The 56,089-nt window shown below is 49.7% G+C and carries 61 protein-coding genes, 1 tRNA gene, 3 pseudogenes and 1 riboswitch (1 of these 66 running past the window's edge); of the genes and pseudogenes, 29 read left to right on the forward strand and 36 right to left on the reverse strand.

All coding sequences use genetic code 11. The features are described 5' to 3' along the window. A protein-coding gene (locus RHP47_RS08845) for a J domain-containing protein (RefSeq protein ID WP_302676719.1) crosses the window boundary here: on the forward strand, window positions 1-303 show its 3' portion. 264 nt of this gene lie to the left of the window's left edge; only the last 303 of its 567 coding nucleotides appear in the window; the start codon falls outside the window, past its left edge; the stop codon is at window positions 301-303. Here RHP47_RS08845 and RHP47_RS08850 read toward each other — a convergent pair. From RHP47_RS08850 to ndhC, 4 genes are read right to left on the reverse strand one after another with little or no spacing between them, the layout of a single operon-like run. Continuing rightward, window positions 300-584 carry a DUF3288 family protein gene (locus RHP47_RS08850; protein WP_149820082.1) on the reverse strand — a complete coding sequence of 95 codons (285 nt, stop codon included), beginning with the start codon at window positions 582-584 and terminating at the stop codon, window positions 300-302. The genes RHP47_RS08845 and RHP47_RS08850 overlap by 4 nt on opposite strands. Window positions 585-613: 29 nt before the next feature. Further along, complete coding sequence (dprA, locus tag RHP47_RS08855; protein WP_310840267.1) at window positions 614-1,738, reverse strand: DNA-processing protein DprA; 1,125 nt, start codon at window positions 1,736-1,738, stop codon at window positions 614-616. 6 nt (window positions 1,739-1,744) lie between these two features. Further along, window positions 1,745-2,251, reverse strand: coding sequence for an NAD(P)H-quinone oxidoreductase subunit J (locus RHP47_RS08860; RefSeq protein ID WP_149820084.1), 507 nt, complete (start codon window positions 2,249-2,251; stop codon window positions 1,745-1,747). 34 nt (window positions 2,252-2,285) lie between these two features. Next, the gene (ndhC, locus tag RHP47_RS08865) at window positions 2,286-2,648 is read right to left on the reverse strand and encodes a photosynthetic/respiratory NAD(P)H-quinone oxidoreductase subunit C (protein WP_149820086.1); all 363 of its coding nucleotides are present in this window, start codon (window positions 2,646-2,648) and stop codon (window positions 2,286-2,288) included. A gap of 114 nt (window positions 2,649-2,762) precedes the next feature. Between ndhC and RHP47_RS08870 the strand changes: the two genes are divergently transcribed. Further along, window positions 2,763-3,752: a carbohydrate kinase gene (locus RHP47_RS08870; RefSeq protein ID WP_310840269.1), complete on the forward strand. Its 990-nt coding sequence runs from the start codon at window positions 2,763-2,765 to the stop codon at window positions 3,750-3,752. Here RHP47_RS08870 and RHP47_RS08875 read toward each other — a convergent pair. From RHP47_RS08875 to RHP47_RS08905, 7 genes are all read right to left on the reverse strand, one after another. After that, the gene (locus RHP47_RS08875) at window positions 3,694-3,942 is read right to left on the reverse strand and encodes a hypothetical protein (RefSeq protein WP_190278043.1); all 249 of its coding nucleotides are present in this window, start codon (window positions 3,940-3,942) and stop codon (window positions 3,694-3,696) included. The two genes, RHP47_RS08870 and RHP47_RS08875, sit on opposite strands and share 59 nt — an antisense overlap. A gap of 272 nt (window positions 3,943-4,214) precedes the next feature. Then, window positions 4,215-5,357 (reverse strand): magnesium-protoporphyrin IX monomethyl ester (oxidative) cyclase, encoded by a 1,143-nt coding sequence (gene acsF, locus RHP47_RS08880; RefSeq protein WP_149820092.1) that lies wholly within the window; start codon window positions 5,355-5,357, stop codon window positions 4,215-4,217. 86 nt (window positions 5,358-5,443) lie between these two features. Beyond that, window positions 5,444-5,812, reverse strand: a complete 369-nt coding sequence (locus RHP47_RS08885; RefSeq protein ID WP_310840270.1) for an Npun_F0494 family protein — start codon at window positions 5,810-5,812, stop codon at window positions 5,444-5,446. A gap of 11 nt (window positions 5,813-5,823) precedes the next feature. After that, window positions 5,824-6,498, reverse strand: a complete 675-nt coding sequence (locus RHP47_RS08890; protein ID WP_149820097.1) for a hypothetical protein — start codon at window positions 6,496-6,498, stop codon at window positions 5,824-5,826. 173 nt (window positions 6,499-6,671) lie between these two features. After that, window positions 6,672-7,415, reverse strand: coding sequence for a dienelactone hydrolase family protein (locus RHP47_RS08895; protein ID WP_149820099.1), 744 nt, complete (start codon window positions 7,413-7,415; stop codon window positions 6,672-6,674). A gap of 10 nt (window positions 7,416-7,425) precedes the next feature. Beyond that, window positions 7,426-7,611: a hypothetical protein gene (locus RHP47_RS08900; protein ID WP_149820101.1), complete on the reverse strand. Its 186-nt coding sequence runs from the start codon at window positions 7,609-7,611 to the stop codon at window positions 7,426-7,428. Between the two features lie 26 nt (window positions 7,612-7,637). Further along, window positions 7,638-8,222: a thylakoid membrane photosystem I accumulation factor gene (locus RHP47_RS08905; protein ID WP_286649554.1), complete on the reverse strand. Its 585-nt coding sequence runs from the start codon at window positions 8,220-8,222 to the stop codon at window positions 7,638-7,640. 168 nt (window positions 8,223-8,390) lie between these two features. On the opposite strand from RHP47_RS08905, the gene RHP47_RS08910 reads away from it, so the two are divergent. The 4 genes from RHP47_RS08910 to RHP47_RS08925 are packed head-to-tail and all read left to right on the forward strand — an operon-like array spanning window position 8,391 to window position 11,212. Beyond that, the gene (locus tag RHP47_RS08910; protein ID WP_310840271.1) at window positions 8,391-9,152 is read left to right on the forward strand and encodes a DUF4382 domain-containing protein; all 762 of its coding nucleotides are present in this window, start codon (window positions 8,391-8,393) and stop codon (window positions 9,150-9,152) included. Next, window positions 9,149-9,631, forward strand: a complete 483-nt coding sequence (locus RHP47_RS08915; protein WP_149820102.1) for a carboxypeptidase-like regulatory domain-containing protein — start codon at window positions 9,149-9,151, stop codon at window positions 9,629-9,631. The genes RHP47_RS08910 and RHP47_RS08915 overlap by 4 nt, the downstream gene beginning before the upstream one ends. A gap of 2 nt (window positions 9,632-9,633) precedes the next feature. Then, window positions 9,634-10,320: a cobalt transporter CbiM gene (gene cbiM, locus RHP47_RS08920; RefSeq protein WP_310840272.1), complete on the forward strand. Its 687-nt coding sequence runs from the start codon at window positions 9,634-9,636 to the stop codon at window positions 10,318-10,320. After that, window positions 10,283-11,212, forward strand: a complete 930-nt coding sequence (locus RHP47_RS08925) for an AEC family transporter (RefSeq protein WP_149820104.1) — start codon at window positions 10,283-10,285, stop codon at window positions 11,210-11,212. The genes cbiM and RHP47_RS08925 overlap by 38 nt, the downstream gene beginning before the upstream one ends. Before the next feature lie 14 nt (window positions 11,213-11,226). Here the strand turns inward: RHP47_RS08925 and petM are convergent, their stop codons facing one another. After that, window positions 11,227-11,328, reverse strand: coding sequence for a cytochrome b6-f complex subunit PetM (petM, locus tag RHP47_RS13040; RefSeq protein ID WP_011057256.1), 102 nt, complete (start codon window positions 11,326-11,328; stop codon window positions 11,227-11,229). Between the two features lie 51 nt (window positions 11,329-11,379). Beyond that, a complete protein-coding gene (locus RHP47_RS08930) occupies window positions 11,380-11,742 on the reverse strand; it encodes a hypothetical protein (RefSeq protein WP_149820106.1) in 363 nt (120 codons plus the stop codon). A 114-nt stretch (window positions 11,743-11,856) separates the two neighbouring features. Between RHP47_RS08930 and bchD the strand changes: the two genes are divergently transcribed. Beyond that, window positions 11,857-13,860 carry a magnesium chelatase ATPase subunit D gene (gene bchD / locus RHP47_RS08935; protein ID WP_310840273.1) on the forward strand — a complete coding sequence of 668 codons (2,004 nt, stop codon included), beginning with the start codon at window positions 11,857-11,859 and terminating at the stop codon, window positions 13,858-13,860. Between the two features lie 67 nt (window positions 13,861-13,927). On the opposite strand, the gene groL is transcribed toward bchD, so the two are convergent. Further along, window positions 13,928-15,559: a chaperonin GroEL gene (gene groL / locus RHP47_RS08940; RefSeq protein ID WP_206201182.1), complete on the reverse strand. Its 1,632-nt coding sequence runs from the start codon at window positions 15,557-15,559 to the stop codon at window positions 13,928-13,930. A gap of 184 nt (window positions 15,560-15,743) precedes the next feature. Between groL and RHP47_RS08945 the strand changes: the two genes are divergently transcribed. The 9 genes from RHP47_RS08945 (at window position 15,744) to fni (ending at window position 23,240) form a co-directional block, all read left to right on the forward strand. After that, a complete protein-coding gene (locus RHP47_RS08945) occupies window positions 15,744-16,343 on the forward strand; it encodes a CAP domain-containing protein (protein WP_286625425.1) in 600 nt (199 codons plus the stop codon). Between the two features lie 63 nt (window positions 16,344-16,406). After that, on the forward strand, window positions 16,407-16,652 hold the full coding sequence (locus RHP47_RS08950) for a chlororespiratory reduction protein 7 (RefSeq protein WP_149820114.1): 246 nt from the start codon (window positions 16,407-16,409) through the stop codon (window positions 16,650-16,652). Between the two features lie 179 nt (window positions 16,653-16,831). Further along, window positions 16,832-17,302, forward strand: a complete 471-nt coding sequence (locus tag RHP47_RS08955; RefSeq protein WP_315863457.1) for an SRPBCC family protein — start codon at window positions 16,832-16,834, stop codon at window positions 17,300-17,302. 19 nt (window positions 17,303-17,321) lie between these two features. Continuing rightward, window positions 17,322-18,209: an acetylglutamate kinase gene (gene argB / locus RHP47_RS08960; protein ID WP_149820119.1), complete on the forward strand. Its 888-nt coding sequence runs from the start codon at window positions 17,322-17,324 to the stop codon at window positions 18,207-18,209. A gap of 68 nt (window positions 18,210-18,277) precedes the next feature. Beyond that, window positions 18,278-18,616, forward strand: coding sequence for a hypothetical protein (locus RHP47_RS08965; protein ID WP_190278045.1), 339 nt, complete (start codon window positions 18,278-18,280; stop codon window positions 18,614-18,616). Between the two features lie 117 nt (window positions 18,617-18,733). After that, window positions 18,734-20,035 (forward strand): carboxyl-terminal processing protease CtpC, encoded by a 1,302-nt coding sequence (ctpC, locus tag RHP47_RS08970; protein WP_310840275.1) that lies wholly within the window; start codon window positions 18,734-18,736, stop codon window positions 20,033-20,035. A gap of 23 nt (window positions 20,036-20,058) precedes the next feature. Continuing rightward, a complete protein-coding gene (locus tag RHP47_RS08975; protein ID WP_190278046.1) occupies window positions 20,059-20,949 on the forward strand; it encodes a cation diffusion facilitator family transporter in 891 nt (296 codons plus the stop codon). A 56-nt stretch (window positions 20,950-21,005) separates the two neighbouring features. Further along, the gene (locus RHP47_RS08980; protein WP_149821783.1) at window positions 21,006-22,142 is read left to right on the forward strand and encodes a geranylgeranyl reductase family protein; all 1,137 of its coding nucleotides are present in this window, start codon (window positions 21,006-21,008) and stop codon (window positions 22,140-22,142) included. A gap of 69 nt (window positions 22,143-22,211) precedes the next feature. Next, complete coding sequence (fni, locus tag RHP47_RS08985; protein WP_226971936.1) at window positions 22,212-23,240, forward strand: type 2 isopentenyl-diphosphate Delta-isomerase; 1,029 nt, start codon at window positions 22,212-22,214, stop codon at window positions 23,238-23,240. Here the strand turns inward: fni and RHP47_RS08990 are convergent. Beyond that, window positions 23,237-23,947, reverse strand: coding sequence for a DUF2232 domain-containing protein (locus RHP47_RS08990; protein ID WP_149820125.1), 711 nt, complete (start codon window positions 23,945-23,947; stop codon window positions 23,237-23,239). The genes fni and RHP47_RS08990 overlap by 4 nt on opposite strands. Before the next feature lie 140 nt (window positions 23,948-24,087). Here RHP47_RS08990 and egtC point away from each other — a divergent pair, with 140 nt between their 5' ends. The 7 genes from egtC to RHP47_RS09025 all read left to right on the forward strand — a co-directional run bounded on the left by egtC (window position 24,088) and on the right by RHP47_RS09025 (window position 31,590). Continuing rightward, window positions 24,088-24,870, forward strand: a complete 783-nt coding sequence (gene egtC, locus RHP47_RS08995; protein WP_149820127.1) for an ergothioneine biosynthesis protein EgtC — start codon at window positions 24,088-24,090, stop codon at window positions 24,868-24,870. Window positions 24,871-24,877: 7 nt separating this feature from the next. Beyond that, window positions 24,878-25,990 (forward strand): SUMF1/EgtB/PvdO family nonheme iron enzyme, encoded by a 1,113-nt coding sequence (locus tag RHP47_RS09000; RefSeq protein WP_310840278.1) that lies wholly within the window; start codon window positions 24,878-24,880, stop codon window positions 25,988-25,990. Between the two features lie 162 nt (window positions 25,991-26,152). Beyond that, window positions 26,153-26,569 (forward strand): hypothetical protein, encoded by a 417-nt coding sequence (locus RHP47_RS09005; protein WP_149820131.1) that lies wholly within the window; start codon window positions 26,153-26,155, stop codon window positions 26,567-26,569. 130 nt (window positions 26,570-26,699) lie between these two features. Then, window positions 26,700-28,226, forward strand: coding sequence for a peptide ligase PGM1-related protein (locus tag RHP47_RS09010; protein WP_310840279.1), 1,527 nt, complete (start codon window positions 26,700-26,702; stop codon window positions 28,224-28,226). 35 nt (window positions 28,227-28,261) lie between these two features. After that, window positions 28,262-28,403: riboswitch (cobalamin riboswitch) on the forward strand. Window positions 28,404-28,435: 32 nt separating this feature from the next. Further along, window positions 28,436-29,458 (forward strand): sirohydrochlorin chelatase, encoded by a 1,023-nt coding sequence (locus tag RHP47_RS09015; RefSeq protein ID WP_310840281.1) that lies wholly within the window; start codon window positions 28,436-28,438, stop codon window positions 29,456-29,458. A gap of 73 nt (window positions 29,459-29,531) precedes the next feature. Next, window positions 29,532-31,166 carry a 2-isopropylmalate synthase gene (locus RHP47_RS09020; protein ID WP_310840283.1) on the forward strand — a complete coding sequence of 545 codons (1,635 nt, stop codon included), beginning with the start codon at window positions 29,532-29,534 and terminating at the stop codon, window positions 31,164-31,166. Beyond that, window positions 31,147-31,590 carry a hypothetical protein gene (locus tag RHP47_RS09025; RefSeq protein WP_286625441.1) on the forward strand — a complete coding sequence of 148 codons (444 nt, stop codon included), beginning with the start codon at window positions 31,147-31,149 and terminating at the stop codon, window positions 31,588-31,590. Before RHP47_RS09020 ends, RHP47_RS09025 begins: the two co-directional genes overlap by 20 nt. 4 nt (window positions 31,591-31,594) lie before the next feature. Here RHP47_RS09025 and RHP47_RS09030 read toward each other — a convergent pair whose 3' ends face one another. The 10 genes and pseudogenes from RHP47_RS09030 to RHP47_RS09075 form a co-directional block, all read right to left on the reverse strand. Further along, entirely contained in the window at window positions 31,595-33,943 is a 2,349-nt protein-coding gene (locus RHP47_RS09030) for a hypothetical protein (RefSeq protein ID WP_310840284.1), read from the reverse strand. Window positions 33,944-33,960: 17 nt separating this feature from the next. Next, window positions 33,961-34,977, reverse strand: coding sequence for an NAD-dependent epimerase (locus RHP47_RS09035; RefSeq protein WP_286649562.1), 1,017 nt, complete (start codon window positions 34,975-34,977; stop codon window positions 33,961-33,963). A gap of 27 nt (window positions 34,978-35,004) precedes the next feature. Next, window positions 35,005-36,282, reverse strand: coding sequence for a Vi polysaccharide biosynthesis UDP-N-acetylglucosamine C-6 dehydrogenase TviB (gene tviB, locus RHP47_RS09040; protein WP_190278335.1), 1,278 nt, complete (start codon window positions 36,280-36,282; stop codon window positions 35,005-35,007). Between the two features lie 69 nt (window positions 36,283-36,351). Continuing rightward, on the reverse strand, window positions 36,352-37,506 hold the full coding sequence (locus RHP47_RS09045; protein ID WP_310840286.1) for a glycosyltransferase family 4 protein: 1,155 nt from the start codon (window positions 37,504-37,506) through the stop codon (window positions 36,352-36,354). A gap of 1 nt (window position 37,507) precedes the next feature. Continuing rightward, complete coding sequence (locus RHP47_RS09050) at window positions 37,508-38,512, reverse strand: EpsG family protein (protein ID WP_310840288.1); 1,005 nt, start codon at window positions 38,510-38,512, stop codon at window positions 37,508-37,510. 71 nt (window positions 38,513-38,583) lie between these two features. Continuing rightward, window positions 38,584-40,542, reverse strand: a complete 1,959-nt coding sequence (gene asnB, locus RHP47_RS09055; RefSeq protein ID WP_310840289.1) for an asparagine synthase (glutamine-hydrolyzing) — start codon at window positions 40,540-40,542, stop codon at window positions 38,584-38,586. Between the two features lie 5 nt (window positions 40,543-40,547). Further along, entirely contained in the window at window positions 40,548-41,633 is a 1,086-nt protein-coding gene (locus RHP47_RS09060) for a glycosyltransferase family 4 protein (protein WP_149820152.1), read from the reverse strand. A 4-nt stretch (window positions 41,634-41,637) separates the two neighbouring features. Then, window positions 41,638-42,852, reverse strand: a complete 1,215-nt coding sequence (locus RHP47_RS09065; RefSeq protein WP_149820154.1) for a glycosyltransferase — start codon at window positions 42,850-42,852, stop codon at window positions 41,638-41,640. Further along, window positions 42,842-43,945, reverse strand: coding sequence for a glycosyltransferase (locus RHP47_RS09070; protein WP_310840291.1), 1,104 nt, complete (start codon window positions 43,943-43,945; stop codon window positions 42,842-42,844). The genes RHP47_RS09065 and RHP47_RS09070 overlap by 11 nt, the downstream gene beginning before the upstream one ends. 22 nt (window positions 43,946-43,967) lie before the next feature. Then, window positions 43,968-44,147: pseudogene (locus tag RHP47_RS09075) on the reverse strand (WxcM-like domain-containing protein); the annotation flags it as partial. Window positions 44,148-44,277: 130 nt separating this feature from the next. Between RHP47_RS09075 and RHP47_RS09080 the strand changes: the two are divergent. Next, the gene (locus tag RHP47_RS09080; RefSeq protein ID WP_310840295.1) at window positions 44,278-44,886 is read left to right on the forward strand and encodes a helix-turn-helix domain-containing protein; all 609 of its coding nucleotides are present in this window, start codon (window positions 44,278-44,280) and stop codon (window positions 44,884-44,886) included. On the opposite strand, the gene RHP47_RS09085 is transcribed toward RHP47_RS09080, so the two are convergent. Both RHP47_RS09085 and RHP47_RS13110 read right to left on the reverse strand, forming a co-directional pair. Then, window positions 44,860-45,054 (reverse strand): transposase, encoded by a 195-nt coding sequence (locus RHP47_RS09085; protein WP_310840297.1) that lies wholly within the window; start codon window positions 45,052-45,054, stop codon window positions 44,860-44,862. The two genes, RHP47_RS09080 and RHP47_RS09085, sit on opposite strands and share 27 nt — an antisense overlap. Window positions 45,055-45,236: 182 nt before the next feature. Further along, entirely contained in the window at window positions 45,237-45,350 is a 114-nt protein-coding gene (locus RHP47_RS13110) for a hypothetical protein (RefSeq protein WP_399381245.1), read from the reverse strand. Window positions 45,351-45,404: 54 nt separating this feature from the next. Between RHP47_RS13110 and RHP47_RS09090 the strand changes: the two genes are divergently transcribed. From RHP47_RS09090 to RHP47_RS09105, 4 genes and pseudogenes are all read left to right on the forward strand, one after another. Beyond that, entirely contained in the window at window positions 45,405-45,551 is a 147-nt protein-coding gene (locus RHP47_RS09090; RefSeq protein ID WP_310840299.1) for a hypothetical protein, read from the forward strand. Between the two features lie 84 nt (window positions 45,552-45,635). Next, the gene (locus tag RHP47_RS09095) at window positions 45,636-46,517 is read left to right on the forward strand and encodes a glycosyltransferase family 2 protein (RefSeq protein ID WP_310840301.1); all 882 of its coding nucleotides are present in this window, start codon (window positions 45,636-45,638) and stop codon (window positions 46,515-46,517) included. Further along, window positions 46,510-46,797: pseudogene (locus RHP47_RS09100) on the forward strand (glycosyltransferase family 2 protein); the annotation flags it as partial. The gene RHP47_RS09095 and the pseudogene RHP47_RS09100, both read left to right, overlap by 8 nt. Window positions 46,798-46,844: 47 nt before the next feature. Further along, window positions 46,845-47,858, forward strand: a complete 1,014-nt coding sequence (locus RHP47_RS09105) for an IS4 family transposase (protein ID WP_310840305.1) — start codon at window positions 46,845-46,847, stop codon at window positions 47,856-47,858. On the opposite strand, the gene RHP47_RS09110 is transcribed toward RHP47_RS09105, so the two are convergent. The 5 genes and pseudogenes from RHP47_RS09110 to RHP47_RS09130 form a co-directional block, all read right to left on the reverse strand. After that, window positions 47,844-48,398, reverse strand: a complete 555-nt coding sequence (locus RHP47_RS09110; RefSeq protein WP_310840307.1) for a glycosyltransferase — start codon at window positions 48,396-48,398, stop codon at window positions 47,844-47,846. The two genes, RHP47_RS09105 and RHP47_RS09110, sit on opposite strands and share 15 nt — an antisense overlap. Then, the gene (locus RHP47_RS09115) at window positions 48,395-49,282 is read right to left on the reverse strand and encodes an FkbM family methyltransferase (protein ID WP_302676749.1); all 888 of its coding nucleotides are present in this window, start codon (window positions 49,280-49,282) and stop codon (window positions 48,395-48,397) included. The genes RHP47_RS09110 and RHP47_RS09115 overlap by 4 nt, the downstream gene beginning before the upstream one ends. A gap of 288 nt (window positions 49,283-49,570) precedes the next feature. Further along, entirely contained in the window at window positions 49,571-50,338 is a 768-nt protein-coding gene (locus RHP47_RS09120; RefSeq protein ID WP_310840309.1) for a glycosyltransferase family 2 protein, read from the reverse strand. Further along, window positions 50,335-51,444: pseudogene (locus RHP47_RS09125) on the reverse strand (DegT/DnrJ/EryC1/StrS family aminotransferase). The gene RHP47_RS09120 and the pseudogene RHP47_RS09125 overlap by 4 nt, the downstream one beginning before the upstream one ends. Further along, window positions 51,441-51,857 (reverse strand): FdtA/QdtA family cupin domain-containing protein, encoded by a 417-nt coding sequence (locus RHP47_RS09130; protein ID WP_310840313.1) that lies wholly within the window; start codon window positions 51,855-51,857, stop codon window positions 51,441-51,443. Before RHP47_RS09130 ends, RHP47_RS09125 begins: the two are co-directional and overlap by 4 nt. An 82-nt stretch (window positions 51,858-51,939) precedes the next feature. On the opposite strand from RHP47_RS09130, the gene RHP47_RS09135 reads away from it, so the two are divergent. Then, window positions 51,940-52,773, forward strand: a complete 834-nt coding sequence (locus tag RHP47_RS09135; RefSeq protein WP_302676753.1) for a methionyl-tRNA formyltransferase — start codon at window positions 51,940-51,942, stop codon at window positions 52,771-52,773. Between the two features lie 13 nt (window positions 52,774-52,786). On the opposite strand, the gene RHP47_RS09140 is transcribed toward RHP47_RS09135, so the two are convergent. The 4 genes from RHP47_RS09140 to RHP47_RS09155 form a co-directional block, all read right to left on the reverse strand. Continuing rightward, window positions 52,787-52,860, reverse strand: a tRNA-Pro gene (locus RHP47_RS09140). Window positions 52,861-52,898: 38 nt separating this feature from the next. Further along, window positions 52,899-53,783 (reverse strand): alpha/beta fold hydrolase, encoded by an 885-nt coding sequence (locus tag RHP47_RS09145; protein WP_310840315.1) that lies wholly within the window; start codon window positions 53,781-53,783, stop codon window positions 52,899-52,901. Next, the gene (locus tag RHP47_RS09150; protein ID WP_149820179.1) at window positions 53,784-54,533 is read right to left on the reverse strand and encodes a creatininase family protein; all 750 of its coding nucleotides are present in this window, start codon (window positions 54,531-54,533) and stop codon (window positions 53,784-53,786) included. Between the two features lie 9 nt (window positions 54,534-54,542). Next, entirely contained in the window at window positions 54,543-55,793 is a 1,251-nt protein-coding gene (locus RHP47_RS09155) for an MFS transporter (protein WP_149820181.1), read from the reverse strand. Window positions 55,794-56,089: the final 296 nt, after the last annotated feature.

Consider the following 56,089-nt stretch of genomic DNA (forward strand, 5'->3'; position numbering starts at 1 on the left):
ATTCAACTCAAAGATACTAGCTATCGCCAACTGCAAGAGTTTCTCAAATATCACTGCTATCAACGTGCCATATCCCTTGTGGAAGGGTTGGCCAGTCGGCTGCCTCAAGATGCCGAAGTACGCCAGTGGCAAGCCGTCACCTATCAGTGCTGGGCGAGGCAACTCATTCGCGATCGCCAGCCCCAAGCGGCACGGGAATACCTGCATCGCGCGCTGAAAGCCGATCCGGATAACCGACTCCTTTGGCAAGAAGCAGAAAAAGACTTTCGTACCCTTGATCGCCTCTACGGCAAAGACATCTAAGTCCAATCCTCCCGTTTATTGCTGCCCAGCTTGTAAACACCGCCGCGGGCGTGAATGGCACGGGTACGCTCAAACAGTTCTTCCTCCGTGAGTTGCCATTTTTCTAGCAGCTCTGCCATTAACTTCTTATTGGTTTCGGCACCGGGGAAGCCATCATAGCGAATCAGCAATCGCCCCAATTCCGCCAAGTTGTAATCACTGATGCCCTCTTGTCGCAGGCGCTCGAGGACTAACCGATCTTGGGCTTCGCGGGGATGTTGTAGGTTCTGGGAGTTTGGCATTTTACCCTCCAAGATTTATTGATGAAACTTTAACGGCTAGTTTTGCGATAGCGATTCCCCGGCTGCTGCTCGACCCAACCCGTTAGCTCCAAGTGCATCAGTTCTGCCATCACCACCCCTGTTTCCAAGGGTACGCGCTGCACAATGTCATCAAAGGCAACACTATTGCTGCCTTGGCTCAGTTGTTGAATCGCCTCGAGAATTTGTTGCTGGGGGGGCGATAGCGTTGGGGGTGGGGCTGAGAAGGGAGTTGGAGCGAGGGGGGGTGTATGCCCCAATTGTTCGAGGAGAGCTTCTTCTCCCAAGATAATCTGTGCCCCTTGATTCACCAGACTCAGGGCACCCTTGGCACGGTGGTTATCGAGATGCCCCGGCAGCACATAGACATCACGACCATACTCGGCAGCATAGCGAGCAGTGATCAGGGCACCGGATTTGTAGGGAGCCTCTGCAATAATCACCGCACGGCACAGACCAGCAATGATGCGGTTGCGACGCGGAAATTGGGGGCGATCGGCACCCACACCCCTAGGATACTCGCTCAAGAATCCCCCCCGTTCACGAATCTGGTAATAAAGCGAACGATTTTCCGGTGGGTAGATCATATCCACACCCGTAGCTAAAACGGCCAGTGTGGCACCTCCAGCTTCTAAAGAGCCGCGATGCGCCGCGCCATCAATGCCTGCGGCCATGCCGGAAACAACAATAAACCCAGCTTGGGCAAGGGCATACCCCAGCTTGTGCGCCCAACGCTGGGCATATTCTGAAGGATCACGGGTGCCGACAATGGCAACAGTTGGTGTGGGTTGACTGAGAATTTCTAAAATGCGAGTCCCGCCATAGTAGAGCAAGGGCGGCGGATCGGGAATTTCCCGCAGCAGTGGTGGATAGCGAGGGTCACTCAGCACCCAATGGTGGGGATTTTGCTGGCAGTGGTGCTCGTAGAGAGCTAGGGGTTGGCACTGCTGACGATAGTGGGCGATCGCCCCTTGGAGTTTGGCACCAATCCCCTCTACTTTTCCTAAGGTTTCTACGGACGCTTCCCAAGCAGTTTTCAAATCCCCAAAGTGCTGCCAGAGGCGTTTGAGTAACACCGGGCCAAGGCCGGGTACCTGTGACCAACTGTACCAATAGGCAGCATCAGCGGGAACCAAGGGAGCTTAGTAGGCTTCCTGCAACTCGTAGAAGTCAGGGGTGATGTAGTCTTTGCGCAGCGGCCAGCCCAGCCAATCCTCGGGCATAAGGATGCGCTTCAAATTGGGGTGCCCCTCATAGACAATGCCAAACATATCGTAGGATTCCCGCTCTTGCCAATCGGCGGTTTTCCAAATCCAATACACCGAGGGGACACGGGGATCCTCACGGGGGACAAACACTTTAATCCGCACCTCTGGGGGGCGATCGGCATTATCACTGAGCTTGATCAGGTGGTACGTGCTCACCAAGTCTTGGCCGGGACCCGAATCATAGGCGGCTTGGCACTGCAAATAGTTAAAGCCATCGGCATAGAGGGCTTGGCACACCGCCAGCAGGCGATCGCGATCCACTTTGATGATTTCTACACCAGAGGCATCGGTACCGAGGGATTCCACACTCAGGCTTTTAGACTGGAGAAGGCGGCATACAGGGCCAGCTTCAACAATGGGGGCTTCGGGGGTGTCACTCATGTTCGCTACTCCAACCTAAAGGCAATCAACTCACTCAAGACCATTCGAGGGCACGTTTGCGCCACGCATAAACTAGAGCCACGACCAGAATGGCAATGAAAATCAAGGCTTCAATAAAGGCCAGTAAGCCCAACTGATGGAAGGCCACCGCCCAAGGATATAAAAAGACCGTCTCCACATCAAAAATGACAAAGACGAGGGCAAACATGTAGTAGCGCACATTGAACTGAATCCACGCGCCACCAATGGGTTCCATCCCCGATTCGTAGGTCGTCAAGCGGATCATCCGCCCGGATTTGGGACGCAATAGCGCAGAGGCAGCTAAAGCCAGTACGGGTACCAGACCACAGATAATCAAAAAGCCAAGAAAATACTCGTAACCACTGAGAACAAACACGGTTGCAGTGTCCCTCGATCTTGGAATTGCTACCATTTTGACACACTCCCCTAGCGATCGCTAGGCTAGGGATCAATAGAAAAAACTAAATTGCCCTATAGCGAATCATTAGCGATGTCCCAACCCACTGTCCTCTGTGCTGGCGAAGTCCTCTTTGACTGTTTAGAAGTGCCCCCTGATCCCCCGCAGTGTTTTCTTGGGGGTGCCCCGGCCAATGTGGCCTGTGGTTTGGTGAAGTTGGGGGTGAGTGCGGCCTTTTTGGGGGCTGTGGGGGACGATGCCTTAGGGGAGCAAGCCTGTGCCGAATTAGCCGCTTTGGGCGTCAATATCGAAGCGGTCGAGCGGGTCACTGAGGTGCCGACGCGGCAAGTGCGCGTTCAACTGGTGGGGGGCGATCGCCAGTTTGTGGGATTTGCGCCAGGGGGAACTTCTGTCTTTGCCGATATGCAGTTCTATGGCCAGCAAGTCTCGCCATCGTTCCTAGCTGGGGCACGATTTTTCGTCACCGGCACCCTCGGACTCGCCAGTGAACCCACCGCCACCACCCTTGAACATCTAGTCCAGCAACTGCGGTACAACGGTGCCTTTATTCTCATTGATGCCAACTGGCGACCAATCTTCTGGCGGGATGCGAGTGCTGCTCCTGAACGCCTTCGTCCTTTTTTAGCACAGGCGCATTTCCTGAAACTGGCCAAGGAGGAGGCGGAATTATTTTTCTCTGATAGTGATCCCCAAGTTGTCTATCGTGCCCTTTGGGGGACGGCGCCTGACCATGCCGTGGTCATTACTGACGGGGATCAAACTATTCACTACTGGTGGCACGGAAATCAAGGGGAATTACACCCCCCTACCATGCCTGTGGTGGATACTACTGGTGCCGGGGATGGCTTTGTTGCGGGTTGGATTGCCCAATTATTACAGGGCAGCCCGGAAACCTACCGTGACCCCCAATGGCAGGCTGCTTGTTTAGAATTTGCCACGGTGGTGGGGGCGCTCGTGACGACAAAACGGGGGGCGATCGCTGGTCAACCCACCCTTGCTGAGGTCACTCAATGGCTTCGGGATCATCCTCAAAGAAAAATACGGACGCACTCACCGCCCTAGCAGTGGTTGATGGGCTTGTCGCGATCGCTGGCTGATGTTCACGGCTAGGGATGGCTGCCGCCAAGGGACAGGCCCGCCAAAACCCCCGCACCGGCACATTCAGTTTTTCACAGGTACCACCACGCCGCCCTTCGGAATAATAGAAGCGGCAAAAGCGGCAAGTTGTGGGAGTGAGAATTGGGCTGTCCATCGCGGGGATCAACTCCGAAGTAAAATCTTTAGGCTCTCTACCTTCCATCCTATGAAATTGCCCTCAGCGACTTTTGCAGCGATCACAGGGTCAAAGAGGCTTAGGAAGCAGGTTTTAGCGATCCCCAGTGGTCAAAAGTGCTTTTAGATTCTTTTCATACTCCCGCAACACTCCGTAATAATACGGACATCAATTGTAGGAAAAGTGAAAAAAAGGTTACGTCCGCAGACGCAACCCATGGAGATCAGTATATTTTTAAGCCGCAGAGGAAATTAACGCACCGCCGCCGTCGTGGGTGCCTTGGCCGGGATCAAGAACAACTTGATCATTTGCCACACATTCGAGAGATAGAGGGGAAGTTTCTTCAGAAAACCGCCATTTTGCTTGCTAATTTCTGTCAGCTTGGCATTGTTTTCGACACACCGCTCTAACCGCTGATAAAATTCTGGATGATCGACATCGAGAATCACCGGGAAAACACGGCCTGCGGTTTCATTGGTTTTGGCAATCACCTCACGATCATACTCGCGGGCATCTAGGCCAATCGCAGCATAGAACTTCGCCCGTTGCAAATCGTTGAGGTACATTGTGGCAAAGACCGAGAGCAGGAAGAAGCGGCACCACAGTTTTGGTGGCAGCCAGCAGACCATGAAGTAGCGTGCCCATTTCTTACCAGAGAGGGACAGGGGAATTTCCTTAATCTTTTGCCAGAAGGTGCGCGGCCGATCCAGCATTTGCGGTTGAGCCCGCATGACAGCGTCAAAGAAGTCACCGTGGCGGTTTTCGTCTTGGCACCAGTTCTCAAAGAAGCGAAAGATGGGGTAGATGCGATGTTCGGGGTGCTTCTCCAGATGGCGATAGATCGTAATGTAGCGCCAGTAACCAATTTTCTCGGAGAGGTAGGTGGCGTAGAAGATGAACTCTGGTTCAAAGTAGGTGTAGCTGCGGTGCTGCGTCAAAAAGCCGAGATCCAACGATAGGTTAAAGTCGGCCATCGCTTTATTCAAGAAGCCAGCGTGGCGGGCTTCATCGCGAGACATGAGGGCAAAGCATTCCGCCAATAGGGGGTTGCGATCCTTGAGCTTGCGGCTGAGTTCTTTGTAGAGGAGAAAGCCAGAAAATTCCGCTGTGCAGGAGCGCTCCAAAAATTCAATAAATAACTGGCGGGTTTCGCCATCAATGTGATCCCAAGACTGTTCAAATTCTGCATCCCGCACAAAGTGGTGGCGGTTGTAGTCGCAGCGGAATTCCTCAAGGATGGCCTGAAGTTCTGCTTTGTTTTCAGTAATGTCCATATTGGCCATCGCTTCAAAGTCAGTGGTGTAGAAGCGGGGCGTGAGGATGGTTTCCTTTGCGGGGGCTTTGATGCCCGGCCGCAGTTCTTCAAACTCTGGTTTGGCGACGGTATTAACCATAAAAAGCTGCGTCTCGCTCTTGCTAACGGCACTCATAAAGCATGGTAGCGAAAATCACCGATGCGTTACAGGTCGTTACAGAACCGTTACATTCCCCACCAGCGGCTGAGTTGATTGCGCCAGCGATCGCCCCAAGAGGCCGCCCATGTGGGTTGGCTATAACGTTGAATCAACTGTTGCCCCAAGGGAGTGAGGCGATAGCGATCGGTGAGGCCTTGGCCATCCACTTCGCGGCGCAGTAAACCGACGCGGATCAACCAGTCCAACTCTGCTTCTGCTAGGAGCACAGGCAAGGGCGATCGCGTGAATCCCGATTGAAGACCCGCTTCGCCCGCAATTTCTAGGAGTGCCACACTCCGCTGCTGCATTGTCTGAAACAAGAGGGGCAAAAAGGGACTACAGCGCAGGGCGCGATCGCCCCGTTCCAAAACCTTCGGAGAATACGCGATCGCCACTGCCACCAAACCTACAGAGAATTTAAGTGGCTGGTATCAATGAAGGTTGCCCGGTCATTCACTGACGTACCAGGGGCGGGGGGTGTGCGGGGCGATTGAGCTGCGGCAGAGGTTGATGGCGAAGAGGGAGTTTCTGCCTCCTGACGACGGCGATCGGGTAAGACCACGCGCTCCATAATGAACTCAATCGTGCCCTTGCGCAGCCATCCCCGTGCTACCAAAATATCGCCGAGTCTTGCCCCTGTGGCTCGCTGATCGGCTAAGGCAACCTCAATTTGTGCGGGTGTCACCAATTCTGCTTCAACCAGATAGTTCCCCAAGCGTTTCGTGTAGCTGTCATCATGGGGACGCTGGATAAAGGGGGGCTTTTTCGCGGGTGCCTCAGTCTCTGCTGCCACGCCTGGCAGGCTGTCAAAGTCACGCTGATCCCCCGCTAGGGCAACCAAGCATTCTTTGATTTTCATCAGAATTTCCGCTGCTCGCCGGGGTTGATTTTGCTGGGCTGCCTGCTCCAAGAGCCGCGCTTCTGCCTCAATCAGCGTTTGCCGGGATGCCACTGCTGCAACTTGTAAAATGCGTGCCTGCTGCTGAAGGACAGCCATATCTCGTTCAAGAAGGGCTTTTTTGCACTGCTTGAGAACAAGGGATCCCTGCTTCAGCAGGACTTTGTGGGTAGGAGTAGTCATAGACAGCAACAGCGGGGATAAAGAAGATGACTTAAAAGAATATTAAAGCTTGGCAACTGCCTTTGGCATTGTTTAGGCGATAGGGAACACACAATCTACTTTTACTATAGCCCTTTGTATTGAACCCATTCCGCTGCAGCTGCGTCAAAGTATAAGGTTCTGTAAAGATAGGATTACTGTTGCTGCCGTAGGACGGTGTTGAAGAGTTCTTTGACTTGTTCCCACGCATCCCGTGCTGCTGCTGCATCGTAGCTATCCCGTTGATCGCAGAAGAAGCCATGATCCGCTGGATAGATGAAGATGTGGTGGCGAATGCCGTGGTGGCGCAGCGCCGTTTCAATTTGCTTCACCTGTTCCATGGGAATACTTTGGTCGCGATCGCCAAAGAAGGCATAGAGCGTGCCGCGAATTTTCGGTGTGATTTCAATGGTGGGTAGGCCACCGCCGGGGGTCATGGTTGTCATCCCGGCGCCATAGAATGAGGCCGTGGCTTTAATGTCCGGTAACTGAGCCACCAGATAGGCCACATGACCGCCAAAGCAAAAGCCAATCGTACCAATGGCATCCCCATCCACATTTTCAAGGCCGCGCAGATAGGCAATGGTGGCTTGGGTGTCACTAAGGAGTTCCGCGGCTTTGGTTTGGTTTTTGTACTGCCGCCCCAAATCAATATCAGCGGCGGTGTAGCCCGTTTCAAAGCCGGGGGCAAAGCGTTGGTAAATGGCGGGGGCGATCGCCACATAGCCTTCGCGGGCAATACGTTCGGTCACATCGCGGATATGGGCATTGACGCCAAAAATTTCCTGAAAGACAATCACTGCCGGATAGCGGCCGGGGGCAACAGGCTCGGCTAAGTAGGCATCAATCAGCAGATCGCCATTGACCACCTTGACCCAACGACTGGTAATCTCCACCATCGTGAACCTCCTAGGCAGGAATGTCGAGGTCTGGAAACGTGCGCTTGAAGTCGCTAATCAATTCATCGAGTTCGGCGAGGGCGGATTCAATGTCAATGGTAAGGGTGCCATGACCGGGGAGTTCCAAGAGCTTTTTAAGGCTCTCCCGTTTCGCCAAAACAACTGCTAGACGTTCCTGTAGGGTGGGTAACTCCATCTTGTACCTCGTTGCAAAGCTCACTATTACTCTACCGTTTCGTTGGCCAGCTTCTTCCCTTTGACAGGTGTCGGGGGCACCAGTTCCACATTGATTTCATTCACAGGGCGCGGCCGCAGTTCCAGAGATTGCGATCGCGGCAGCAAATCAAACACTTCCCGAAACGTGTCATCGAGGGTTTCAAAGGGCACCACACCGATAAATTCCTGCCGCAATTGGCCTTGGCGATCGAAAATCAGGGTTTGCGGCACCCGGCCTTTGTAGTAGTAGCCCGCTTCATTGGCGGAGAACTGCGCCCCAAAGGGTAGGGCATCGACATCAATGGCGATGAAATCGGTGACGCGACCATAGTACCCCTGCAATTGGGAGATGGTTGAGGCAAACTGCTTGCAGTCGCGGCTATCGTTCACATAAAACAGCAGCAATGTGGCGCGATCGCTCTGACGCGATTTCTCTAGGGTGACTTTCGGCGGTACCAAAGAGCCATTGCCGGCGTAGAGGGCAAAGATATTCCCATCGTAGCGATCGTCTTGTAACCCCGCCCAACTCGGCGCTGTCCACAGTCCCCACAGCAGGAGGACAAGTCCTAACCAGCCCCAAACCCGTTTCATTTTTCGCTCCATCACGCTCTGTAAAGACACTATACCGCTAGGCCATCCCCCTCCTGTGGATTGTAGAACCGATGCTACACCTTCTAAGGTAGGAAAAGTCTCTTTGTTGCTTTTGCCACTGGCTACAGGGGTGCTCTTTCTGGGGCTTTTTTCGACGTGATCAAAGGAATGAATCTGTACCAACGTTTAGGGATAGTCACGATTTTAAGTACAGCGCTACTGGCGAGTTGTGCGCCCGCCTCGCAAAAGGGCACTCTCCTACTCTATGCCAATGGTGAAGAGCGCTTGCAAACGGGATGGACAAGCAAAGATGGCTGGAAGCTCGAGTTTGACCATGTCTATTTGACGTTGGGCACGGTGACTGCCTACCAAACCCATCCTCCCTTCGATCCTGAGGCGGGCGATCGCCCCGCAAGTGAAGTGACGGTTGTGTTTAGCGATCCTATGACGGTGGATTTGGTGAGTGATCAGCGTCCCCTTGTAGGCAGTGCTGCGGCGGCGGTGGGTCACTTCAATGCCCTGCAGTGGCAGACCCTCGCACCCAGTTTACAACTGGTGGGCACGGCGCAGCGGCGCGATCTCAAGGTGCCCTTTGACATTACGTTGGATCAGCCCTTGGCCTTTGTTTGTGGTGACTACATTGGCGATGAACGCAAGGGAATGGTCACAGCGAACAGTTCCGCTGAGCTAGAGATTACGCTCCACTTTGATCATCTTTTCGGTGATGGGGCTGAACCGGCAACCGCCGAGATCAATCGAGACGCGTTGGGCTTTGACCCCTTTGCCGCGATCGCTACCCCTGAGAGAGTCACGGTTGACTGGACAGGATTACAGCAAAAACTCAGCCCCCAAGAATTTCAAACACTGCTGACAGCTTTGCGGAGTTTGGGTCATGTCGGCGAAGGTCACTGTCGGGAGGTTTCCTCATGAAAACTGTTTTAGCGAGTGTGGCTACCTTAGGACTGATAGTTCCCCAAGCCCTTGCCCATGGGGTTGAGTTGCGCTACAAACCGCAACAGGTGATTCACATTACAGCGCGCTATGACAGTGGCGAACCGATGGCAAATGCTAGGGTACAGGTCTTTGCCCCCGATCGCCCCCAACAGGCCGTCATCAGTGGTACCACCAATGCCCAAGGGGAATTTCAGTTTGTCCCCGATCGCCGCGGTCAGTGGCAGGTGCAGGTACGCCAAGGGGGACATGGCGGCCTACTCACGATTCCGGTAGCGACCCATGCCCAAGCAACGGCTGAAGTTGCTCTTACCGCCGTTCCCGAACCGCCAAGAACGGTTTCCCTGAGTCAATACACTCCCGCACAAATCACGGTCATGATCTTGGCAGTGCTCTGGGGTGCCATTGGCACGGCTTGTTTTGCTTGGTCGCGGCGGCGGCTGCCAGTGGAGTCGTAGTCATGCACATCCCCGATGGTTTAGTGCCGCCCCTGTGGTGTGGACTGGGTTATGCCGGTAGCGGTGGTCTCCTGTGGTGGTCTTGCCGCCGTTTGCAGCGGGCAACGGTAGATCCGCTAGCGATCGTCCCTCGTTTGGCTCTATTAACCACTGCCTTTTTTACCGCCTCTGCGGTTTATATCCCGCTGCCTCCCGCCAGTGTCCATCTCATGTTCCTTGGCAGTCTGGGGATTCTTTTGGGGGAAGGGGCAATGATAGCCGTGGTGGTGGGATTATTTCTACAGGCGGTGATGTTTGGTCATGGCGGTCTGACGACCTTGGGTCTCAATGCGCTGATCATGGGGATTCCAGCGCTCCTTGCCGCTGCTGTTTTTCGGGGGCTGTGGCATCGCTGTCCGCCAAGGGGGCGATCGCTCCTCGGGTTTATCCTTGGGGCGGGGGCTGTGCTGTTGGCTGTTCTCTTATTTGGCGCAGTGATTCTCCTGAGCCTGCCAGCACCCTTGGATCAACAGCGGGAATGGCTAGCGATCGCTGCGATTGGGATTGCCCATTTGCCCCTTGCTATGTTGGAGGGAGTGGTCACGGCTTCACTGCTGGTCTTTTTGGCCAAAGTCAAGCCAGAATTCCTGTCCCAAGGCGTATGCTTTTCCCGTGAAAATTCTCCTTACCCTACTGCCGACCCTCGCTGAACTCTACGGATTAATCTTTCTGTGCATGGGCATTGGCTATGGCAGTAGCCGTTTTTTGCCACCAACGACGGGGGCTTGGCTGGCGCAAGGGTTGTTCTGGGTGGGGACGCCCCTAACGGCATTTAGTTTTATTGTCACCACCCCGATTACGGGTCACAGTACGTTGGCTCCGCTATTGGCGTGGCTAGGAATGGGGATCGGCGTCAGCTTGGCGTGGCTGTGGTTGCAGCAATATCCCGCTCACACGCGGCAGGAGCAGGGCAGTTTTCTCTTGGCAACCATGGTGGGCAACACGGGTTTTATTGGCTTTCCCATTACTTGGCGACTGCTGGGGCAAGAGCACTTCAGTTGGGCGTTGTTTTTTGATCTGATGGGGACGCTCCTCATTTCCTATAGTGCTGGCATTGGTGTGGCGGCGAGTTTTGGCGATCGCGCCATTTCCATCGCAAAACTGCTGTGGCACATTGGCCGCAATCCAACCCTCTGGTGTGTGGGCTTGGGGCTGCTGTTGCGACAGTACCCTCTACCGACGATCGCTCAACAGGGACTTTTAACCTTGGGGTGGTTAATGGTGATTGCTGGATTGATCTATATGGGCATCTGCCTCGGTGAGGCTCCCCTCAAACTCCGCTGGGAACGCATCATTCCCTGTCTGGCGATTAAGATGCTACTGGTGCCGCTGCTGCTGGGGGTAGGGTTAACTCTGATTGGGGTCACCGGGCTGCCGCGCCTCGGAATGGTGCTGCAAGCAGGCATGCCCCCCGCTTTTATGACGCTGATCTTGGCGGATGTTTATCACTTAGACCGCGCTTTTGCCGCCAGCTTAATTTTGACTAGTCTTTTTGCCTTAATTCTTTTCTTGCCCCTGTGGCTGGTGCTCTTTGCCGGCTAGGGGCATTGGGTTGCTTAATCGTCTGGGGTCAAACGCAACAGCAGGTACCCTGCGCCTAACCCAACTAGAACCAGCGTAAACGTAATTACCGCAGTATTGAAAATCTCTTCTGCCATAGGGCGGCCTCAGCTAACAAGAACTCATTTTAACCAATTTGGCTCCTTTGCTTACCACGGCTCCAAAACAGGTTCCCGCAGCAGCTCATGGGTACCACGATTCACGGTCAAGAACATCCCGCGGGGTGTTTTGGTCAATAGATACGTGTACTCACCATTGACGGCTTCAAAATAGTACCCTTGAGGACTCCAATCCCGCAGGGGCAGCCGAATTGATAGGCGCGGATCCTGCTTGTGTCGTGCCATATAGTAGGCGGGGCGATCGCCCCCACAGATATTCACCCAATAGCTACGGGTCTCCGTGGCCACAAAGGTACTTTCATAGGAGCGACAGGAGAGGGGGCGTGCCAGTGCCGACAGAGGTGTCAGGATTAACAAGGTTACAGCAGCAACTGTCTGCCCAAAGTATTTCATTAAGAGAGTTCTCCATGGGTTTCTAACTCCAGTCTAGCCAAGGAGGCGGGAAAGGGTTTCCACCCTCGGTAAGATAGATGATGACGACTGCTGTTTACCTTCAACAGGGATGCAATGACGCTCGCGATCGCCCCCTTTCCCATCACCGCCATCATTGGTCAAGAGGCTATTAAATTGGCGCTGCTGTTGGCCGCCGTTGATCCCGGTTTGGGGGGGGTGATCATTGCGGGGCGGCGGGGGACTGCCAAATCCGTCCTTGCGCGGGGTATTCATGCCCTATTGCCCCCCATTGAAGTCATTGATCAAGGGGAGATCCCAGTACCGATCATTGCCAACCCCGATCCCGAACGTCCTCAAGACTGGGATAGCCGCTTGCAGGCTTGGCGCCAAAGTCATCCCGATGTCGCTTTGACCACCAAAGTGATTCCAGCCCCCTTTGTGCAAATTCCCCTAGGGGTCACCGAAGATCGCCTCTTGGGAGCCGTGGATGTGAGTCAATCGGTGCAGCGGGGCGAAGCGGTCTTTCAGCCCGGCCTATTGGCGGCAGCCCACCGCGGCGTGCTCTATGTGGATGAAATCAATCTCTTGGATGAGCAGCTAGCCAATGTCCTGATGGCCGTGCTGAGTGCTGGCCGCAACCAAATTGAACGGGAGGGGATTAGTCTGGATCACCCCTGTCGTCCCCTGTTGATTGCCACCTTTAATCCCGATGAGGGAGAAGTACCACCCCATCTGCTGGATCGGTTTGCGATCGCCCTATCGGCGGATACGGTTCTGGGCTTAGATGAGCGGGTTGCAGCGGTGGATCATGCCACCCAATTTGCTGATTCGCCCCAAGCCTTTTTGCAGCAGTACGATGCTGAGCTAGAGGATCTGCGCACCCAAATTATTCTGGCGCGGGAATGGCTCAAGGAAGTGAAAATTCAACGGCAGCAAATTGCCTATCTGGTCACCGAAGCCCTACGGGCGGGAGTGCAAGGCCATCGAGCAGAACTCTTTGCGGTGCGGGTGGCCAAAGCCCATGCTGCCCTGAATGGCCGCAGTGGGGTCAATGCCGAAGACCTACGCCGCGCTGTTGAACTCGTCATTGTGTCGCGAGCCACGCAACTGGAACCGCCGCCGGATCAACCGCCCCCACCGCCGCCCCTCCCAGAGAATCAGCAGTCTGACCCCAAAGAAGAACCCGATGAACCAGAGACACCACCGGAAGAGCAGCAGGAGACACCACCGATTCCTGAGGAATTTGTCTTTGAGGCCGATGGCACGGTCTTGGATGAGTCGGTGCTCTACTTTGCCCAACTGACCCAGCGCCAAGGGAAATCGGGGAGCCGTAGCCTGATTTATTCCCAAGATCGCGGTCGCTATATCCGCCCCATTTTGCCCCGTGGCCGAGGGGGTCGAATTGCGGTGGATGCCACCCTGCGCAGCGCCGCTCCCTACCAAAAATCCCGTCGCCTACGCCAACCCCAACGCCGCGTCATTGTTGAAAACAGTGATCTGCGAATTAAACGTTTGGTACGCAAAGCGGGTGCCTTGATTATTTTTGTCGTGGATGCCTCTGGCTCAATGGCACTGAACCGCATGAATTCTGCCAAGGGCGCTGTTTTACGCCTATTGACCCAAGCCTATCAAAACCGCGATATGGTGGCGCTGATTCCCTTTCGTGGCGAGCAAGCAGAGGTGCTCCTACCCCCCACCCGATCCATTGAAGCGGCACGGCGACGCCTTGAAACCCTGCCCTGTGGGGGTGGCTCTCCCCTTGCCCACGGTCTGACCCAAGCGGTGCGAGTGGGTTTGAATGCCAAACAAAGCGGTGAAATTGGTCAAGTGATGATTGTGGCCATTACCGATGGTCGAGGCAATATCCCCCTGAGCCGTTCCCTTGGCGAAACCATTCCGCCGGAGACCAAGCCCGATGTCAAAGCGGAAGTACTGGAAATTGCCGCTAAAATTCAAGCCTTGGGTCTGAAGCTCTTGGTGATTGACACCGAGAATAAGTTTGTTTCCACGGGGATGGGCAAAGAATTGGCACGGCAAGCGGGGGGTAAGTACTACCATTTGCCCAAGGCCACCGATCAGGCGATCGCCCAAGTGACACAGAATGCCCTGCAATTTTAGCCACCAATAAAAAACTCTCCCCCCAGTTAGAGAGGAGAGAACCTAGCAAACTATTGGGGCAGTAAGCCTACATCATGCCGCCCATGCCCCCCATACCGCCATCCGCAGGAGCTGCCGGTTTCGGTTCCGGTTTTTCGACCACAAGGGCTTCTGTCGTCAGTACCATGCCGGCGATCGAACCAGCATTTTGCAGGGCAGAGCGTACGACTTTGGCAGGGTCAATAATACCGGCACTAACGAGATCTTCATAGGTGCCCGTTGCAGCATTAAAGCCATAGTTAAAGTCACCGGCACGGACATTCTCGACGACTACGGCTCCTTCGACACCAGCATTGTCAGCAATTTGAGCCACTGGCGCTGCCAAGGCACTGGCAACAATGCGTGCCCCTGTTTGTTCCTCGGGACTGAGGCTAGGCAGCAGGGCATCAATGCGACTGGCCAAGTGAAGCAAGGTCACACCACCGCCGGGCACAATCCCTTCAGCCACTGCCGCTTTGGTGGCATTGAGGGCATCTTCGAGGCGGAGTTTGCGATCCTTCAATTCCGTTTCGGTGGCAGCTCCTACTTTGATCACCGCTACGCCGCCCACGAGCTTGGCAATGCGCTCTTGCAGCTTTTCTTTGTCGTATTCGGAGTCGGTTTCGGCCAACTGCTTCTTGAGCTGCTCGACCCGCTTTTGAATATCGGCTTTATTGCCCTTCTCCGACACCAGGGTGGTCGTGTCTTTGGTCACAGTGACGGAGGCGGCTTCTCCCAGCATGGTGATTTCCACATCATCTAGGGTCAGTCCCACTTCCTCAGAAATGACTTGACCGCCCGTGAGAATGGCAATGTCTTGGAGCATCGCTTTGCGCCGTTCGCCAAAGGCTGGGGCTTTCACGGCAACCACATTGAGGACACCCCGCAGTTTATTCACCACCAATGTGGCGAGGGCTTCGCCTTCTACATCTTCAGCAATGATCACGAGGGGACGACCACTGCGAGCCACTCTTTCTAGGGTGGGAATCAGGTCTTGGATGCTGGTAATTTTTTTGTCCGTCAACAGCAGATAGGCATTGTTGAGTTGAACAATCATCCGCTCTGGATCGGTGACAAAGTAGGGCGAAATGTAGCCGCGATCAAACTGCATCCCCTCAACAATTTCCATTTCTGTATTCAGGGATTTCGATTCTTCAATGGTGATCACGCCATCTTTGCCGACTTTGGCCATGGCTTCACCAATCATGGCTCCCACTTCGGGGTCATTACCGGCAGAGACGGTGGCCACTTGGGCAATCATGTCCCCTTCAACGGGTTTGGCCACTTCGGCAATGCCCTCGACAATGGTTTTGATCGCTTTTTCCATACCGCGCTTGAGGGCAATGGGGTTAGCACCGGCAGCCACGTTTTTCAGGCCTTCACGGATCAGGGCTTGGGCAAGGAGGGTCGCTGTTGTTGTGCCATCGCCGACGACATCATTGGTTTTGGCGGCCACTTCCCGAATCAGTTGGGCACCAGTATTTTCGTAGGCATCTTCCAGTTCGATTTCCTTGGCGATCGTCACGCCATCGTTAACAATTTGCGGTGCGCCATACTTTTTCTCAAGCACCACGTTGCGCCCTTTGGGGCCAAGGGTAATTTTCACGGCATCGGCAAGGGCATTAATTCCGCGTTCGAGCGATCGCCGGGACTCTTCATGAAATGCGACTAATTTTGCCATGGGTGGCTATCCTTTAGTAACTTGGAGGTCATGATTGAGGGACTGCAAACTTAGCAGGCTTCAAGCCATTGTTTACAGTACTGTGGAAAACCAGCTGAGGGCAATGGCAGAAAATGTAGGGGATTCCGCACTTGCTCGCGTACACTGGCAATAGACTGACAATAGATTAACAAGCTTCGCAGCCATGGCTGGCCGCCACCTCAATCAACAACGCCTACAGGTCTTCTTATACGTCACCTTAATGCTCGGCATTGCCCTTGCAGCGGCCAAGGAGTATTTTTACTTGAACAATGGCCAAGGGGGGCAAGATTGGCAAATTGGTGCTCCACAGGTGGATGTCATTGCTGCTCAGCCAAAACGCTCCCTTGCGGAAATACGAGCCTTTGCCCTGCAATTGGTGAATCGCGATCGCCAGCTCAATGGACTGCCGCCCCTTGTTGCCGATGAATTACTGACAGAGGCAGCACAACGCCACGCCGAAGATATGCTCAAACGCCAATACTTTAGCCATACCAATCCCGATGGGCAATCCCCAATGGATCGCTTTATCGCCTTGGGGGGACGCGGTGGCGTCGGTGAAAATATCATGGAGCAGAAGGGCACCCCCGGCTTGGTGCTCAACTATAAGCTGATTGAGCGCTTCCAAAAAGGCTGGATGTATAGTGAGGGGCACCGCCAAAATATCCTGCGGCCTGAATTTACCCGCTTTGGCTTTGGCATTGCTTTGAATACAGCACGCGGAGAAGTCTATGCTGTACAGATGTTTGCACTGCCAGCCCAGTAAAGGCCGAGCGTTGCTGCGCGGATAATTTCCAATGTAATCAATGTCAACTTAACCGCATTCGCTATGTTCACTGAAGAAATGTACGTTGTCCTCGAATCCAGTGCCAGCAATGAAGTCTTTCTCACGCCGATGGAGCTACAGGCCAAGCTGGTGGAGTATCTAACAGGAACCGAGGTTGCCCTAACGCCGGATCTGCTTGCTTTGCCCGATGTGGAAAGTCGTGCCCACTACCTCCTGACAACGGGTTGTGAACTGCAATTACCCAATGGTGGCTACCTTCAGTGGTATGCCGTGCGTTTAGAAAAATAATCGTTACACAGAGTTACGAAACTCCTGCTCGGAAAATTCCGTTCTAATATAGATAAGGCTCTTGGATCAATCAAGGGTTCAGACGATTATTTATTCTTTCGTGGTGTCCAAATCGTCAGGAATAGCAGGGTAACGAGACTGTGGCCGATCGCCGTCGTCAACAAAAGAAAAAACAGCAAATGACCTACAGCTGGCCGTTGGCAGGCACCTATCAAGCCCTTAGCTCTGCATCGGTGGATTTGATCTGGCGCAAAGTGGTGAATTTGGCCGATGTGTCGTGGCATCCCTTGATTTTGCGCACGAATGTGCCCTACGGACTCGTACCCAAGCCGGGGTTTATTTTCCAAGCCATGACCCGTTGGATTCCGTGGCCGATTCGGATTTTTGTCGAACGGGTATCACCGGGAAAACTGTTGAGTATTCGCATTTTGGTCTTGCCGGGGGTAGAGGAACGGGTAACCTATCGTTTAGAATCAACGGTCTGTGGGAGTCAGATTTCTTGCTCAGTGATGTTGCGGGGGTGGCTGGCGCCATTGATTTGGTCGCTGATTCGCGATTCTGCGGCAGGGTTGGCTGCCCGCTTAGCAGTTGCTGCTGAGAAAGATCCCCCCTCTGCTCAGCCCCCCATTGATCCCTGCTTAGGTTTTTAGACGGACAAAAGAAAACTCTATGCTCAGCGATAGCGATCGCGTTCGTGTTCTCAGTGAAGCCCTGCCCTATCTCCAAGCCTTTGCCGGGCGCACCTTTGTGGTCAAATACGGCGGTGCCGCCATGAAGGAAGAACAGCTCAAGGATTCCGTGATTCGCGATATTGTCTTTCTCTCCTATGTGGGGATTCGCCCTGTGGTGGTTCATGGCGGTGGCCCAGAAATCAATACTTGGCTTGGCAAACTCAACATTGAACCCCAATTCAAAAATGGGCTGCGCGTCACCGATGCCGCAACGATGGATGTGGTGGAGATGGTCTTGGTGGGTCGGGTCAACAAGGAAATTGTCACCCTGATCAATCAGGCGGGTGGTAAAGCAGTGGGGCTGTGCGGCAAAGATGGCAACCTGATTCGTGCCCGCGCCCAAGGGGAAGATAGCATCGGCTTTGTCGGTGAAGTACAGGGGGTGGATACCCGCGTGATTACGGCACTAGTGGAGAAGGGGTATATTCCCGTCATCTCCAGTGTGGCTGCCGATGATACTGGGCAAGCCTACAACATCAATGCTGATACTGTTGCTGGCGAGATTGCGGCGGCTTTGGGGGCTGAGAAGCTGATTTTACTGACGGATACCGCAGGTATTTTACGGGATTATCGCGACCCTAGTACTCTCATTTATCGCCTTGATATTGCCGAAGCGCGGCAACTCATTAAAGAGGGGGTTGTCTCTGGGGGGATGATTCCGAAAGTCACCTGTTGCGTGCGATCGCTCGCTCAAGGGGTGAAAGCAGCGCACATTATTGATGGCCGGGTGCCCCACGCCCTATTACTGGAAATTTTTACCGATTCGGGGATTGGCTCAATGCTCGTGGGTTCCAATGCAGCCTACGATCGCGCCTTTATTGATTGAAACTTTTTGCATGAAAAAGGGCGTCCTAGGGTATGACGAGGATGTTTTAGTGTAAGCGCCTATTACTTATGAAATTATTCTCTTTAATCCTAATTAGTAGCAGCTTAGCCACTAGCCTGACGCTGCCAGCAGGGGCCATTTCCCAACCCTACCCCCCAGTGGCGGTGAATAGTTTTATGGATACCTGCATCGAGCGTGGCCGCCGATCGGCTCCCCTTGTGCCCCGTTCAATGATGGGTAATATTTGTCAGTGCTCCATCAACTACATTCAACAGCGATTGAGCTACACTGATTTTCAAACCCTTGATCCCAACGGCGGTCAACCGCAATCTCCTCGCCAACAGCGGGCACAGCGGGTTCTCGATGAAAGTGTGAACTACTGCATTCGCCAGCAACTGGGGGTCTAGGCACTTTTGGAGCCTGCTGAGCGTCGGAAAATTTAGCCTGCGATCGCCAACGGCCAAGGCAAGTCTTTGTGCTAGATTGGGCGTAGGCTAAAGGATCGACAATTTAGGACGAATCATATGGGCATCACACACCGCACGCTCGTTGTCAGTACGACAGTGGTTATGACGGCATTAGTTGCTGTCACGGGTGCGGGTCTGCACTGGTCCCGTAGCCTAGCAGGTTTTCGCCAAAGTCCTAAGGAACTGGTGGATGAAGTGTGGCAGGTCATTGACCGTGAATACGTTGATGCCACCTTCAATGGCAATGACTGGCGTGCCGTGCGGCGGGAATTTCTCTCTCGGAACTACACCAAACCTGAGGATGCTTACAAGGCAGCACGGGAAATGCTCGAGAAGCTCAATGATCCCTACACCCGCTTTATGGATCCGGAGCAGTTTCGCTCTATGCAAATTGAAACCTCTGGTGAACTCACAGGGGTAGGTATCACCATTACCCAGGACGAAAAGACCAAAGAAATCACCGTGGTTTCCCCCATTGAAGGGAGTCCCGCCGCTGAGATGGGTTTAATGGCCAAGGATGTGATCCTGAAAATTGATGGCAAATCCACCAAGGGCATGGATCTCAACCAAGCCGTCAGCATGATCCGTGGCCCTGTGAATACAAAAGTGCGCCTGACGATCCAGCGGGGCGATCAAATCTTGAATTATGAGATCACCCGTGCCCGCATTGAAATTCATCCTGTTCGCTTCAGCCTACGCCAAACTCCCCAAGGCCCTGTCGGCTATATTCGCCTTGTCACCTTTAGCTCCAATGCAGCAGCAGAAATGCGCGCCGCCATTCGGGAGTTAGAGAAGCAAGGCGTTGAAGGCTATGTTTTGGATTTACGCTCCAATCCGGGTGGCCTACTCTTTGCCAGTGCTGAAATTGCCCGCATGTTTCTACCGCAGGGCGATATTGTCTCTACGGTCAATCGCCAAGGGGAAGCAGAACGCTTACGCGCCGGTCGCGGCTTCTTGACCAATAAGCCCCTTGTGGTTCTCATTGATGGCGGCTCGGCCAGCGCCAGCGAAATCCTCGCAGGTGCCCTACAGGATAATGGCCGTGCCGTGTTGGTGGGAACACGCACCTTTGGGAAAGGCTTGGTGCAGTCCGTCCAGCCCGTGGGGGAAGGGGCAGGGATTGCGGTAACGATCGCCAAATACTTTACCCCCAGTGGTCGTGATATTAACAAGAAAGGCATTGAACCCGATATTGAAGTCACACTCACGGAGCAGCAGCGGGAACAACTGACGCGCGATGACATTGCCACCGATCGTGATCCTCAATTTACACGGGCGCTAGCGGTTCTCAATGAACGTATCCTAGCGGAGCGACGCAATACCCAATCAGCGCGTCCTGCCCAGACAGCCAATCCTTAAGTTCACTCAGTTAGGTGAGCACCGTGGCCGACCACCGCCGACAAGCCCAGCGGGTATTGTTCTTGGCGCTAGGGGTCAATGTTGCCCTGACGGCCATTAAAGCCATTGTTGGTGTTCTCAGTCACTCTCTGAGTTTACAGGCCGATGCCCTGCATAGCTTGACCGATGCCGGGAGTAGCATCTTGGGCTTAGTGGCCATGCAGTGGGCTAACCCCCATCCCGATCGCGACCATCCCTACGGTCACCAAAAGTTTGAAGCCCTCGGTGCATTGGGGATTGCCGCCTTTCTGGGCATGGTGTGCTTTGAGATTTTACAAAGTGCGGTTGAGCGCCTGCTGCATAAAAGCAGTGCCGTGACGATCACAGGGGCAGAACTGTGGATTGTGATCCTTGTCCTTGGCATGAATATCGGCCTTACTCTCTATGAACACCACATGGGGCGCAAGCTGAATAATTCCGTGCTCATTGCTGATGCCAAGCATACCCTGAGCGATGTCTGGACAACGATTATTGTTCTTTTGGGGCTGATTGGGGTGTGGACCTTCAACTGGGCCTGGTTGGATGTGGTGTTGGCATTTCCCGTCGCGGCCCTTGTGTTTTGGAGTGCGTGGGAAGTCCTCAAAAGCAACATTCCTTGGCTGGTGGATGAGATGGCGATCGCCCCCGAAGCCATCCATGAGCTAGTGATGACCGTGCCCGGTGTGGTTAATTGCCATGACATTAGCTCGCGGGGAATGGTGGGACGGCAAGTGTTTATTGAGATGCACTTAATTGTCGAGGCGGAAGATATTCCCACGGCCCATGACATTACCGAGCAAATTGAAGCCCTGCTGCAAGACCGCTATGGACCGGCTCGCATTGTCATCCACGTCGAACCCCCCGACTACGAATCCAGTCAGATCAGCTTCTCTTAGGTGATTTTTGTTATTTTTTGAGCATCTGTGCAAAGCAACTGAGGAGTGACCCTGTGGTGTACGACTGCATTGTTGTTGGTTCAGGCCCTGCGGGCGGTGCAGCTGCCTATCACTTGGCTAGGCGAGGCCGGCGGGTGTTGGTTCTGGAAAAGGAAGCTCTGCCCCGCTACAAGCCCTGTGGGGGAGGTGTGTCGCCCCAAGTGCAAGCTTGGTTTGACTTTGACTTTACTCCTGCTATCTCGCTGAAGCTGACGCAAATGGTCTGTACGTGGCAGGGTGGGGAAGCGCAAGTGCTAGAACTGCCCCCAGAGCAAGCGGTGTGGATGGTGCGCCGCGATGTCTTTGATAATTTTCTGATTCAACAGGCCCAGCAACAGGGGGCGCAGGTAGCGGCTCAAACTCCCGTTATAGGTCTAACTTGGGGGGGCGATCGCTGGCAGGTGCATACGCCCAAGGGGGATTTCACAGCGCAGTATTTGATTGGCTGTGATGGTGCCAAAGGTTCAATGGCCAAGTGGTTGGGCTTCCAACATCGTCAGCAGCGTATAGGAGCAGCCATTGAGGTTGAAGCAGCCATGCCCAATCATGCCCTGAGGGCAGCCCACTTTGACTTTGGTCGCGTTCACAATGGCTACATTTGGAACTTTCCTAAACGGGAGGGCTACTCGATTGGTGTGGGCACGTTTTCCCTAAAACGCAAGCAAAATCTGAGGGCGATCGGGGCAGCATATGCTGAAACCTTTGGCGTTGATTTCAGTCAAGTCAAGGTCTATGGCCACCCCCTCTACTGTTGGCAGCGGCACCAGCGCCTGCACACCCAAAATGCCCTCCTTGCCGGGGAAGCCGCCTGTATCGTTGATCCGTTTACTGCCGAAGGCATTCGTCCCTCACTGTTGACCGGAATGCTAGCTGCCCAAGCGATCGATCGCGCCCTCAATGGTGTTCCAGAGGCTCTCGCAGACTATTCCCGTCAAGTCCAACAGGCGTGGGGAGCAGATATGGTCTGGGCAAAACGTCTAGCGACTCTTTTTTATCGGATGCCCCACATGGCCTATGAAGTGGCTATCAAACGTCCCAGCGCCCTGCAACGGATGGGGCAAATTCTCTGCGGTCAGTTGCGTTACCGCGATGCAGCAGCCAATGGCCTGAAATTGTTGGCAGCGGGGTTGAGAGTGCCGACGGTTTTCCGTTAATGCCGATAGGGATGCTCCCTGAGCTGCCTTCTATAATGTTGGTGCAGCCTAACTTTAGGAACACGAGTGGTGAGCAGTCCCATTGAGCAGCGCAAGGCGGAGCACCTCGAGCTTTGTATTCAAGGTGATGTCAGTCATCAAGAAATCACCACCGGTTTCGAGAAGTATCGCTTTCGCCATTGTGCCCTGCCCGAACTGGACTTTGCCGAGATTGATCTGAGCGTCGAGTTTTTGGGCTGGCGACTCGCTGCCCCCCTGCTGATTTCCTCCATGACCGGTGGCACCCCCCAAGCGGGAGACATCAATCGCCGCTTAGCCCGGGTGGCGCAACAAAAGGGAATTGCCATGGGTGTCGGTTCCCAGCGAGTGCTGCTGGAGCATCCAGAGGTGGCGACCACGTTTGCCATTCGTCAAGAGGCACCCACTATCCCCCTCTTAGCCAATCTTGGCGCGGTGCAGTTGAACTATGGCTGTGGCGTCAATGAATGCCAAAAGATTATTGATCTCCTAGAGGCGAATGCCTTGATTTTGCACCTCAATCCCCTACAAGAGGCCGTCCAAACGGGGGGCGATCGCAACTTCAAGGGACTGTTGACGAAAATTGGTGTTCTCTGCCGTGCCCTACCGGTGCCTGTAATTGTGAAGGAAGTGGGCAATGGTATCAGTGCCGACGTGGCCAAGCAACTCGTGGAGGTGGGTGTAGCCGCTATTGACGTGGCGGGGGCAGGGGGAACCTCTTGGGCCAAGGTGGAAGCGGCGCGTGCTCAGGATGGGCGTCAGCAGTACCTCGGAGCAGCCTTTGCCGAATGGGGTATGCCTACGGCGCAGTGCTTGGAGCAAATTCATCCTGCCCTACCAGATACGCCCCTAATTGCCTCTGGCGGACTTCAAAATGGCATTGATGTGGCCAAGGCCCTTGCCCTCGGTGCTAGTCTTGCCGGTTTAGCGCGCCCCTTTTTGCAGGCCGCCCATCAATCAGAGGAGACACTTGCGCAACGCATTGATTTTATCCTTGAGGAATTGAAAACCGTGCTGTTTTGTACCGGCAGTGCCACCCCCCAAGCCCTCTATCAGCGCCGCTGTCTCGAAAGGATCTAGCGGGGGTCTTCAAGGATCGTGCGCAGCCACGGGGGCGGATCCGGAATCGGATTGCCCAATCGCTCCAACAGTGTCCATGCCAAAATATGCACCACTAAGGCATACACCGTGGACTGGAAAAAGACAAGTAGCAGTGCCACAACTTGGATCAGGGTCACCGTTGGCTCCAGCAGCAAATTCAGATTGACCAGTACCCAATCAATGAAATTCGTGACCTGCTGATTGAAGTAAATCCAGAGGTTTTCCCCGAGCAGAATGGACACAAGGCTAATCTGAAAGAAAAATCCTGCGGTGCCAATCACTGCGCCACTGAGGATGGAACGTCCCCAGCCTTCTTTTTTGGCCCAACAGCCGCCAAAAATGACCCCCATCATGCCGTGGGGCAAGAGAAATTGCAGACTGCGGGGTGGCCCCATCAACACAGAAAGGAGCAAGGCACTGACAATGGCCGCCATCCAAGCGGCGCGGCGGTTCCAGCGTAAATAAACGAGGGCGATGGGAATTGGAAAAAATAGGCGCAAGACTGGACCAATGGGCAAATAAAAGTTAATCACCCACAGCAGGGCAGCGGTACTGGCAAGGAAGGCTGTTTCTGTGATCACCAAGGTGCGCTGAATTTGCGATCGCCCCAAGGCTTGGGACTGCTCAGGGGGCACAATGGCTTCGACGTCGGGAAAATCATCCTCTAGGGAATCCGTTGGGTTCATTGATTGCAGATAACCTTTTTTCTCTACACTCTAGCAAGCTTTACTGCCAGCTCTCAAACTGGATATAGCGCCCTGAAAAATCCTTTGCTGAAAGTTAGAATCGGGGGTAAGGTATTCCTATCAAACTTACATGTTAATTTATGTGCCGTCTTTATGCCTATATGGGGCGCAAAACGTCCCTTGCCCATGCCTTGGTGGATGCTCCCCATTCCCTGTTGGTGCAAAGTTATCAACCCCGCGAAATGACGGCGGGACTCTTAAATGCCGATGGCTTTGGGGTGGGCTGGTATGCTGCCCGCCAAGATGTGCCCCCCTTTCTTTATCGGCAAACGATGCCCATGTGGCATGATATTAACTTTACTGAGCATTTAAGCCGCTACATTGAATCTGCCTGTTTTTTGGCCAATGTCCGCAGTGCCACACCGGGTCAACCCGTGCAAATGACGAATACGCAGCCCTTTCGCTGGGGACGCTGGCTGGGGGTGCACAATGGCTTTATCGAGAACTTTCGCCAAACCCTCTACCGCCCCATGCGCGATCGCCTGTCGGATATTTGTTACAACATTGTTGAAGGCTCTACAGACTCTGAGCACCTGTTTGCCCTCTTCTGCAATGAATTGGTGTTGAATCCGCAACTGTCACCGTTGATGGTACTGCGGCAAACACTGCAAATTGTTTTTTCCCTAGCGCAGGCAGCGCGTACCAGTGTTAGTGCCGCCATGATTCTGACTGATGGCGTCTATATTCTCGCCACCCGCTGTGCGCGGGGCACACCACCCCCCACCCTGTACTGGAGTCAGGATGCCGAGAAAATTCAGCTCACCTCAGAGCCGGTAGATCAGCAAACGGAGTGGTATCTTTTACCGGAAAATAAATTGCTGTTGATGAGTTTGCAGAGTGAACCAGAAATTTACGCCTTCTGAGATATCAGTGCCTTTTAATCCCTTGGATCGGGGAACTTTTTGGCAAGCCTTTCAGAACCAGCGGCAATTTACACGCCAACTTGTGGCTGAGTTGAGCGAGGCCGTCCTTTGTGCGCAGCCCCATCCCCTCTATAGCCCTGTGGGATGGCATTTGGGACACATTGGCTACACAGAAGCCTTTTGGCTGTTGCCAGAATCCTCAGGGGTGAGCGATCGCGATCGCTATTGGTATGCCGCCGATGGCCGCCCCAAGGCCGAACGACAGCATCTACCGCCGCGTGGCCAGCTACTTGACTACTTAGCAGAGATTCGCCAAAAGACGGGCGATCGCCTCTACAGCCTTAGCGACGAGCAGTGGCAACGGGAAGTCCGTCTCTGGTGGTGGATTTTACAGCATGAAGCCCAGCACACGGAAACGATGCAAATGGTGCTGGCGATGCAGGAGATTTTCACCACCTTGCCCCCTCTCCTATCGTCGCCTCAGTCTTGGCAACGGATTGCCGCTGGCAGTTATGTCATTGGCAGTGAAGACCTCTTAGCCCTTGATAACGAGCAGCCAGTCCAGAGTGTCGAACTACTTCCTTTTACGATTGATGCGGCACCGCTGACCTGGCGGGAATTTCTCACCTTTGTGGAAGCGGGTGGTTATCAGCGGCGGGAATGGTGGTCCAGCAGTGGTTGGGAATGGCGACAGGCAGAGGAAATTGCCTCACCGTTTTACCCGATTCCTGAGAACCTAGACTTACCCATGTGGGGACTTAGTTTCTACGAAGCGGAAGCCTATGGCCATTTCCAAGGCAAACGTCTCCCCAGTGAACGGGAATGGGAAATTGCTGCTCAGCAGGGACTCTTGAATCAGGGCTACGTTTGGGAGTGGACGCAAAGTCCCTTTGCCCCCTATCCGGGGTTCCAGAGCTATCCCTACCGGGGGTATTCTGCCCCCTACTTTGATGGCGAGCATTTTGTCCTCAAGGGCGGTAGTCACTGGACGCGCCCCATTCTCAAGCGACCCTCATTTCGCAATTGGTATAGCCGCACCACCCGTGAGGTGTTTGCTGGAGCGCGCTACGTTCACCAAGAAACAATCTCTACACCAAGGGACACTGATGCCCAAATTTGAACATGTTTAGCCTGCACTCTCCCCTCCGCGCGTCAGCAGGTGGTGTGAGCTTCATGTTTTGTGCTGCGGTTCTCATCCATCCTGTGATCGCCTTCACTGGGATTCTTCCTAGGCTCCGCCAAGATTGAATCATCACCCCTTCTCTGGAGCGTGAGCCACATCATGAAACGCTTATCTCTTTCCACCTTGCTACTGCTCACTGGGACACTCACTCAAACTAGCGGAGCTTTGGCTCTACCCACGGCAACGCTGCAAGGCCGTATTTTTTTTGGCGATCAAATGGGCAATGTTGCACCGGCTGCCTGCTCAGCGATTCGAGTTGTTGCTAAACCGCAAAATTTACCGCCCATCAAGGTATTTGCTACTGGTCCTGCCGCTGGTGCTCAGGATGGTCAATGTACCTTTAAGATGACTAATGTGCCAGCAGGTGTTCCCATTGAATTAAGCGCCGTTTACAGCGATTTGCTCTCCTATCCCGAAAAAACGTACCCCAGTCCTGCCGGCAAGTGGCAAAATCCCTTTGTTCTGCGCCCCGCTCAGGTGCATGTCAGGTACATTGAACTTGATGGCAAACCTTAGTTTGTTGGCTATTGAAGCTGAGCAAACGAAGCACCGTTCCTCAGTAAAGAAAGTTTGAACAAGATGACCCCCAAGCGATGAGTGCGACTCAAACTCCCTAAACTAGGGACAAGGGCATAGGGGCGTTTTGATGTCAATTGCTGAGGAATTCCGCCAACTGCAAACGCAACTCTTGGAGTGCTGGGACGGGACAGAAACGTTTATTCCTGAACTGCCCAAGGGTCCCGGCGGTATTGAGCGCGATATTGTGGTGGTGCCTTCCCTGAGCTTTCCCCAACCGGAGCTGGCCAAGATCACCGGCTACACCCACTACGAGGAGCGGCAACTCTATACGCTGATCCAGTTGCGGAATCCGCGTACCCGCATGATCTACGTGACGTCCCAGCCGCTGCACCCCAGCATTATTGACTATTATCTGGATTTACTCCCCGGCGTACCCAGTTCCCATGCCCGCGATCGCCTGCTGCTGCTGGCCACCTACGATCGCTCCGATAAACCCTTGACTGCGAAAATTTTAGAGCGGCCTCGCCTTTTGGAGCGTATTCGTCAAGCCCTGCGTCCCAACCAAGCCTACATGGTGTGTTTTAACTCCACCCCTTTGGAGCGGGAACTGGCGGTACGCTTAGGCATTCCCCTCTACTCGACGGATCCCGACCTCCTCTACTGGGGAACCAAGGCGGGCAGTCGGGAACTTTTTGCAGCTGCAGGCATTCCCCATCCGATGGGCAGCGGTTTTTTGCAGGGGGTACCGGAACTGGTGCGCGCGATCGCTCACCTCCAAGAGAAATCCCCTGAACTGCAACGGGTGGTGGTGAAACTCAATGAGGCTTTTTCCGGAGAAGGCAATGCTCTTCTTGATCTGCGCCCACTGCGCCCCCTTGGCAGCCCACACACCCCCGATCATCTACAACGGATTGAAAATAGCCTAGAGGAGATGGTCTTTCAGGCGCCTAATGAAACTTGGCTCTCCTATCGGCAGCGATTTATGGATCTGGGGGGGATTGTCGAAGCCTTTGTGGAAGGTGCTGTCAAGCGATCGCCCAGTGTCCAAGGCTGCATTACCCCCAAAGGCAGTGTTGAAATTGTCTCCACCCATGAGCAATTACTCAATGCCCCCACAGGTCAAATTTTCATTGGCTGTGAATTTCCTGCCCATGCCGATTATCGCCAACAACTCCAAGAATTGGGGCAAAAGGTAGGGACGTACTTAGCACAGCAGGGGGTGATCGGCTGTTTTGGTGTGGACGTTGTTGCCACCCAGACAACAGCAGGGTGGGAGCTTTACGCCATTGAAATTAACCTGCGCAAGGGTGGTACCACGCACCCCTTCATGACCCTAAAGTTTCTCACCGATGGTCACTATGAGCTAGCCTCTGGACTGTTTTACAGCAAGCACCGCCGTCCCAAGTATTACATTGCCTCCGATAACCTCTGCCAACCCCACTATCGCGGCCTCCTGCCCAATGATCTCTTAGATATGATTGCCCGCTACCATCTCCACTTTGATTCCAGCACCGAAACGGGCACTGTCTTTCACCTCATGGGGGCACTCTCGGAATTTGGTAAGCTGGGACTCGTCAGCATTGGCAACACCCCCGAAGAAGCTCAAGCCATCTACAACCAGACCATTGGCGTTCTCGATGCTGCGGCGCTATAAGTCCCTAATGTGCCCACCCCCCGCATAGACAGGGGTCTGAGAATCTCGTTACAATTGGCAACGTTCACTGTGAAGAGCAGCCTGTAGGGAAAATCCAGTGCAAGTCTGGTGCTGTGCCGCAGCTGTGATGGGGAACCCCCCTCAGCCAGAATGCCTACTTGCTGTGGTTCACTCTGTTTGCCTGCGTCGCACGGGCATGGAGTTTCAACGTGGTTGTTACGCTCAACGATTCCATTCTCAATCCCCTCGGTTTTAGCCTCGATTTACCCCCTCTCCCCCAATCTCGACCGCTTTTACTCGTCGGTCATGGGACGCGCGATCCGGAAGGTCGCCAAGCATTTTTGGACTTTGCCCAAGCCTATTATCAACTGGATCCCTGCCGGCCTGTTTTTCCCTGTTTTCTGGAGTTAACGGAACCCTCGATTTTTGATGTGCTCAGCCGGTGTGTTGCTGCAGGTCATACAGACTTGTCAGTGCTGCCAGTTTTACTCTTTGCTGCTCGCCACAATAAGTTTGATGTCACCAATGAGTTGGATTGGGCACGGCGGGCGTTTCCGCAATTGCGCTATCACTATGGCCGCCACTATGGCATTGCCCCCGAAATTTTAACCCTGTGGCGATCGCGCCTTGAACGCTTGGACTCACCAGAATTTAATCCCCAAGGCATTGGCCGCGAAGAAACCGTTCTCCTAGTGGTGGGACGCGGCTCCAGTGATCCCGATGCCAATGGCGATGTCTTTAAGCTAGCCCGCATGCTCTGGGAAGGCAGTGGCTACAAAACCGTTGAGGTCTGCTTTATTGGCATTACCCATCCCCGCCTACCCGAAGGATTTGGGCGGGCGAATCTTTACCAGCCCCGCCGCGTCATTGTCCTGCCCCACTTCATGTTTACAGGGGCATTAGTCAAGAAAATCTATACCCTTACCGCAGAAGCCCAAGCTGCCTATCCCAGTGTTGAATACGTGAACCTACCGGAAATTGGCCTGCATCCGCAACTATTTTATCTCACGCGGCAGCGGGAAATTGAAACCCATACGGGGCAGGTGGCCATGAACTGTGAAGCCTGCAAATTCCGCTTGGTGGCAGGCCATAGCCATCATCACCACCATCATCAGGATCATGAGCACCCCTCCCACAGCCATGATCACGGGGGGCATCACCCTCACCATGGATCAACCATGGACTTGGATCACTTGCCCAGTTATCACCAACGCATTTGGCAAGTTCCCTAGACATTGCTTCCCAGCGAAAATGTTAGAGTAGAAATAACTGCTACTCTTTCTCAAGCTTGAATGGGGCTTGTCTATGCGCATTAAATATCCTCCCCAGACCGTTGATCGGGTGTTGATTTTTGATACCACCCTGCGGGACGGTGAACAGTCGCCGGGTGCCTCGCTGAATGTGGATGAAAAACTCACGATCGCCCGTCAACTGGCCCGACTGGGGGTGGATATTATTGAGGCGGGTTTTCCCTTTGCCAGCCCCGGCGACTTTGAAGCCGTACAGCGGATTGCCGAAACCGTGGGCACCGAAACAGGGCCGGTGATCTGTGGCTTGGCTCGTGCCACCCGCCAAGATATTGAAGCCGCCGCAAAAGCCCTCAAGCCCGCCTACTATCCGCGGATTCACACCTTCATTGCCACATCGGATATCCACCTTGAGTACAAGCTCAGGAAAAGCCGCGCTGAGGTACTGGAAATTGCCCCCGAAATGGTGGCCTATGCCAAGTCCTTTGTGGATGATGTTGAGTTTTCCCCTGAGGATGCCGGACGTTCGGATCCTGAGTTTCTCTATCAAGTTTTGGAGCGGGTGATTGACGCCGGTGCAACAACAATTAACATTCCCGACACCGTGGGGTACACCACCCCCGCCGAGTTTGGCGCCCTGATCAAAGGCATCAAGGAAAACGTGCCGAATATTGATCGTGCCGTCATTTCAGTCCATGGTCACAACGACCTAGGCTTGGCCGTTGCCAACTTCCTTGAGGCTGTGAAAAATGGGGCACGGCAACTGGAGTGTACGGTTAACGGCATTGGGGAGCGCGCCGGCAATGCTGCCCTTGAGGAATTGGTGATGGCTCTCTATGTGCGGCGGCAGTATTTTAACCCCTTCCTTGGCCGTCCCCCTGAATCAGAAGCACCCCTGACCAATATCAACACCCGCGAAATTTACAAAACCTCCCGCTTGGTTTCAAATCTAACGGGCATGCTGATTCAGCCCAATAAGGCGATCGTCGGTGCCAACGCCTTTGCTCACCAATCAGGCATTCACCAAGATGGCGTCCTCAAGCACAAGCAAACCTATGAAATCATGGACGCTCAGCTCATTGGCTTAGCCGACAATCAAATTGTTTTGGGCAAACTCTCTGGTCGCAATGCCTTTGCCACCCGCCTGCGCGAGCTGGGCTTTGAACTCAGTGAAACGGAACTCAACAAGGCGTTTTTGCGCTTCAAGGATCTGGCCGACAAGAAAAAAGAAATCACTGACTGGGATCTAGAAGCTATTGTTAAAGACGAAACCCAAGCCATTGATGTTCAAGGCTACCAGCTGGAATTTGTGCAGGTCTCCTGTGGCGATCGCGCCCGCCCCACCGCCACCGTAACCATCCGTCTGCCCAGTGGTGAGGAGCTGACAGATGCCGCCATTGGCACAGGCCCTGTGGATGCCGTCTATCGTGCCATTAACCGCGTGGTGCAAATTCCCAATCGCCTCATTGAGTATTCCGTGCAGTCAGTGACTGCGGGAATTGATGCCATCGGCGAGGTGACCATTCGCCTGCAACACGGGGATCGCATTTACTCGGGCCATGCCGCCAATACGGATATTATTGTTGCTTCGGCTCATGCCTATATGAATGCCCTCAATCGTCTCTATCGCGGGCTCCAGCAACAACGCCTCCACCCCCAGACCGCTGAGGTTCATGGTGGAACCACTCCCTAAGCCCCTTGAGCGCCATGGCATCTACCCCTGCCCTATTTGCCGCCATGGCCAAATTGTCCCCATGGTGCTCATGGAAACCCATGCCTGTAACTTTTGCCGCCACATTTTTACCCTTGATCCTGAGCGCCAAACGGCTCGCCTTGAAGATGGGGCGATCGCTTTTCGCTGGCAGTGGACAGGTACAGGCTGGCGATCGCTCCACCGCCCCTCTTCTCAGGTCACCGTTGTTGCCCTTGTGTTAGCTATTTTGCTCATCATTTTACCGCCGACACTCATCGGGCTAGCCTATGCCCTGTTTCCGCCCCTAGAAGCAGGAGTTTGGCGCTGGTTTCCCCTGCTTTGGACAGGCCTCACCTTAGCTGCCCATGCCCTACTCTTTGGGCCTGTTTTAATGGCTATTTTGTCCCCCGAAAGGGAGATGTGAAACCTTAGATAGAGAGGGGTGCCACCGCTGACTCAGCAGCACTGTTCTGATAACCTCTGAAATCTCGGTGGTTGACAGCTACACCATTGACGACAATCCCAAGCAGCTTTTGCTGTAAGCTCAGATCGCAAGCCTGCAGGGCCTGAGCAAAGGCTTCCCGTCGCGTTTTCTTTAAGCGCACAACCAAGAGGGCCCGCTCCACCGCTGCCAGAACCCGATGCGCCTCCGCAGCAGCCAAAATCGGCGGCACATCCAGAATCACGCAGTCAAAGGTATCCTTAGCGCCCTCCAAGAAATCAAACCACCGCGCAGAACTCAGCAGTATCATCGGCTCTTGCTGAACCTGACCCGCCGTCAGTACCCAGAGTCTTTCCGCACGATTTGCTAAAAGACTGAACCAGTGGGGAAAAGGCATTTCCCCTTGCAACAACTCCCCTAGGCCTGCGACATTGGGAATGCCAAGTCCTTGATGAATGCTGGGCTGACGCAAATTGGCATCCACCAGTAAGACCCGTTTTCCCATCGCCGCTGCTGCAACCGCAAGGTAAATCGCAAGGGTCGTTTGTCCTTCTTTGCCCACTGTACCCGTTATTGCCAAAGAGCGGGGCAATCCCAACGACTCTAGCTGCGTCAACAGGAAGTAAAAACTTTCCCTAAAAGCAGGTGTGGCACTCGGCAAACGGTGCTGCAATCCCCAGAGCGTCAACGGTGTTTCTAGGCGACTAAAGGCCAATTGATCAAATGTCTTCGTCAGAGGAATCTCGCCAAGAATCGGTAAGGGGGTTTGTTGGCGAATTTGCTCCACTTCCAGAAAGCGATCATCCAACCAATCGAGGATTAGGGCCAAAAGCAGCCCAGACACTCCCCCCAGCATCAAAGCTATCACCAGTGCCCGTAATAAACGCTGGGTTACTTGATATTCTTCCTTGTTGTCAATATCTGAGAGGACTCGCCATGTGAAGTCCCGTTGCGCAATCTGCAGCTGGAGGGACTGTCGAGTTTGCAGTAATAACCTCAGAGCTTCCTGTGCTGCTGCAAAACGTTGTTCCATCTTGCGGTAAGGATTGGCAAGGCGTATTACTCGCGATATCTCTGCCTCAGTGGTCTGAATTTGGTTGCTTAATTCAGCATCCGCCCTCCGCAGCGCTTCAAGCTCAATTCTGGTCTCTATGTACTTCGCGATTAGAGACCCAGAAACGGCACTTTGATAACCAATCAGCGTTTCGGGTTGACGAACTTGATCCTGATTTCTAATCGTAATCTGTCGCGCTTGTTGTCTGGCCTGCTCTAGCAGTAGTCGCTTTTCTTCCTGTAGCACTTGCACTGTCGGTGAATTCTCAGGCAGTTTAGCCTGCTCCCCAGCCAGCCTAGTTTCTGTTTCTGTTAATTTTGTTAGCAACTCCTGATAGTTTTGAGAAGCAGCTAGATTGGCGGCAGCAAGTGCCTCAGCAGGAGACAACCTTAACTGTGCTTCGAGGGAGTTAAACGTTGCCTGAGCCGACTCCAGTTTTACTCTATTTTCATTTCTTGCAGAGATCAAATTATCCAAAAGGCTAAGATACGTTTCAAGATTGCTGCTGCCAGAGTTCACAGAGTTCAACTGGGAAGCAACTAAGTCAGGTCGTACTACCTGATTCTGAAAGCGAAATTGGTTAAGTTGATCCTCTAGATCGTCAATTTGACTCAGGGTCTTCTGAATTTCTTGGTTAACATAGCGCAGATTATCCGCTATTTGGTTCTCCTTTTCTTCTTCACTAAATCTTTTTAATTCTTCAACAAGAATTCCTAGGAGTGATTCTATCTTTTCTTTTTCTTTTGCAGAAAATTGGATTTCTATAATCTTTTGACCTGACTGATCTAGTAGGCTCTTACCTGAGGTTGCTTTCGCTGGCTGGATTTTTAAGGATCTAATAAAAGATTGATACGAATATTGTTTTGGATCTAGATCAGGATTTGCTACTAAAAATTTCTCATAAATTGGACGCAAAACAATGTCGCTATTGAGTACTTGAACCAAAGTTGCCACATCACCTTTTGTTTCACCTGACAAAAGGGGCAGGGATATTGGAGAAAGCTGACGGAGTGACTCTAAAGATGTTCCTGGCCGGGCGCTTGGGGATTGGATAGGTTCAACCTGCACCAACACAGAGTGTCGATAGCTTCTCAAAAAGAGGTAAGAGTATCCCAAAAAGCCAATTGAGACTAGTGCACCTGCCAATATGCCAACTGCTGAGCGCCGCTTCAGCCCGCGAAGTACTTGATCAATGGTCACCTTATCAATTGGCTGCGGTTGCCACAAACTTGGCCGAGCGGCTTCAGAGGGCAAAGACAGATGGTTATTTTCACTCGACATAGGGCAAACTCAACTCGTTAGGTACCATAGTACTCACGATACCAGTGGACAAATCGCTGTACACCTATCTCAACAGGAGTTGTGGGTTCGTAGCCTGTGTCTGCCCTAAGTTCGAGCACATCCGCGTAGGTATCGGGGACATCGCCCGGTTGCAGAGGCAGAAGATTTAACTGCGCTTTCTTCCCAAGATAGGTTTCTAAAAGTTCAATATACCGTAGGAGTTCGACGGGGCGGTGGGCACCAATGTTGTAAACACGCCAAGGTGCGAGACTAGTGGCCGGATCAGGATTTTCGCCACTCCATGAAGGGTTGGGTGTGGCAGGTCGATCCAGCACCCGTAGAATCCCCTCGACAATGTCATCAATGTAAGTAAAGTCGCGGCGATGCTTACCATAATTAAAGACAGGCAACGGTTCATTATTCAAAATGGCTTTCGTAAACTTAAAGAGTGCCATGTCGGGGCGCCCCCATGGGCCATAGACGGTAAAAAAGCGCAGTCCAGTAGTGGGCAGGTCATAGAGGTGGCTGTAGGTATGTGCCATCAGTTCATTGGCTTTCTTGGTGGCCGCATAGAGACTCAAGGGGTGATCAACATTATCGTGAACAGAAAAGGGTAGTTTTTTATTGGCACCATAGACGCTTGAGGTGCTGGCATAGACGAGATGCTCTACCTGATGGTAGCGACAGGCTTCCAAAATGTGGATAAAACCTACAATATTACTGTCAATATAGGCCAAGGGATTCTCAATCGAGTAGCGTACACCCGCTTGCGCTGCTAAGTGGATGACCCGTTGCGGGGCAAAGTCTGTAAAGAGTTGGTTCAACTCTGCGCGATCTACAAGGTCGATTTTTCTAAATACAAATTGCTCACTTGCCGTGAAGGGGTTGAGGCGTTCAAGGCGAGCTTTCTTGAGGTTGACATCGTAGTAGTTGTTGAGATTATCGAGACCAATCACGCGATCGCCCCGCTTAAGTAGTTCCAGTGCTACTGCATTGCCAATAAACCCAGCAACACCCGTCACCAAAATATCCATCTTGATTCCTCAAATGACAAAAAGTAGCTAAAGGCGGCCGTCCACATCTTCCTTCGATAATACCCACTTCACATCATAAAGAACTCCCGGTGTTTTCAAGAGAGCACGAATGCCAGTACTACCCATTTCATGAAACTGCTGGTGGGCAACAGCAATAATGATTCCGTCCCACTGATGAGATAACTCTTCAATAAGGGAAATTCCATATTCTCTCTTGGCCTGTTGGGGATCTACCCAAGGATCGTAAATATCAACCTCTAGGCCATAACTTTGCAGTTCTTTGATAATGTCAACGACACGTGTGTTGCGTAAATCGGGGCAATTTTCCTTAAAGGTTAGTCCCATAACAAGTACACGAGCATTAGGTAAGTCAATTCCCTTTTTGACGAGTAACTTCAGAAATTGCGCTGCTACATAAAAGCCCATGTTATCGTTGATACGGCGACCAGCCAGAATCAGTTCAGGGTGATAATTGCAAGCTGCTGCTTTGTAAGTTAGATAGTAGGGATCAACGCCAATACAGTGGCCACCGACCAATCCCGGACGAAAGGGCAAGAAATTCCATTTTGTGCTTGCAGCAGCTAACACTTCTTCTGTATCAATGCCCAATAGGTGAAAAATAATAGATAGCTCATTCACAAAAGCAATATTAATGTCTCGTTGAATATTTTCAATTACTTTTGCCGCTTCGGCCACTCTAATCGAGCTTGCCTTGTGTGTTCCCGCTGGAATAATTGATGCATATAGGCGATCAACTAAATCAGCAACTTCAGGTGTTGAACCAGAGGTAACTTTTTTAATTGTGGTTAAACGATGGTTATGATCCCCCGGATTTATTCGTTCAGGGCTATAACCAACAAAAAAATCTTGATTAAATTTTAGTTTGGATTCCTGCTCAAGGATGGGAACACAAACTTCTTCTGTTACACCCGGATAAACAGTAGATTCATAGATAACTATAGACTGAGGTGATAAAATCTGACCAACACTCTTGGAAGCTTTTCTTAAAGGTTCAAGATCTGGAACTTTGTAATAATCTATTGGAGTGGGGACAGAAATAATAAAAATATTACATTTTCTTAAATCTTCGAGATAGGTTGTGTACATTAGCAAGGAACACGCTTGCAAATCAGTGTCACTGACTTCTCCTGTTCTGTCATATCCCTGCTTAAGTTCAGCGATACGTTGGCTATTAACATCATAACCAATAGTATAGTACTTCTTGCCAAATTCAACGGCCAAAGGAAGACCAACATAACCTAAGCCAATCACAGCAATCTTAAAAGTATCAGAAAAATTAAGCATCATGCACTCACCTTCGCTAATTTCGGCATCTTTCACTTTTTTGAAAAGAGTTGCAATATCCTAATAAAACTAACATGAACTGAGCAATTTGAGGTATTGAGCATTAATCTTTTTGACATCAAATAAGTCCAAAGCCATTTGATAGCTATGATACCCCATTGAAGGAATCAAACTAGGTTGTTCAATAAATTTCCGCATTGCAGTTATCAAAGCATTCACATCCCGAGGCGGAATAAGGTAACCATTATAGCCGTCAATAACCGTTTCACGGCAGCCTGGCACGTCCGTAGTAATCACTGGTCGACCCATAGCCATTGCTTCTTGCGTACTGCGGGGAACACCCTCACGGTAGGAAGGTAAGACAAACACACTAGTACTGGGTAGATACTCTTTGATATTAACAAAGCCAAACCACTCAACTATACCAAGCTCTGTAAATTCCTTAATTTGTGCTTCAGATAAGCTCCCCGGATTGCTATCTAGTCCACCAATTAACCAAAATCGAACTTGAGGATACAGAGCTTTTAAGTATTTAGATGCCTCTAAAAACTCTAATACTCCTTTTTCAATAAGTAACCTTGCAACTAAAGTAAATGTTAATGGACGAGAAAAAGGCTCGCAATACGACCATTCTTGAAGATTAACGCCTGTCCCTTTAATGATTAAAGTTTTACAAGGATTTAGGCCACATGCTTGAGTAATTTCATGACAATCATCTTTATTTTGAAAGATAATTTTATCCGCAATAGGTAAGCATATCCTGTATAAAAAAATGAGAATACTCTTCAATTTTCTTGATTTTAATTGATGGTCAAGAGTAAATGCATAACCTAAGCCCGTGAATAATGCAGAGCGGAATTTTATACCAACAAATCTCGAGGCTAGTAATCCCCAAATAATTGGCTTCGAGCTAATAGCCAAGAGACTATCAGCATTAATTTTTTTTATTGTTTTAATAATAGAGAAGAGAGATTTAATTTCTTGACAAGGATTCGTGCCATTACGAACAAGGTAAAAATGATGACATCTGGCACCTATTTCACTTAGTTTTGAAATTTCTGCTTCTGTATAATCTGGAGCTAAACAATGAACCTCAGCACCTGTATGAATTAATTCTAAAATCAAATCTCTTCTGAAATTAATTAACATCTGAGCATTGTTGCAAAGCAATATCAATGACAACCCATCTAGCTTGGGTATTCCATAGTGATCTTTGATTGCCATCTTAAATAAAAGGATACATGCGATAGGGTAACCACGCGAAAGCATGATCAGCAAATTGCAGCCATACCCATAATACTAAAAAACTGTAACCAAGTACTAGAAGCATCCATCGATAAAATATTTCTCGGCTTTGAGTGAGAAAGAGGTAGGGCAGATTTCCTAGAACATAGATCTGAATAGGTATTAGGTACAGCGCAAGGCGATCGGCAGCAGTTGAAGAACCTGTTAGCAAGAGTGCAAAAGAAAAAATAACTAGCCAAGATAAAGCAAGATAAACTTTTGAAGAAGTTCTAAAGAAATTATGCCCTGTATAGTATTCGATTAAAAAAATAGTTGCAGGTAAGAGATTCATGGATAGTCGAATTAAAGCACCTGAAGATGACATCCCTGCTCCGATATAGTGAACTAAAAATTTATCGCTGATGCTAGTAATCGCAATTGCACCAGATAGAGCTATCAATAATAATGCTAACACAAGTAGAATATTAATTATTTTTCCTGTTTTTAGTACGTCAAATAAAAACATTAATATCGGCACTAATATTAGAAATATTGCTGTCTTATGAAACAGTAATGCCAAAATAAAAAACAGAATTGAATTTATTTTTTTATTGGATTCTAATGCCATTAACGCTAGTAGCTCTAAAGCGATCGCTCCTGCTTGGCGAGTATAGCCCATTGCTACAACAGTCGTTAAGTATGGGAAAGCAACTGTTAAACCCAAGTAAGGATTTTTCAGTTTTTGACAAAAAGCAAATAAACAGCTTGTGTAAATCACTGCAACACATAAGTTTACAAAATAAATTTCCTGATTAAGAGCAGCAGCAATCTTATTAATCCAGTGATAGGCAGGGTCACCAAGTAGAGCTTCAAAGCCTACCCATGGCTGATATCTAGAAGCTTCTAGTACATCTATATACTGAAACCAGTCTCCACCAACTTCAAATCTCAGACCAATAAAAGCGACATAAATACTAAAAAGAAATACCCAATACCACTTCGGCATTTCTATAACCGATGGTGTTAGCGTGAGTAAGAAAACAAAGAAATAGGGAAACATATGCTAGGGCTAGATATTCAGAAACAGCGCTCTAACCATGACTGAAACATTAATACTTCCCATAGTTGTCTTGCCCAGTTGCGTTTTCCTGTTTGATGCTCCTGCCAGTATTGCCAAACAAGGTCAGGGTGTAGGTAGCCCTCCTGCTGAAGACGGGTTGGGTTCAATAAAGTTGCTCCCCAATCTCGCAGTTCAGAACGCAACCACTGAGCTAGGGGAATACCAAACCCCATTTTAGGGCGTTCAATCAAAGGCGGCGGGACATAGCGATACAAAAGTTTACGGAGTACCTGCTTGCCCTGCTGCTGTCTGATTTTCATCTCAAGGGGGAGTGTCCAAGCAAACTCAACAATTCGATGATCTAGAAAAGGAATACGGGTCTCAAGACTCACTCCCATGGCGGCGCGATCGACCTTGACAAGAATGTCATCGGGGAGATAGGTCAGCAAATCAAGTGCCATCATATAGGATTCAAAAGGCAGTTGATGGCTCAGTTGGTCAAGCTTTTCTTGGATTAATAATGGTTCTTGACTATTAAGGACGAACTGAGAAGGTAAATCAATCAGTGATAGAAAAGAAAGATAGACTTCTTTGTCAGAGGTCATTTCACAGAGCTTAGCCAGCTTAGCGATTTTATCCCCTATGGTTGTATATCTTAAATTCTGAGGCAGAAAGATACTGAGTCCCCCAAAAAGCTGATCCCATTGTCTAGGGGATAGTTTTTTCAGCAAAGATGCAAGGGTGCGGCGCACTGGTTTCGGCAAGCGTTCTATTTTTCCCCAAATTGCAGGGGTCAAAAGGTACCGTACGTATCCGCCAAATAGTTCATCCCCTCCATCACCGGACAAAGCAACTGTCACCTCTTGGCGCGCAATCATTGACACAAGATGGGTAGGGATTTGAGAGGAATCAGCAAAGGGTTCGTCGTAAAGGTGGGTAAGTTTGGGAATGACATCCCGCGCCTCTTGACCTGTAAGGTAATATTCAGTGTGATCGGTACCCAAGTGTTGGGCAACTGCTTTAGCATATTGGGCTTCGTTATAGGCATCTTCATAGAAGCCAATGCTAAATGTTTTAACGGGCTGGGAAGAAAGGCTTTGCATTAAGGCTACAACGGTTGAAGAATCTACTCCCCCCGATAGAAAAGCCCCTAGGGGAACATCTGCCAACAGTTGCCCTTGCAAACTCTGCCGCAGGAGATACTCTAATTCAGTAGCGGCATCTGCTTCTGTCCCCTGAAAGGTGTGAGTCAGCCCTTTTTCAATAACGGTTTGCAGTGACCAGTAAGCTTGAGGTGTCCCTTGAATGTTGGGTCTGAGAGATTCAGCAGACCACTGGAGATAGGTACCTGCTGGTAACTTCCAGATATGTTCATAGATGCTGTAGGGAGCCGGAATCCAGCTATAGCGGAAATACAGCGCTAAGGCATCGCGATTAATCAAGTTAGCAAAGGCTGGGTAAGCCCGAATCGCTTTGAGTTCTGAGGCAAAAACCAAGGCTCCATTGACCCAACCGTAGTAGAGGGGCTTTTCACCTATGCGATCCCTAGCTAGGGTTAATGTACGAGTCTTGCGATCCCAAAGGGCAAGGGCAAACATGCCAACTAGCTTTTCTAGGGCTGTGGTCACGCCCCAATGGCTAAAAGCCGCCAGTAGCGTCTCGGTATCGGAATGTCCGCGCCAAGGGGGGGCTGCACCAAGGGCTGTTAACTCCTGACGCAGTTCAAGGTGGTTGTAAATTTCACCATTAAAGACGAGGACATAACGGCCACAAGCAGAAACCATCGGCTGATGTCCTGCGGGGGAAAGATCAAGAATTGCTAGACGACGGTGGCCTAGGGCGATACCTGCCGCCTCATCTATCCAGACTCCCTCATCATCAGGGCCGCGATGGGAAAGGGTGCCATTCATCTTGCGGATAGTTGCTGCCCAGTCACCTAAAAAGGCAGCGTTGAGAAAACCAACTAGGCCACACATAAGCCTTAGAGGACTCCTTGAGCTTTGGCTACTACAGACTCTAGCAGATGCGCCAATTTGGGTGCTGTCACTTGAAGAGCGTAGTGCTGCTCAACTCGGCGACGGCCTGCAAGACCCATCCTAGTGCGCAAGTCAGCATTTTGAATTAAGGTTTCAAGGGCAGTTGCCCATTCTTCATTTGTAGAAGCTAAAAAGCCATGGACACCATGCTGAACAATATCAAGATTGGCTCCGACAGGAGAAGCAACAACAGGTAACCCGCAAGCCATATACTGAATCAATTTGAGGCCACACTTACCGCGCTCCCAAGGCTCATCGGGAAGGGGCATAATGCCAATATCGCACTGGGCAATGTCTTGAGCTTCTGTTTCTTCTGACCATGGAACAGAGATAACTTCAGTTTTTGGCAAGTGAAGATTATGGGTACCGATCGCGATTAACTGAATTTTATAAATTTGAGATAAACGAGTCAGTACTGAAGCAATATGAAGTAAATACTTTTGGGTTTTGGGTGTACCAATCCAGACAATTTTGAGGCGAGACAGCTCTGCGTTAATTTTATTTTGAACAAAGGTATATTTAGAAAGATCAACAACAGTAGGTAAGACCTCAACCCATCTCGCACCTGTATTGCGGGCATACTCAGCAATATAGTTATTGCCAGCGGTCACTAAAGTCGCTGAATTCATGATGGAGGCAATCTTACTAGAGAGTAAGGATTTGATAATTTTGTTTTTGTGCTGGTCATATTGATGGAAAATAGCATCATCATAATCAACAACAATCGGGACGTTCGGAATGAAATAATTCTCGATAAAGAAAGGCATATAAGGAAATATTTCCTTTTCAAGAATAACTAAGTTGTAGTGATTAAGTCTCAATAGCTTAATTAAGCGGTTAAATATACCTTTTAGGGCGTGAATATATTTTCTATAATCTCCAGTATAAAGGTGGTGAAGATATTGCTGATTCAGTAAGGGCAGTATTTCACAATTAAACCCTCTTTCTTTTAAGTAATTAATGTATTGAAAGAAACGATAGCGGCTACTAGCACCATCGCGATCGTATCTAGTCAAAAACAAAACATTCATTATTTTATTCATTTACTAGTTGTTGATAAATATTTTGATAGTCCTTTACGCCTTCTTCAAGAGAGAAATACTTAATGGCTGCTGCACGACATCGTTGGCTCAAGTGTTCGTCTTGTAGTAATTCTAAAATCTCTTCAGCGGCTTTACGCATAGCGGATTCATCAAAACTTCTTAAGATAACCCCAACTTTTTCTTGCTCAATGATCTGAGTCATATCCCCAACTCCATCATTGGTTACACATGGGATGCCACAGGCAAGAAATTCACCCAATCTGGTAGGGGCGCAAGCAAGATTAGAGTAAGCTGGCTTCCTAAAAAAAATTCCTAAGTTCATTTGCCTGATTATATCTGAAATACCCTGATAGTCAGAGCTAGTAATTTCAATAGATAACAAATTTACTTTACTTTGATTAATAATTTCACGAACTATTTGATGATCAGTTCGTGTCACAATGATAAATTTAGAGACCAAGTCTTTATCAATAGAGTATAGAAAATAGATAAATTTAAGTACGTCAGAGAATAAATACCAATTACTTATAGAGCCAATATAGCCAATTACTAGATTATTCGTTTGCTTATGATTATTTACTGATTCATTTTCAGGTGAGAAAATATCTAAATCTGTGCAGGTTCTAATGCAGGAAAAATTTAGCTTTTTGTTTTGCAAATATTCAAACTTGCTGATTTCAGAAATGGCTGCTTCTGTGAGTGATACAGTATGATCTGCATTGAGCAAAAATTGCTTTTCAAACCATTTTGCCAAGTGATAAAGTTGACTATTTACAGGCCAAATACCCCCATCAACTCGCTCATCTGCCCAAAAGCCACGCATGTCAAAAATAAATTTAGTGCGTAGTAACTTTTTGAGGACTAAGGCAATTACAGAAGGAACATAGCTGCGAGCATGGACAATTTTAATCCTTCTTGTAACAGCAATAAATAAAGCTACTGTAATTCCTTGAAACAAGTCATAGGTTGTCGCCAGAGCAGAGGGAGATTTGTGATACCTTAATGGAATCCAATGAATTTGATGCGCATCAACTTTCTCCTGAATTTTCTGGCGCTCAAGAACATTCTGCCAATCTCGAGCTTTCTCAAAACTAATGAGGTAGATAGTGTAACTATCGCTTAGCTTTTCAAGGTAGCGCAATACTTGGGATTGGCCAAGTGGCTCTAGCAAACCATCATAGGTAATGTAGAGTACATTAGTGCTCATGGGGAAACATTACATTAAGATACTGCTGGGCAATCTTTTCAACCGAGAAGTCAGCCGCTCGTTGCTTTAGGAATTCAGGCTCTGGTGAACTCATTAGGGCTTCAGTCATGGCTTCGGCTAAGGCATTGACATCGCCGACAGGAACCAGCGTACCATATTTGCCATCAGCTAGAATCTCACGCGGACCACTCGGACAATCGGTAGAGACAACAGGTAGCCCACAGGATAGTGCTTCTACGATGACATTACCAAATCCCTCATAGTCAGAGGAGAGAACAAATAGATCAGCCGTTTTATAAAATACAGCAGGATTCGGATGAAAGCCCGCAAAGATGACGCGATCGCCAATGCCTAGTTGATGTGCTAACACTCTTAGACTCTCTTCCAGATGACCTTTACCAACTAGCATTAAGCGACTATCTGTAAAGGGTAATTGGGCAAATGCTTTCAAGAGGAGTGCGTGATTTTTTTCTTGTTTTAGATTGCCTATGCTTAGGACTCTGTATTTTTTAGGAACTCCCCACATCTGATCAACTACATTTAGCTCATCTTTACTAGGCTCAATCAGTAAGCGTCCAGGATTGTTGATAACATTAATCTTATTAAGTGGAATTTTTGCAATTTGAGACATATCTTGAGCTACACCCTGTGACACTGCAATACAAGCATCTGCTAAACGGTAGCCAATCATTATTGAAAGACGAAGCTGTGAGTTGGTTACTATGCCCTTATCTTTGTACTGATTGGTTAGAGTACAGTGTTCAGAAATCACCACTCTTACATTAGACTGAGCTAATTTTTTAGAAAAGGGAGCAATTACTGTTAATGGCCACATAGCGCTTAAGAGAACAGATGGATTTTTAGCTTTTAAGTACTCAACAAGCTTAAAGACAGATTCAGATATTTTATGTTTATTTAAGGATTGAACTACACATAGAGACTGAGCTTCCTGAAGTAGCTCACCTTGTTTTACAAGAAGTAGGAACTCAACTTGATAACCTCGTCTTATAAATTCTCTAGCTAGCTGGAGACGGACATTCTCTACTCCACCACATCGTAAATCGGGTAAAAGTATTGATACCTTCTTAACCATGTTTAACTAATTAATTGTAAAAAACAAATTGATGCAGTGCCTTGTGGGCATGGGCACCGCGATCGGCACCGCCGGGAACATCATAGAGGTAGTACACCCGCTCGATTTTGAAAGGAATATGACGCTCTCCCTCAATAAAGGTCAGATTACCCCTTGGATCCGTAATTTTGGGGAGTTGCATAATTCTACACTGATCAAGCATAATTTTTCCTAATAGAGGTTATATTATTTTTAACTTATACCAGCTCTTTGCAACATTGAGCTTAATAAATAGGTCTTAAACGAGGGAATTGTCTATCCTAAAACTGAAATCATCTCAGTAGGAGACCTTCATGGCTCGCCCGCTCGTCCTCACAATTACAGAAAGCTCTGAAGAACTGCAGCGGCGCCTACAACATGAAACCGATGCCCGACAGCAGGAACGCTTGCAGATGCTCTACTGGCTTAAGCAAGGACTTGTCCACAGCCGCCCACAAATTGCCCAATTGCTCCATCGCAACGACTCCACCATTACTCGCTGGCTGAACGCCTATCGCCAAGGAGGACTCCAGCAGTTATTGGCAGTCAAGACGCCCCCCGGAGCCGCCCGCATCATCCCCCCAGTAGTGATGGCACAGTTGCAGGAACGCCTACAAGACCCCAGCGGGTTTGACAGTTACAAGGCCATTGTGCAGTGGCTGCGACAGAAGCATCAGCTTGAGGTCGCCTACCCGACGGTGCATCGCATTGTGCGCTATGAATTGGGAGCGAAACCGAAGACTTTGAAAAAAACTTCCTCTCCTCCTCCCAATCTTGCCAGCGGTCATCGGTTCCCGCAAGCGGCTGCCCTACTTTTGTCAAGACGAGAGTTGCTAGGGACTGCTCACGCTCACCGGACGGCGAGTGACGTTGCTGGGGATTCAGCCTCAAGGCCTCTACCAATCAGGAGAGTATTTCGGTAAAAATAACACCTCGTGACCCGCCGCTTTGACCGCTTCCTGAATCGCCCCTTTCGGATGAATCGGTGCATTATCCATCATCAACAACGAAGGTCTCTTTAATGCCGGCAAACAGTACTGACTCAGCCAGCTCACAAACCCTACCGCATTCAAGTATCCTGAAAACAGCATTGGGGCGATGAAGTCTTTCTGGTGTCTATACCGTCCTGCGACTCAACTCTCTCTTTTCTGACGCTTCCCCGCTCGCTCTCCATCAATTCGTTCGCCTCGCGCTGACCACCCATACTCACACTCCACTCGAGAGTCAAACCCCGTCTCATCGATATAGACTACTGTTTCCTCCCCATGGCTCTCTACCCATGTGTCGAGCTGTTGTTGATACGCTTGCCGCTCTTCTTCACACCGTTCTTGGTAACGCATCTGTTTTTTTTTCGGGTGATGCCCATCTGGGCGAGGGCATAACTCATGGTGGAAACTTGAACGCCAAATCGCTGGGCACGGTCGATCAGTAACGCCGCGCTATGCTACACTATGGGCAAGACGTGCTGCAATTTTTGCCTGCCGCCACTGTCCCTAGCGCTGCTGCTTGGGCATTATTCGCCAGTGTCATTACCCTTCTTACTTCTACCTTTGCTGCACCGCGTACTTGTGCGGAGCTATTGATCTAGTCTGGTTTAGGATTTAAAGGCATTCAATCGTAGGACTTTGTATGACTGACCAACACTACATCGGCATCCATCGTAACAAAGCAAATGCCTAAGGTTAGTATTGGTATGCCGGTCTACAATGGTGCTAAATTCATCCGCGAGGCGCTTGACTCATTATTAGCGCAAACCTTCACCGACTTTGAATTGATCATTTCAGATAACGCCTCAACCGATGAAACAGAAGCCATCTGTCGGGAGTATGCCGCTAAGGATAAACGGATTCGCTACGTGCGGCAAGCGCAGAACCTAGGTGCCATGGCTAATTTCAAATATGTGTTGGATGAGGCGAGGGGAGAATATTTTATGTGGGCAGCGCACGATGATTTATGGGAAAGTGACTATCTAATGAATGCAACATCTATACTTAAAGATATCAGCCTATCTTTTGTATTTCCATCTTTTGCGCTAGCCAGCATCAGATTTCCTATAAAAAAATATATTAGAGGATCGATTTATAAGTTTATAGAGTACTCAGACAGTAGAAAGAGAGTTTTAGAATTCTTATTACTTCATCACCTATCTCACAAATGCAATATCGTTTATTCGTTATTTAGAGCAGATTTCTTGAGATCTGCTTATAGCATTCAAGACATAAGCAACGATGGTATACTTGGGGCTGTTTTATTGAGTCGCGGCAGAGGGGGATTACTAAGTAAACCATGCTTTATTAAGAGATACGAAACATTATGGCCAGGCGCACTTACCTATGTATTTAAGTATGTATTCAGATGTCTGAATATTACATGTTCAACAGAATTTGAGTATAACAAATCTATTTCAACTGATAAATTATGCAATTTATTGCCGCAGTATAAAAAAGAGATCAAGCTAATTTTTGATCAATATAGAGAGTACGACTATCAAAAGGATTTCAAAATTTGCAGTATCGATGTAGTGGACGGTTCGGTAGGGCATAATAATGCTTAGTTATGAACATAATTTATCTATCGGTATGCCGGTCTACAATGGTGCTAAATTCATCCGCGAGGCGCTTGACTCATTATTAGCGCAAACCTTCACCGACTTTGAATTGATCATTTCAGATAACGCCTCAACCGATGAAACAGAAGCCATCTGTCGGGAGTATGCCGCTAAGGATAAACGGATTCGCTACGTGCGGCAAGCGCAGAATCTGGGCGCGGCAGCGAATTTCAAGTATGTGCTGGATGAGGCGAGAGGAGAATATTTTATGTGGGCAGCGGCAGATGCAGAAGTGTTGAAAGATAGTTTGAGAGGCTAGAAAAAAGGGAAGAAATGTCATATTCTTCCCTTAAAAGAAGAAAAAAACAATCAATTGGCCTTACTATGGCATCTTTTGCAACTCTTGTCAAGTCCATTCTCAATCGGCTCAGCCCCTGTGACTACCCCGTGCTGAACTCTCAATTGTTCTTCAAAATCTGGTTGACCTATGTTCTCGACCAAGGGTTAACCAGTATGAGAGCCTTATTTTATCGCTTGAATCATGCAGGGATTACAGTGGATATGTCCACGTTTTCCAAAGCCAACAAAACTCGGACAACCAGCTTATTTGAGGGGATTTACACTCAACTGATGTCTCAAGCTCAAAAGAGACATCGTACTTCAAGCATGACGCTGTTTCCTATCGATTCAACCATCATTACCCTGACCAGTAAACTCTTTTGGTTCTATAAATATCATCAAGTGAAGTTACTTACGGGATTTGATTTAATAGAGAACATCATGGGTAAAGCGGTGATTTCTTTTGGGGAGAGACATGACCTGAGCTTTCAAGAGGAGATTCTAGAAATGATCCCTGAGAATGCTGTTGTAATCATGGATAGAGGGTTTGCGAGCTGGCAATTTTTAGAGCGACTGAGTGAGAGGAAGTGCTCATTTGTTGTACGTATCAAGAATAACATGAGAATGAAGCTCAATCATGAGAGATATCGCGTGGTTCAATTTTTTGACGAGAATCAAACGGAGTTTCGTATAGCGACAAATCTAAAGGAGCTGAGTGATGAGGAAGTGAGTGAGTTATATCGGCAGCGGTGGGCGATTGAGAACCTATGGAAATTTCTGAAGATGCATTTATCATTAGACAAGTTGATTACGAAGAGTTTGAACGGGGTGATAAATCAGATTTATATGGTTTTAATTGCCTATTTAATTTTAGAGCTGGTGGAGATACCTGAATACTTTGGGAAGAAGCTATTAGACAAATTGCGATATTTGCAACTGGAACTCAGTCGTCGCTGCTCGATAGTGCATTGGAGCTTTGATTGGCAGCCAGAGCTACTGGTCACTTAAAATGTTAAGTTTTGTTGCAGGATTCAACACTTCTGAAATGACGGTAATCCGATCTACAGGGAAATGAGCAAGCTGACTCATACTTTGAGCCACTCCTTGGGATGCTGCAATGCACTGATCGGCAAGGCGATAACCAATGGTAGTTGAAAGACAGAGTCCCGCGTAGGTCAATGCCCCCCAGTCTTTATATTGATTCTCTAAGGTACATTGTTCGGAAATAATAACCTTGGTGCGAGAGCGTGAAATTCCTTTGCTAAGGGGAGCAAGACAGGTTAGCGGCCACATACTTGCTAACAAAACGTCTGGTTGATGCAAGCTGATATATCTGGAAAGAGGCAGCAAAACTTCGCGAAAGCGTGAAACTTCTAGAGAGTGGACTGAGGTGATACTAGAAGCTGTTTCAAGCAGCTCCCCACTTGATGAGAGTAGCAAAAATTCAACTGAGTATCCTTTGTTAACAAACTCTTTCGCTAGCTGAATACAGACTTGCTCAGCACCGCCACAACGTAGATCTGGTAACAGCAAAGCAATCTTGGTCATAGACCTTTCCTGTACGCCAGCCAGTTATTGCCATCAATTTGATGCAGCTCAAATCCAGATTTCTTGAGAAATTGAAATACAGGATTGTGCTCTTTTTCCCTAGTTCTTTCTTCAAAAATTAGATAATCAGTTTTCTGAAGTGTTAAAACTGCTCCTTGTAGTGCTTGAAGTTCAGCCCCTTCTAAATCCATCTTGATCAATCGGATGTGAGAGATATCTTTGGTAAGTGTGTCTAAGGTTATAGTTTTGACTGCTATCTCTTTGTCCGTTTTCTTTTGTGAATCTACTTTAGAAATAGTTGCCTGACCAAATTTTCCTTCCTGAACAGTAGCTATGACCTCTTGATTATCTTGATCGCTGAGAGCAAACTCAATAACTTCAACATTAGTACATTGATTGAGCTGCAAATGATGGTTAAGGATTGCTGCTGTGTCTGGCATCATTTCAATACTAAGAACTTTGCCCGTATCCCCAACCAGTTTCGAGGCAAGAACGGAGTAAAAACCAATGTTTGCTCCACAATCAATAAAAAAGTCACCCATTTGAAGTTTGTTTCTAATTGTCTGGAGAACTGCTTGCTCACGGAAGGGTAGGACATGCCACAAATCATCTGAGTAAGCTCGAATATGAAATTCACCAATATTTCTGACGGTAACATTAGCATCTTTGATAAGCTGAGGGTCTTGCCACTGAATCAAATTTTCAAGGCTAGTAATCGGAGATAAATAAAATGATTTCCAAAGAATTTTTTCGTCCTCTGTATATTTTCCTCTGACTTGCCATATTACTACTAACCACCGAGCCAAGCGTTGTGTATAATTTTTTATCTTTCTTAAACTTTCTCTTAGATTATTGGGTAAAATCTTTTTTGTATCTGATATCATAATCGCTACCTTTGAATAGATACTCCTGAAACTAGACAGAAGAGGTTTCTAAGTAAGTATAAGGAGTAATTACCAAATAATCTGGATACACAAAATTTAATATCATTAGTTGATGAAGTTTTAAAAATTTGCTGGATTTTTTGAAATAAGCTGAGATTTAGGTATTTTGAATGTAATTCGGCAGAATAAATAATAGGCTTCATATTTTCAATAAATTGTTCAGTATCTGGATAATTATGCTCTTTAATCAGGGCAAAAAAGTAATTATAAAAATTTACTGTTGACTGATTAAAAATCATGGCTTTTTTTTTCTGCAATTTCAATTTCTCTATAACTAATATATTTTCTATTGCGTGCTATTCTCGCGAAATTTGAAACAGATAAGCAGTTAATTCGATAATTAACTAGTGGGGCTTGTATCCATTCAATTCTCTCTCCTTTGAGATTTATGATGTGGGAAGCAAATGCATCTTCATTTAAGATATATTGATTACTCAATGGAACATTTTGAAATACTTTCAAATCATAGGCTGCTGAAAATCCAGCAACATGTCTTATTTTATTAAATTCAAATCTTCTAGGCCTTATGCATTTTCTATAGTATATTTCTAATCTATCTAAATATTTAATTTGATTATTTTGAGAAATTAAATTCCCTTCATAGTCAATTTCATTGTAGCCAGAGCATAAGGCATGGCATGGGTTTTTAATCCAGTGATTAACTAAAGTTTCTGTGCGGTGAGGTAAAGAAACATCATCGCCAGCAGCAGCAACTAATAGTTGACCTTTGGCTTCTTTTGCTACTATCAATAAGTGATCTAATGTGCCAGTGCTATGGGGGTTTCGCCGCGCTCTAACTTGATGTTTGCCACGGTAGTTGGCTGCCATTTCCTGCATAATTTCAAAGGTGCGATCGCTAGAGCAGTCATCGGAAAGAATAGTTTCTAATGGCTCATAGGTCTGACTAAAGGCGCCTTCAATCGCTTCGCGAATAAATTGCTCTTGGTTATAAGCAAATACGGCGAAAGTAACCAGTGGCTTATCTTGGCTACTCATAGGGGGGACTCAAGGCTAGCTATGAACTGGCTAATAGTTTGGAGTTGCTCAATCGAGTGGTGAGGACTTATCGGTAAGCTTAGCACTTCTTGGGCAAATCGTTCCGCGATCGCGAAGGATTTTTAGCTGACATCGAGATTGGCATAGGCGGCCTGACGGTGAGGGGGAATGGGGTAGTGAATTAGGGTACCAATGCCTGCGGCGTGCAGGTTTTCCTGAAGAGTCTGGCGCTGGGGAGTGCGAATCACAAAGAGATGCCACACTGGCTCTGCCCAAGGGGGAACAAAGGGGAGTATTACGGAAGTCCCTTGCAGTTCTGTGAGGTAGAGTTGGGCTAGTTTTTGGCGGCGCTGGTTCCATTCATCGAGGTGCTGCAATTTCACCCGTAGGATCGCGGCCTGTAGAGGATCGAGGCGACTGTTGACCCCTTGCACTTCATTTACATACTTAACCCGTGAGCCATAGTTCCGCAACATACGAATGCGATCGCTCAACTCGGGGTTATTGGTCGTTATAGCCCCCGCATCCCCAAGGGCACCCAAGTTCTTGCCGGGGTAAAAGCTCCATGCGACAGCATCCCCGTGGGCACCAATTCGCTTCCCTTTGTAGCGTGCACCATGAGCCTGAGCAGCGTCTTCGAGTACCCAGAGCTGATAATGGCGAGCAATCTCTAGGATTGGGTCAAGATCAGCCGGTTGACCATAGAGATGGACGGGTAGAATCACTTTGGTGTTGGCAGTGATCGCCGCTTCAATCTTGAGGGGATCAATATTGTAGGTATGGGGATCAGGCTCCACTGGCACAGGAATAGCTCCGCACTGACTGACGGCTAGCCAAGTGGCGATATAGGTGTTGCTGGGAACAATGACTTCGTCTCCATGGGTCACCCCCATTGCCCGCAAAGCAAGCACAAGAGCATCTAAACCATTACCAACACCAATGGCATAATTGGCACCGCAGTAAGCAGCCCATTCAGCTTCAAAGGCTTCTACCTCTGCACCAAGGATGTACCAGCCGGAGTCAAGCACACGGGCAACGGCAGCATCAATTTCCGCTTTGAGTTCGCGGTAGGCCGCCCCCAAGTCAAGAAAGGGAATCGTTGTCATGGCATTGAGCGCTTCTGAGCAAGGGCTAGGAATTCGTCGTAGTTGCGGATGTAATCGCTTTCATCATAGGGGGCAGAGGCTAAAACCATACACACGGCACCCGAGGAGAAGTTATCGAGGTATCGCCACATCATTGGGCAAATATACAGGCCAAAGTAGGAGCGGTTCAGGTGATAACGCTGCTTGCGATCGCCATCATCGAGGACAACATCAAAACTACCAGACATGGCCACCACAAATTGATGCAGCGCCTTGTGGGCATGGGCACCGCGATCGGCACCGCCGGGAACATCATAGAGGTAGCACACCCGCTCGATTTTGAAGGGAATATGACGCTCTCCCTCAATAAACGTCAGATTACCCCTTGGATCCGTAATTTTGGGGAGTTGAATAATTCTACACTGATCAAGCATAATTTTTCCTATAGAGGTTATATTATTTTTAACTTATATTCTGGTATAATGCCTAACCCATAAAGAAAAGGAGGGTATAGCATTGTTAAATCACAATGTTATTTTGTGTATTGCAGGAAAGAACGATATTGCAGTACGTGCACTTAAACTTGCACTAGCAGCTTATCATAAAGTTACTGTATTAGCCTGTCCCAATCCAGAGGATAACGGTCAGGACAGTTGGCAGCCTTCATTTAGAAGACTTGCCTCTAAGTTAGGAATTCCAATTGTAGAAATTAAAGACATAGAAGGAATATCAAACCTAGTATTTGTATCATTAGGATATTCTCGGCTTGTTAAAGTTAAAAACTTTCTATCTCGTCGATTATTTAATATTCACTTTTCTCTATTACCAGCTTACCGAGGTGCTTATACTAGTATATGGCCAATATTAAATGGTGAAAAATTTACTGGCGTAACTCTACATAAAATTGATGATGGAATTGATACGGGAGAAATAATTTCACAGAGAAAAATTGAAATTAAGCCATATATGACTTCAAGAGATCTTTACTTTACATATATGTCGGTAGGATTTGAAATCTTTCAAGACTACCTTGACATACTGATCAAAGACCCAAACCCAGAAAGTGCGCCGCAACCAATGGAGGGTGCTAGTTTTTACTCTAGAGAATCTATAGACTTTTCAGATTTAGAAATTACGTTCAATGGAACCGCTGACCAAATAGTCAGAAAACTGCGAGCTTTATCATTCCCTGAATATCAGCTACCGAAATACAAGGGCAGAGATATACTTGGCTGGCATATTCAACTAGAACGTTCCACTATGAAGCCGGGAACAATTGTTGAGTCATCAGAAAATTTCACAGTTGTTACTACCAGAGATTACAATCTTTGCTTACTCACTGAAAGGTAAATTTCCTGAATAATCGGAGCGGCGGGATTTGAACCCACGACCCCCACTACCCCAAAGTGGTGCGCTACCAAGCTGCGCTACGCCCCGTTAAGCTTTACCAGTATAACACGAGTTCAGAGAACATCCTAGTCAGTGATGGAAATTTTGCGCAACCATTTCAGAATGTGGGCATTCACCTGCTCAGGTGCTTCATCTTGAGGGCAATGGCCCACCTCTGGTAAGGCGACAAACTCCTGCACACAGGGAAATTGAGCTAGCTTCTGCCCTTCATCAATGGGTTCCCAAGGGTCGGCGGCACCCCACAGAAAATAGGTGGGGCAGGTAATCTGCGGTAGTAGGTCTTCGGGTAAGGAACCTTGGGAATAGCGGACAAAGGCTAAGAAGACCTCGGCAGCCCCCACGTCTTGGGCAGGGGTGAGTAATATCTCTACTAGTTCATCGGTGACGGCGGCAGTGTTGGCATAGGCTTGGTGGAGAATACGGCGCACAGTACGGCGTTGGGCAATTTGGCGGAAAAAGTAGGTGCCAAGGGTGCGATTGCCTAAAAGTTTCTGGAGAAGTATGGTTCCCCAACGGCGGTACCAAGGGAGTTGCGATCGCTTGCGATCGTGGAGCTGACGCAAAGAGCAGTTCAGCAGGATCAGTTGACTGACCCATGCAGGCTGGAAAACAGCGGCCTGTAAAGCAACGACGCAGCCAATGGAGTTGCCGATTAAAACCGTGGGCTGACCAATGACCTCGCGGCAAAAGTCTAGAACCAAGGTTGCCCACGTCTCAAATGTATAGGGGATGACCGAGGGAGCGGGTTTGGCGGAGCCACCAAAGCCCAGTAAATCAATGGCATAGACTTGATGGTGAGCCGCAAGGGCAGGGATGTTTTTGCGCCAATGCAAGCTAGAGGCACCAAAGCCGTGAATCAGGAGTAGGGGGATGCCCTGAGTCCCTTGATGCCGATAGAGAATCGGGTAACCGTGCCAATGCCACGTTTGAGCTGGGAGAGAGAAAGTCATTTAGTCGGCTTGCAGAAATTGACGGTAGCGATCGCTCAACTCCTGAACAGCCCGCTCATAGAATTGCTGTCCATGCTCAGGGGTGGCCAAACTGGAATCTGCCCCCATACGACCATCGGGATAGCGGCGGCGAAAATCTGCGGCACCGTAGATGGCATGACTGGTGTTGACTTCGGGATTGAGGGGAACGCGCTTAATGACCTCTGGATAGAGAAATTGGGTCACCGCCACTTCACTAGGGGTGGCATGGGAACCCTCGCGATCGCCATACAATTCCCGTGCTAGTTGCATCACTGAACTACACATAAACCAGTTGGCCAACTCACAGCGCACCTGATCCGCCTCTGGAATGTGCAGATCGGCTAAGACTGCATAGGTTTCCGCAAAGGCCGCCTTCACTGTCGCGATATTGCCGCCATGACCATTAATGAAAAAGAAGCGTTGAAAGCCTGCCCGTACCAAGCTCACTAAATAGTCGCGAATGACAAGAATCAACGTGCTAGGGCGCAAACTAATGGTGCCGGGGAAAGCCGTATGGTGTAAGGCCATGCCCACGGAAACTGTCGGGGCAACAAGGGCATGAGTTGCTTCCCCTACCCCTTTGGCGATCGCCTCGGCACAGAGGGCATCGGTGCCAATGAGACCCATAGGGCCATGCTGCTCCGTGGAGCCAATGGGAATAATCATCCCCTTGGAAGTGTTGAGATAGGCTTCGACCTCTGGCCAAGTACTCAAGTGTAGTAGGGGCATTCCTGTCTCCTAAATCGCATCCTCAAGAACGGCTCGTGTATTCCGCCATGCCCAAATGCCCGCGATCGCCACCACGCCCCCCATCCCCACCATGACCACTGTGAGGCCAAGGAAGTCCGAAAGAATCCCGGCGATCGCCAAGGGCACACTGAGGGCAATATTGACAATGTTATTTTGGAAGCCAAAGACCTTACCCCGCATCGTCGCCGGCGTCCGAACTTGAATGAGGGTCTGCATGGGAATACCAATTAAAGATGCCCCCATTCCCAGCAAAATACTTAAGCCCAGACCCACCCACAGATGATGCACAAAGGCAAAGACCAGCAGGACGGCTGCCATCACCAAAAAGCCAATCAAAGGCAGCGGTCGGTGATGCAATTTTTCCCCCCATTGGCCCAAAACCCCCGCCCCTAAAATTAACCCCAGCCCTGCGGCGGCCAAGAGAAAGCCAAACTGATTAGGACGCAGGCCAATTTCTTGGGCTAAACTGACGGCCAACACCGTCAAGGCGGCAAAGACACAATAGAGGATCGTTAACTGGAGCATGGCATTCCCCAAGAGGCGATTTTTGCGCACGTAGTGAAACCCCTCCTGCAAGTCCTGCCATACATTGAGGTGGCGATCGCGCTCATGAACTGCTTCTCGGTAGCGAATCGAGGCTAAAACCAATCCCGCCATAACGTACAGCGCACCGACAACGACTTCACGGGCATAGACACCCCCTATGGCCACAGCACCACTCAGCAATGGCTCACCGATGGCAAACCCCACTACAAGTGACCCCATCATTGTTGTGATAAAGAGGGCATTCGCCGAGAGCAGATTTTCCTCCTTCACTAGCAGGGGAATCGCCGCCTGTTCTGCCGGGGCAAAGAATTGCGTAAGAATGGACTCAGAAAAGGCAATCAGGAGCAGCAGCGTAAACCGCTTCGGAATAAAGATCAGAGCAAAAACCAGTAGCCCGCGCAGAATATTGGTAATGCTCATTAGCTCCCGCTTCGGGTAGCGATCCACAAAGGTGCCCGCCGTTGAACCAAAGAAGACCGCTGGTAGCGTATTGGCAATCATTACGGCTGAGGCCTTAGAGCCGGGCAGTTCATAGCTGGCGTCATAGGAAACCGCCAGTGTAATTAGGAGGACGAGAAAAATTTTGTCCGCCAGTTGGGAGATGATTTGACCGCCCCATAACTTGAGGAAATTCTTGTTCCGCATCAGAGCAGCAAACCCTTCTGGACGGGGCTTGGGACCAGAACTTACCATTGCTGTTGCTCACTGACCATGAACACAAGTTTCCTCACCGTTACCAAAGATTGGGGCTGGCAGTCTGAATCCAATATACCGTCAGACCCTTGCCGGCGTTTGCCCTGTCTCTGTATCCTTTGAGGTTCGTTTTGGGCATTCTGAGGAGTACAGGTCGCAAAAATCACCAGATAGGAGGAAGTAAAAATACGAAAAATCACCCTTGCCTGTGTAGCATATAACACCCTACCATCTGAGAGTTAATAACCATTTAATTTTCTGCCAATAAGAAATTATCGTTTTAGAAGCAGAACTAA

Source organism: Thermosynechococcus sp. QKsg1, from assembly GCF_031586415.1.
Classification (GTDB): Bacteria; Cyanobacteriota; Cyanobacteriia; order Thermosynechococcales; family Thermosynechococcaceae; genus Thermosynechococcus.

Coding starts and splice junctions, on each gene's coding strand:
- RHP47_RS08850 (WP_149820082.1), bottom strand. CDS start 584: ATGCCAAACTCCCAGAACCTACAACATCCCCGCGAAGCCCAAGATCGG.
- RHP47_RS08860 (WP_149820084.1), bottom strand. CDS start 2,251: ATGAGTGACACCCCCGAAGCCCCCATTGTTGAAGCTGGCCCTGTATGC.
- RHP47_RS08870 (WP_310840269.1), top strand. CDS start 2,763: ATGTCCCAACCCACTGTCCTCTGTGCTGGCGAAGTCCTCTTTGACTGT.
- RHP47_RS08875 (WP_190278043.1), bottom strand. CDS start 3,942: ATGGACAGCCCAATTCTCACTCCCACAACTTGCCGCTTTTGCCGCTTC.
- acsF (WP_149820092.1), bottom strand. CDS start 5,357: ATGGTTAATACCGTCGCCAAACCAGAGTTTGAAGAACTGCGGCCGGGC.
- RHP47_RS08890 (WP_149820097.1), bottom strand. CDS start 6,498: ATGACTACTCCTACCCACAAAGTCCTGCTGAAGCAGGGATCCCTTGTT.
- RHP47_RS08895 (WP_149820099.1), bottom strand. CDS start 7,415: ATGGTGGAGATTACCAGTCGTTGGGTCAAGGTGGTCAATGGCGATCTG.
- RHP47_RS08900 (WP_149820101.1), bottom strand. CDS start 7,611: ATGGAGTTACCCACCCTACAGGAACGTCTAGCAGTTGTTTTGGCGAAA.
- RHP47_RS08905 (WP_286649554.1), bottom strand. CDS start 8,222: ATGAAACGGGTTTGGGGCTGGTTAGGACTTGTCCTCCTGCTGTGGGGA.
- RHP47_RS08910 (WP_310840271.1), top strand. CDS start 8,391: ATGAATCTGTACCAACGTTTAGGGATAGTCACGATTTTAAGTACAGCG.
- RHP47_RS08915 (WP_149820102.1), top strand. CDS start 9,149: ATGAAAACTGTTTTAGCGAGTGTGGCTACCTTAGGACTGATAGTTCCC.
- cbiM (WP_310840272.1), top strand. CDS start 9,634: ATGCACATCCCCGATGGTTTAGTGCCGCCCCTGTGGTGTGGACTGGGT.
- petM (WP_011057256.1), bottom strand. CDS start 11,328: ATGGCAGAAGAGATTTTCAATACTGCGGTAATTACGTTTACGCTGGTT.
- RHP47_RS08930 (WP_149820106.1), bottom strand. CDS start 11,742: ATGAAATACTTTGGGCAGACAGTTGCTGCTGTAACCTTGTTAATCCTG.
- bchD (WP_310840273.1), top strand. CDS start 11,857: ATGACGCTCGCGATCGCCCCCTTTCCCATCACCGCCATCATTGGTCAA.
- groL (WP_206201182.1), bottom strand. CDS start 15,559: ATGGCAAAATTAGTCGCATTTCATGAAGAGTCCCGGCGATCGCTCGAA.
- RHP47_RS08945 (WP_286625425.1), top strand. CDS start 15,744: ATGGCTGGCCGCCACCTCAATCAACAACGCCTACAGGTCTTCTTATAC.
- RHP47_RS08950 (WP_149820114.1), top strand. CDS start 16,407: ATGTTCACTGAAGAAATGTACGTTGTCCTCGAATCCAGTGCCAGCAAT.
- RHP47_RS08955 (WP_315863457.1), top strand. CDS start 16,832: ATGACCTACAGCTGGCCGTTGGCAGGCACCTATCAAGCCCTTAGCTCT.
- argB (WP_149820119.1), top strand. CDS start 17,322: ATGCTCAGCGATAGCGATCGCGTTCGTGTTCTCAGTGAAGCCCTGCCC.
- RHP47_RS08965 (WP_190278045.1), top strand. CDS start 18,278: ATGAAATTATTCTCTTTAATCCTAATTAGTAGCAGCTTAGCCACTAGC.
- ctpC (WP_310840275.1), top strand. CDS start 18,734: ATGGGCATCACACACCGCACGCTCGTTGTCAGTACGACAGTGGTTATG.
- RHP47_RS08990 (WP_149820125.1), bottom strand. CDS start 23,947: ATGAACCCAACGGATTCCCTAGAGGATGATTTTCCCGACGTCGAAGCC.
- egtC (WP_149820127.1), top strand. CDS start 24,088: ATGTGCCGTCTTTATGCCTATATGGGGCGCAAAACGTCCCTTGCCCAT.
- RHP47_RS09005 (WP_149820131.1), top strand. CDS start 26,153: ATGAAACGCTTATCTCTTTCCACCTTGCTACTGCTCACTGGGACACTC.
- RHP47_RS09010 (WP_310840279.1), top strand. CDS start 26,700: ATGTCAATTGCTGAGGAATTCCGCCAACTGCAAACGCAACTCTTGGAG.
- RHP47_RS09020 (WP_310840283.1), top strand. CDS start 29,532: ATGCGCATTAAATATCCTCCCCAGACCGTTGATCGGGTGTTGATTTTT.
- RHP47_RS09025 (WP_286625441.1), top strand. CDS start 31,147: ATGGTGGAACCACTCCCTAAGCCCCTTGAGCGCCATGGCATCTACCCC.
- RHP47_RS09030 (WP_310840284.1), bottom strand. CDS start 33,943: ATGTCGAGTGAAAATAACCATCTGTCTTTGCCCTCTGAAGCCGCTCGG.
- RHP47_RS09035 (WP_286649562.1), bottom strand. CDS start 34,977: ATGGATATTTTGGTGACGGGTGTTGCTGGGTTTATTGGCAATGCAGTA.
- tviB (WP_190278335.1), bottom strand. CDS start 36,282: ATGCTTAATTTTTCTGATACTTTTAAGATTGCTGTGATTGGCTTAGGT.
- RHP47_RS09045 (WP_310840286.1), bottom strand. CDS start 37,506: ATGGCAATCAAAGATCACTATGGAATACCCAAGCTAGATGGGTTGTCA.
- RHP47_RS09050 (WP_310840288.1), bottom strand. CDS start 38,512: ATGCCGAAGTGGTATTGGGTATTTCTTTTTAGTATTTATGTCGCTTTT.
- asnB (WP_310840289.1), bottom strand. CDS start 40,542: ATGTGTGGCCTAGTTGGTTTTCTCAACGCTGCCTTTTTAGGTGACTGG.
- RHP47_RS09060 (WP_149820152.1), bottom strand. CDS start 41,633: ATGAATGTTTTGTTTTTGACTAGATACGATCGCGATGGTGCTAGTAGC.
- RHP47_RS09065 (WP_149820154.1), bottom strand. CDS start 42,852: ATGAGCACTAATGTACTCTACATTACCTATGATGGTTTGCTAGAGCCA.
- RHP47_RS09070 (WP_310840291.1), bottom strand. CDS start 43,945: ATGGTTAAGAAGGTATCAATACTTTTACCCGATTTACGATGTGGTGGA.
- RHP47_RS09080 (WP_310840295.1), top strand. CDS start 44,278: ATGGCTCGCCCGCTCGTCCTCACAATTACAGAAAGCTCTGAAGAACTG.
- RHP47_RS09085 (WP_310840297.1), bottom strand. CDS start 45,054: ATGCTGTTTTCAGGATACTTGAATGCGGTAGGGTTTGTGAGCTGGCTG.
- RHP47_RS13110 (WP_399381245.1), bottom strand. CDS start 45,350: ATGAGTTATGCCCTCGCCCAGATGGGCATCACCCGAAAAAAAAACAGA.
- RHP47_RS09090 (WP_310840299.1), top strand. CDS start 45,405: ATGCTACACTATGGGCAAGACGTGCTGCAATTTTTGCCTGCCGCCACT.
- RHP47_RS09095 (WP_310840301.1), top strand. CDS start 45,636: ATGCCTAAGGTTAGTATTGGTATGCCGGTCTACAATGGTGCTAAATTC.
- RHP47_RS09105 (WP_310840305.1), top strand. CDS start 46,845: ATGTCATATTCTTCCCTTAAAAGAAGAAAAAAACAATCAATTGGCCTT.
- RHP47_RS09110 (WP_310840307.1), bottom strand. CDS start 48,398: ATGACCAAGATTGCTTTGCTGTTACCAGATCTACGTTGTGGCGGTGCT.
- RHP47_RS09115 (WP_302676749.1), bottom strand. CDS start 49,282: ATGATATCAGATACAAAAAAGATTTTACCCAATAATCTAAGAGAAAGT.
- RHP47_RS09120 (WP_310840309.1), bottom strand. CDS start 50,338: ATGAGTAGCCAAGATAAGCCACTGGTTACTTTCGCCGTATTTGCTTAT.
- RHP47_RS09130 (WP_310840313.1), bottom strand. CDS start 51,857: ATGCTTGATCAGTGTAGAATTATTCAACTCCCCAAAATTACGGATCCA.
- RHP47_RS09145 (WP_310840315.1), bottom strand. CDS start 53,783: ATGACTTTCTCTCTCCCAGCTCAAACGTGGCATTGGCACGGTTACCCG.
- RHP47_RS09150 (WP_149820179.1), bottom strand. CDS start 54,533: ATGCCCCTACTACACTTGAGTACTTGGCCAGAGGTCGAAGCCTATCTC.
- RHP47_RS09155 (WP_149820181.1), bottom strand. CDS start 55,793: ATGGTAAGTTCTGGTCCCAAGCCCCGTCCAGAAGGGTTTGCTGCTCTG.